The sequence below is a fragment of the Ligilactobacillus sp. MP3 genome (assembly GCF_024436335.1).
In the GTDB taxonomy this organism is placed as follows: Bacteria; Bacillota; Bacilli; order Lactobacillales; family Lactobacillaceae; genus Ligilactobacillus; species Ligilactobacillus salivarius.
The window spans coordinates 173,015-230,685 of the sequence record NZ_JANFQI010000002.1 but is presented as its reverse complement, the minus strand read 5'-3'; the positions used below and the strand labels follow the sequence as shown (position 1 = coordinate 230,685).

Annotated in this window: 55 protein-coding genes (2 of these 55 running past the window's edge); 5 read left to right on the top strand and 50 right to left on the bottom strand. The window is 32.5% G+C overall.

Features of this window, described 5'->3' with window-relative positions; translation table 11 throughout:
• The 21 genes from purH to NOU10_RS02665 all read right to left on the bottom strand — a co-directional run.
• A protein-coding gene (gene purH, locus NOU10_RS02765) for a bifunctional phosphoribosylaminoimidazolecarboxamide formyltransferase/IMP cyclohydrolase (RefSeq protein ID WP_250200964.1) crosses the window boundary here: on the bottom strand, positions 1–1,104 show its 5' portion. Its footprint begins 435 nt before the window's first position; the window shows 1,104 of its 1,539 coding nt (coding positions 1–1,104); the start codon lies at positions 1,102–1,104; its stop codon lies beyond the left edge, outside the window.
• 11 nt (positions 1,105–1,115) lie between these two features.
• Positions 1,116–1,703 (bottom strand): phosphoribosylglycinamide formyltransferase, encoded by a 588-nt coding sequence (gene purN, locus NOU10_RS02760; RefSeq protein WP_003709972.1) that lies wholly within the window; start codon positions 1,701–1,703, stop codon positions 1,116–1,118.
• 12 nt (positions 1,704–1,715) lie between these two features.
• Positions 1,716–2,753, bottom strand: coding sequence for a phosphoribosylformylglycinamidine cyclo-ligase (gene purM / locus NOU10_RS02755; protein ID WP_081530352.1), 1,038 nt, complete (start codon positions 2,751–2,753; stop codon positions 1,716–1,718).
• Positions 2,754–4,205 carry an amidophosphoribosyltransferase gene (gene purF / locus NOU10_RS02750; protein WP_003707943.1) on the bottom strand — a complete coding sequence of 484 codons (1,452 nt, stop codon included), beginning with the start codon at positions 4,203–4,205 and terminating at the stop codon, positions 2,754–2,756.
• Positions 4,181–6,406 carry a phosphoribosylformylglycinamidine synthase subunit PurL gene (gene purL, locus NOU10_RS02745; protein WP_255905927.1) on the bottom strand — a complete coding sequence of 742 codons (2,226 nt, stop codon included), beginning with the start codon at positions 6,404–6,406 and terminating at the stop codon, positions 4,181–4,183. The genes purF and purL overlap by 25 nt, the downstream gene beginning before the upstream one ends.
• A 1-nt stretch (position 6,407) precedes the next feature.
• A complete protein-coding gene (gene purQ, locus NOU10_RS02740; protein WP_255905926.1) occupies positions 6,408–7,082 on the bottom strand; it encodes a phosphoribosylformylglycinamidine synthase subunit PurQ in 675 nt (224 codons plus the stop codon).
• Positions 7,082–7,330 (bottom strand): phosphoribosylformylglycinamidine synthase subunit PurS, encoded by a 249-nt coding sequence (gene purS, locus NOU10_RS02735; RefSeq protein WP_041822741.1) that lies wholly within the window; start codon positions 7,328–7,330, stop codon positions 7,082–7,084. The genes purQ and purS overlap by 1 nt, the downstream gene beginning before the upstream one ends.
• A gap of 18 nt (positions 7,331–7,348) precedes the next feature.
• Positions 7,349–8,062: a phosphoribosylaminoimidazolesuccinocarboxamide synthase gene (purC, locus tag NOU10_RS02730; RefSeq protein ID WP_255905925.1), complete on the bottom strand. Its 714-nt coding sequence runs from the start codon at positions 8,060–8,062 to the stop codon at positions 7,349–7,351.
• Positions 8,063–8,372: 310 nt separating this feature from the next.
• Positions 8,373–9,407: a SepM family pheromone-processing serine protease gene (locus NOU10_RS02725; RefSeq protein ID WP_087366205.1), complete on the bottom strand. Its 1,035-nt coding sequence runs from the start codon at positions 9,405–9,407 to the stop codon at positions 8,373–8,375.
• Positions 9,404–9,886, bottom strand: a complete 483-nt coding sequence (gene coaD, locus NOU10_RS02720) for a pantetheine-phosphate adenylyltransferase (RefSeq protein WP_255905924.1) — start codon at positions 9,884–9,886, stop codon at positions 9,404–9,406. The genes NOU10_RS02725 and coaD overlap by 4 nt, the downstream gene beginning before the upstream one ends.
• Before the next feature lie 2 nt (positions 9,887–9,888).
• Positions 9,889–10,449 carry a 16S rRNA (guanine(966)-N(2))-methyltransferase RsmD gene (gene rsmD / locus NOU10_RS02715; protein WP_081530350.1) on the bottom strand — a complete coding sequence of 187 codons (561 nt, stop codon included), beginning with the start codon at positions 10,447–10,449 and terminating at the stop codon, positions 9,889–9,891.
• A gap of 10 nt (positions 10,450–10,459) precedes the next feature.
• Entirely contained in the window at positions 10,460–10,738 is a 279-nt protein-coding gene (locus NOU10_RS02710; RefSeq protein ID WP_003700030.1) for a YlbG family protein, read from the bottom strand.
• Between the two features lie 160 nt (positions 10,739–10,898).
• Positions 10,899–14,324, bottom strand: coding sequence for a pyruvate carboxylase (locus tag NOU10_RS02705; RefSeq protein ID WP_255905923.1), 3,426 nt, complete (start codon positions 14,322–14,324; stop codon positions 10,899–10,901).
• A gap of 30 nt (positions 14,325–14,354) precedes the next feature.
• On the bottom strand, positions 14,355–15,554 hold the full coding sequence (locus NOU10_RS02700; protein WP_003706093.1) for an FtsW/RodA/SpoVE family cell cycle protein: 1,200 nt from the start codon (positions 15,552–15,554) through the stop codon (positions 14,355–14,357).
• Positions 15,555–15,854: 300 nt separating this feature from the next.
• Positions 15,855–16,775: a PTS system mannose/fructose/sorbose family transporter subunit IID gene (locus NOU10_RS02695; protein WP_160996182.1), complete on the bottom strand. Its 921-nt coding sequence runs from the start codon at positions 16,773–16,775 to the stop codon at positions 15,855–15,857.
• Between the two features lie 20 nt (positions 16,776–16,795).
• Complete coding sequence (locus NOU10_RS02690) at positions 16,796–17,596, bottom strand: PTS mannose/fructose/sorbose transporter subunit IIC (RefSeq protein ID WP_003706091.1); 801 nt, start codon at positions 17,594–17,596, stop codon at positions 16,796–16,798.
• A gap of 14 nt (positions 17,597–17,610) precedes the next feature.
• Positions 17,611–18,609: a PTS sugar transporter subunit IIB gene (locus tag NOU10_RS02685; RefSeq protein WP_255905922.1), complete on the bottom strand. Its 999-nt coding sequence runs from the start codon at positions 18,607–18,609 to the stop codon at positions 17,611–17,613.
• 403 nt (positions 18,610–19,012) lie between these two features.
• Positions 19,013–20,854 carry a translational GTPase TypA gene (typA, locus tag NOU10_RS02680; protein WP_003706087.1) on the bottom strand — a complete coding sequence of 614 codons (1,842 nt, stop codon included), beginning with the start codon at positions 20,852–20,854 and terminating at the stop codon, positions 19,013–19,015.
• 126 nt (positions 20,855–20,980) lie between these two features.
• A complete protein-coding gene (locus NOU10_RS02675) occupies positions 20,981–21,760 on the bottom strand; it encodes an inositol monophosphatase family protein (RefSeq protein WP_255905921.1) in 780 nt (259 codons plus the stop codon).
• Between the two features lie 9 nt (positions 21,761–21,769).
• Positions 21,770–22,045, bottom strand: coding sequence for a UPF0223 family protein (locus NOU10_RS02670; protein ID WP_255905920.1), 276 nt, complete (start codon positions 22,043–22,045; stop codon positions 21,770–21,772).
• A 10-nt stretch (positions 22,046–22,055) separates the two neighbouring features.
• On the bottom strand, positions 22,056–22,940 hold the full coding sequence (locus tag NOU10_RS02665; protein ID WP_160996185.1) for a lactate dehydrogenase: 885 nt from the start codon (positions 22,938–22,940) through the stop codon (positions 22,056–22,058).
• 155 nt (positions 22,941–23,095) lie between these two features.
• Between NOU10_RS02665 and def the strand changes: the two genes are divergently transcribed.
• Complete coding sequence (def, locus tag NOU10_RS02660; RefSeq protein WP_087366185.1) at positions 23,096–23,656, top strand: peptide deformylase; 561 nt, start codon at positions 23,096–23,098, stop codon at positions 23,654–23,656.
• 105 nt (positions 23,657–23,761) lie between these two features.
• On the opposite strand, the gene NOU10_RS02655 is transcribed toward def, so the two are convergent.
• On the bottom strand, positions 23,762–24,265 hold the full coding sequence (locus NOU10_RS02655; protein ID WP_003700014.1) for a hypothetical protein: 504 nt from the start codon (positions 24,263–24,265) through the stop codon (positions 23,762–23,764).
• Positions 24,266–24,471: 206 nt separating this feature from the next.
• Here NOU10_RS02655 and NOU10_RS02650 point away from each other — a divergent pair, with 206 nt between their 5' ends.
• Positions 24,472–24,687, top strand: coding sequence for a DNA-directed RNA polymerase subunit epsilon (locus NOU10_RS02650; protein ID WP_003707954.1), 216 nt, complete (start codon positions 24,472–24,474; stop codon positions 24,685–24,687).
• A 4-nt stretch (positions 24,688–24,691) separates the two neighbouring features.
• Positions 24,692–26,368: a ribonuclease J1 gene (gene rnjA / locus NOU10_RS02645; RefSeq protein ID WP_255905919.1), complete on the top strand. Its 1,677-nt coding sequence runs from the start codon at positions 24,692–24,694 to the stop codon at positions 26,366–26,368.
• A gap of 79 nt (positions 26,369–26,447) precedes the next feature.
• On the opposite strand, the gene gndA is transcribed toward rnjA, so the two are convergent.
• The 8 genes from gndA to rpsO form a co-directional block, all read right to left on the bottom strand.
• Positions 26,448–27,869 (bottom strand): NADP-dependent phosphogluconate dehydrogenase, encoded by a 1,422-nt coding sequence (gene gndA / locus NOU10_RS02640; RefSeq protein WP_003700011.1) that lies wholly within the window; start codon positions 27,867–27,869, stop codon positions 26,448–26,450.
• A 108-nt stretch (positions 27,870–27,977) separates the two neighbouring features.
• Positions 27,978–29,204: an ATP-dependent Clp protease ATP-binding subunit ClpX gene (gene clpX / locus NOU10_RS02635; protein WP_003700010.1), complete on the bottom strand. Its 1,227-nt coding sequence runs from the start codon at positions 29,202–29,204 to the stop codon at positions 27,978–27,980.
• 213 nt (positions 29,205–29,417) lie between these two features.
• Positions 29,418–30,728, bottom strand: coding sequence for a trigger factor (tig, locus tag NOU10_RS02630; protein WP_255905918.1), 1,311 nt, complete (start codon positions 30,726–30,728; stop codon positions 29,418–29,420).
• A gap of 199 nt (positions 30,729–30,927) precedes the next feature.
• On the bottom strand, positions 30,928–32,115 hold the full coding sequence (gene tuf, locus NOU10_RS02625; RefSeq protein WP_003706071.1) for an elongation factor Tu: 1,188 nt from the start codon (positions 32,113–32,115) through the stop codon (positions 30,928–30,930).
• A gap of 347 nt (positions 32,116–32,462) precedes the next feature.
• A complete protein-coding gene (locus NOU10_RS02620) occupies positions 32,463–33,350 on the bottom strand; it encodes an outer membrane protein assembly factor BamD (protein ID WP_255905917.1) in 888 nt (295 codons plus the stop codon).
• Positions 33,351–33,401: 51 nt separating this feature from the next.
• Positions 33,402–35,099 (bottom strand): ribonuclease J, encoded by a 1,698-nt coding sequence (locus tag NOU10_RS02615; RefSeq protein WP_255905916.1) that lies wholly within the window; start codon positions 35,097–35,099, stop codon positions 33,402–33,404.
• A gap of 18 nt (positions 35,100–35,117) precedes the next feature.
• Complete coding sequence (gene dapA / locus NOU10_RS02610) at positions 35,118–35,990, bottom strand: 4-hydroxy-tetrahydrodipicolinate synthase (protein WP_255820458.1); 873 nt, start codon at positions 35,988–35,990, stop codon at positions 35,118–35,120.
• 141 nt (positions 35,991–36,131) lie between these two features.
• The gene (gene rpsO / locus NOU10_RS02605) at positions 36,132–36,401 is read right to left on the bottom strand and encodes a 30S ribosomal protein S15 (protein ID WP_003701713.1); all 270 of its coding nucleotides are present in this window, start codon (positions 36,399–36,401) and stop codon (positions 36,132–36,134) included.
• 303 nt (positions 36,402–36,704) lie between these two features.
• Here rpsO and rpsT point away from each other — a divergent pair, with 303 nt between their 5' ends.
• A complete protein-coding gene (rpsT, locus tag NOU10_RS02600; protein WP_003699999.1) occupies positions 36,705–36,959 on the top strand; it encodes a 30S ribosomal protein S20 in 255 nt (84 codons plus the stop codon).
• 298 nt (positions 36,960–37,257) lie between these two features.
• Here the strand turns inward: rpsT and rplS are convergent, their stop codons facing one another.
• The 17 genes from rplS to NOU10_RS02515 all read right to left on the bottom strand — a co-directional run bounded on the left by rplS (position 37,258) and on the right by NOU10_RS02515 (position 54,759).
• Entirely contained in the window at positions 37,258–37,614 is a 357-nt protein-coding gene (gene rplS, locus NOU10_RS02595) for a 50S ribosomal protein L19 (RefSeq protein ID WP_003701743.1), read from the bottom strand.
• A gap of 116 nt (positions 37,615–37,730) precedes the next feature.
• Positions 37,731–39,161, bottom strand: a complete 1,431-nt coding sequence (locus NOU10_RS02590) for an APC family permease (RefSeq protein ID WP_255905915.1) — start codon at positions 39,159–39,161, stop codon at positions 37,731–37,733.
• Positions 39,158–39,754, bottom strand: a complete 597-nt coding sequence (locus NOU10_RS02585) for a GNAT family N-acetyltransferase (protein WP_255905914.1) — start codon at positions 39,752–39,754, stop codon at positions 39,158–39,160. Before NOU10_RS02585 ends, NOU10_RS02590 begins: the two co-directional genes overlap by 4 nt.
• A complete protein-coding gene (gene trmD, locus NOU10_RS02580; protein WP_003705998.1) occupies positions 39,741–40,493 on the bottom strand; it encodes a tRNA (guanosine(37)-N1)-methyltransferase TrmD in 753 nt (250 codons plus the stop codon). Before trmD ends, NOU10_RS02585 begins: the two co-directional genes overlap by 14 nt.
• 2 nt (positions 40,494–40,495) lie before the next feature.
• Positions 40,496–41,002 (bottom strand): ribosome maturation factor RimM, encoded by a 507-nt coding sequence (gene rimM / locus NOU10_RS02575; RefSeq protein ID WP_255905913.1) that lies wholly within the window; start codon positions 41,000–41,002, stop codon positions 40,496–40,498.
• A gap of 84 nt (positions 41,003–41,086) precedes the next feature.
• A complete protein-coding gene (locus NOU10_RS02570) occupies positions 41,087–41,332 on the bottom strand; it encodes a KH domain-containing protein (RefSeq protein ID WP_003699990.1) in 246 nt (81 codons plus the stop codon).
• A gap of 9 nt (positions 41,333–41,341) precedes the next feature.
• Positions 41,342–41,617, bottom strand: coding sequence for a 30S ribosomal protein S16 (rpsP, locus tag NOU10_RS02565; RefSeq protein ID WP_003699989.1), 276 nt, complete (start codon positions 41,615–41,617; stop codon positions 41,342–41,344).
• Between the two features lie 94 nt (positions 41,618–41,711).
• Positions 41,712–43,151: a signal recognition particle protein gene (ffh, locus tag NOU10_RS02560; RefSeq protein WP_003707969.1), complete on the bottom strand. Its 1,440-nt coding sequence runs from the start codon at positions 43,149–43,151 to the stop codon at positions 41,712–41,714.
• Positions 43,152–43,166: 15 nt separating this feature from the next.
• Complete coding sequence (locus NOU10_RS02555) at positions 43,167–43,505, bottom strand: putative DNA-binding protein (RefSeq protein WP_003699985.1); 339 nt, start codon at positions 43,503–43,505, stop codon at positions 43,167–43,169.
• Between the two features lie 18 nt (positions 43,506–43,523).
• Entirely contained in the window at positions 43,524–44,795 is a 1,272-nt protein-coding gene (gene ftsY, locus NOU10_RS02550; RefSeq protein WP_255905911.1) for a signal recognition particle-docking protein FtsY, read from the bottom strand.
• Between the two features lie 11 nt (positions 44,796–44,806).
• Positions 44,807–48,343, bottom strand: a complete 3,537-nt coding sequence (gene smc / locus NOU10_RS02545) for a chromosome segregation protein SMC (protein WP_255905910.1) — start codon at positions 48,341–48,343, stop codon at positions 44,807–44,809.
• Positions 48,344–48,357: 14 nt separating this feature from the next.
• Complete coding sequence (gene rnc, locus NOU10_RS02540; RefSeq protein WP_255905909.1) at positions 48,358–49,056, bottom strand: ribonuclease III; 699 nt, start codon at positions 49,054–49,056, stop codon at positions 48,358–48,360.
• A 153-nt stretch (positions 49,057–49,209) separates the two neighbouring features.
• Positions 49,210–49,452 carry an acyl carrier protein gene (acpP, locus tag NOU10_RS02535; protein ID WP_003699980.1) on the bottom strand — a complete coding sequence of 81 codons (243 nt, stop codon included), beginning with the start codon at positions 49,450–49,452 and terminating at the stop codon, positions 49,210–49,212.
• Positions 49,453–49,528: 76 nt separating this feature from the next.
• Positions 49,529–50,530 carry a phosphate acyltransferase PlsX gene (gene plsX, locus NOU10_RS02530; RefSeq protein ID WP_081540694.1) on the bottom strand — a complete coding sequence of 334 codons (1,002 nt, stop codon included), beginning with the start codon at positions 50,528–50,530 and terminating at the stop codon, positions 49,529–49,531.
• 12 nt (positions 50,531–50,542) lie between these two features.
• On the bottom strand, positions 50,543–52,579 hold the full coding sequence (recG, locus tag NOU10_RS02525; protein ID WP_255905908.1) for an ATP-dependent DNA helicase RecG: 2,037 nt from the start codon (positions 52,577–52,579) through the stop codon (positions 50,543–50,545).
• Between the two features lie 74 nt (positions 52,580–52,653).
• Positions 52,654–54,354, bottom strand: coding sequence for a DAK2 domain-containing protein (locus NOU10_RS02520; RefSeq protein WP_069469439.1), 1,701 nt, complete (start codon positions 54,352–54,354; stop codon positions 52,654–52,656).
• A 42-nt stretch (positions 54,355–54,396) separates the two neighbouring features.
• Entirely contained in the window at positions 54,397–54,759 is a 363-nt protein-coding gene (locus NOU10_RS02515; RefSeq protein ID WP_003701710.1) for an Asp23/Gls24 family envelope stress response protein, read from the bottom strand.
• Positions 54,760–55,023: 264 nt separating this feature from the next.
• On the opposite strand from NOU10_RS02515, the gene rpmB reads away from it, so the two are divergent.
• Positions 55,024–55,209 (top strand): 50S ribosomal protein L28, encoded by a 186-nt coding sequence (gene rpmB, locus NOU10_RS02510; RefSeq protein WP_003694225.1) that lies wholly within the window; start codon positions 55,024–55,026, stop codon positions 55,207–55,209.
• A gap of 71 nt (positions 55,210–55,280) precedes the next feature.
• On the opposite strand, the gene NOU10_RS02505 is transcribed toward rpmB, so the two are convergent.
• The 3 genes in view from NOU10_RS02505 to pknB are tightly spaced (at most 45 nt apart) and all read right to left on the bottom strand, a layout consistent with a single transcriptional unit that may run on beyond the window.
• Positions 55,281–55,943 carry a thiamine diphosphokinase gene (locus NOU10_RS02505; RefSeq protein ID WP_255905907.1) on the bottom strand — a complete coding sequence of 221 codons (663 nt, stop codon included), beginning with the start codon at positions 55,941–55,943 and terminating at the stop codon, positions 55,281–55,283.
• A complete protein-coding gene (gene rsgA / locus NOU10_RS02500) occupies positions 55,940–56,854 on the bottom strand; it encodes a ribosome small subunit-dependent GTPase A (RefSeq protein WP_255905906.1) in 915 nt (304 codons plus the stop codon). Before rsgA ends, NOU10_RS02505 begins: the two co-directional genes overlap by 4 nt.
• Positions 56,855–56,899: 45 nt before the next feature.
• A protein-coding gene (gene pknB / locus NOU10_RS02495) for a Stk1 family PASTA domain-containing Ser/Thr kinase (protein ID WP_255905905.1) crosses the window boundary here: on the bottom strand, positions 56,900–57,671 show its final stretch. 932 nt of this gene lie beyond the right edge of the window; only the last 772 of its 1,704 coding nucleotides appear in the window; its start codon lies beyond the right edge, outside the window — the gene reads right to left on this strand; it ends in the stop codon at positions 56,900–56,902.

Here is a 57,671-nt window from a genome sequence, read left to right as displayed (position 1 = left end):
CATAATTGAAACTGTTTCATCGCGAACATCTTCATCTTTTTTAGTAAAATCAAGTTGTAATAAACGTAGATTTTTCTTCTTGGATAATACTTCTAAAGCGTCAGCATCGAATTCCGGAGCAATTATAATTTCTAAAAATAGTTTATGCATTTTTTCTGCTGTTGCTAAATCTACTTTTCTATTTAAAGCAATTACACCACCAAAAATTGAGATTGAATCAGCTTCATATGCTCTATCCCATGCTAATTCAATATTATCAGCTTGACCTATTCCACAAGGATTCATATGTTTCAAAGCTACAACTGTTGGTGCCTCAAATTCTCTAATTGCTCTAATTGCAGCATCAGCATCGCGTATATTATTGAATGAAAGCTTTTTACCATTTAATTGCTTAGCTTGTGTAATGGAGTATGCTTTAGGCATAGCATCTTCATAGAACCATGCTTTTTGATGACTATTTTCTCCATATCTCATTGAAGAAATCAAATCATATGTTAGTGTTAATTTTTCTGGATTATTTTCACCAACTTGTTTACTTAAGTAATCTGCAATTAAAGCATCATATGCTGCTGTATGTCTAAATGTTTTAGCAGATAATTTAAATCTTGTTTCTAATGAAATTTCTCCATTTTCATCTAATTCTTTCTCTAATCCTTCATAATCATTTGCATCTACAACAACCACTACATCGCGATAATTCTTAGCTGCTGAGCGTAGCATACTTGGTCCGCCAATATCAATATTTTCAATAGCATTTTCTAAGGTTACTTCAGGATTTTCGATAGTTTGCTTAAATGGGTATAAGTTTACACATACTAGATCAATTGGTGTAATATTTTGTTCTTTTAAAGTTTCCATATGTTCTGGCAACTCACGTCTTGCAAGTAAACCGCCATGAATATAAGGATTCAAAGTTTTAACTCGTCCATCTAAAATTTCTGGGAAATGAGTAACTTCTTCAACAGAAATAGTCTTAATACCTGCTTCATCTAAGTATTTCTTAGTTCCACCAGTTGAAACAATTTCAAAATCATGTTCTACTAATTTCTTTACAAATGGTACTAAATTATTTTTATCAGATACACTAACTAATGCTCGTTTCATTTTAATTCTCCTTAATTGTTTGACTTACTTAACAAAACTTCGTTTAAAACTTTAGGATATATACGATGTTCACACTCATGAATTCTTTCTTCTAAAGTTTCACAAGTATCATCTTGATAAATGGGTACATGTTCTTGGTATATAACTGGTCCCGAATCTAAACCAGAATCAATATAATGTAATGTTACTCCTGTTTGATCCTTATTATGCTCTTTATGATCAGCAAATGCTCTTTCAATCGCATGTAACCCTTGATATTCAGGTAAGTATGCAGGATGAAGATTTATAATGGATCCTTCATACTCATCTAGTATTGGCTTGCCAATAATTCTCATGTATCCTGCTAAAGCGATAAAATCTATTTGATGAGCCTTTAACACTTCAACAATTCGTTTTTCATAATCTAATTTATTGCCGCATTCTTTAACTGTAAATGTTTCATAGGGAATGTTAAATTTTTCAGCTCTTTTAATAACTGGAGCATTAGGATGATCACAAAAAAGCAATACTAAATTTCCAGTAATTTCTTTTTTAGCAAATTTATCTGCTAATACCTCAAAATTAGTTCCATTTCCTGAAGCAAAAATTGCTACTCTCATCACCTATGCTCCTTAATGTACAATGATTTTTTCTTCATTGCCTTTTCTTTTCCTCAAGTTTCCAATAATATAGAAATCTTCGTTTTTATCACTTAATAATTTCTTTACTGATTCTAACTTATCTTCAGATACTGCTAAAACCATACCAATACCCATGTTGAAAGTTTCATAACAATCATCTTGTGATAAGTTACCTAATTTTTTAAGATATTCAAAAATTGGTAAAACTTTCCAAGAGCTTGCATCAATTTCAGCAGTTAGATCATCAGCAAACATTCTTGGTAAATTTTCAATCAGTCCCCCACCTGTAATATGAGCTATCCCATTTACTAAATTTTCTTTTACAAGTGGTAAAACACTGTCTATATAAATTTTTGTTGGTTCTAAAATTACTTCTCCGATTGTTTTTCCACCAAATTCTTCCCTTTTTTCAGATAAATCAATTTTATTATCCTTAAATAGAATTTGACGAACTAAGGAGAAACCATTTGAATGTATTCCACTAGAAGCTAAGCCTACCAAAATATCATTTTCTTGAGGATTAGCATCCGTCAATAGCTTACTTTTTTCTACAACACCAGAGGAAAATCCTGCTAAATCATATTCATCTTTCGCATACATATCTGGCATTTCAGCAGTTTCTCCTCCAATTAAGGCAGTTCCCGCTTGTCTACAACCTTCAGCAACTCCAGCAACAATCTGCGCAATCTTATCTGGATCATTTTTTCCAGTAGCAATATAGTCTAGAAAATATAGAGGTTCTGCTCCTTGAGCCAAAATATCATTTACACACATAGCAACACAATCAATCCCTATGGTGTCATGCTTGTCCATCTTTTGTGCAATTAATAACTTAGTTCCTACTCCGTCAGTACCAGAAACTAATACAGGTTCTTTAACATTTAGTACACTTAAGTCAAAAGTTCCACCAAAGCTGCCAATATTTCCTGTTGTTCCCATTCTTTGAGTAGATTTGACATCTTTTTTTATTTTATTAACTAATTCATAACCCGCATGAATATCTACTCCAGCTTCTTGATAGCGACTCATTTACTTTTCCTCTCTTTCTTGTTGTGATTTCAAAGAAGTTAAGTAAGCTTCTTCATAATCATATAAAGGAGTTGGATACTTACCATCAAAATAAGCAACCGTTAATCCACCATTAGGATAATCGGCACCGCCTTTAACAGAAATAGCCTTTATTAAGGATGGTATACTCAAAAATCCTAAACTATCTGCACCTATTAAATCTGACATTTCTTCTACAGTATGATTTGCAGCCATTAACTCTGAACGAGTTGAAATATCAATTCCATAGAAACAAGGGAACTTAAATGGTGGAGATGAAATTCGCATATGAACCTCTTTAGCTCCAGCCTCTCGTAATAATTTTACTAATTGCTTTGAAGTTGTTCCTCTAACAATTGAATCATCTACAACAACAACTCGCTTGCCTTCAACTACCCCTCTAACAGCTGACAACTTCATCTTTACTCCACGTTCACGTAATTCTTGTGTCGGTTGAATAAATGTACGAGCAATATACTGATTCTTTATTAATCCCATTTCATAAGGTAGTCCCAATTCCTCTGCATATCCAGAAGCAGCCGATAATGAGGAGTTAGGAACGCCAATAACCATATCAGCATCTGCTGGTTGTTCCTTAGCTAAAAGTTTTCCCATTCTCTTTCGCGCATTATGCACAGTTACACCATGAATAATTGAATCAGGCCTGGCAAAATATATGTATTCCATTGAACAAATTGATAGTTGTGTTTTATCAGTATATCGATCTATCTTCATACCATCTTTGTTGATTACAATTAATTCACCCGGCTGCACATCTCTAACAAATTTTGCTCCTACTGTGTCCAACGCACAAGTTTCACTTGCTACTACATATGCACCGTTATCTAATTGTCCTATTGATAAAGGACGAAAACCATTCGGATCCAGTGCTGCAATTAAACTATCCTTACGTAATAAGAGAAAAGCAAATCCACCTTTTACTTCATTTAAACTTTGCTTAAGTGCTTCAATAAAAGTGCAATTTTGTTTTTGACGAATCAAATGAATTAGAATTTCAGTATCTGAATTTGACTGAAAAACTGCCCCTCTGTCTTCAAGATCTCGCTTTAAAGTTACAGCGTTGGTCAAATTACCATTATGAGCTAAAGCAACATCACCATCATGAAATCTGAATAAAAATGGTTGAATGTTATTGATAGAATTATTACCACTTGTTCCATAACGAACATGACCAATAGCACTATCTCCAGTTAATCTTAGTAAGTCTTTTTCGTCAGCAAATACTTTTGCTAATAATCCCCTATCGCGATGTTGATGTAGTCTATCGCCATCACTTGAAACAATTCCTGCTCCTTCTTGTCCTCTATGTTGTAAACTATGTAGACCAAAATAAGTCAATTGACTTGCATTTTCAGCCCCAAAAACTCCAAAGACTCCACACTCTTCGTTTAATCCTTTGATTTCATAAGACATGGGATTGCCTCCTCCCATAGTTTTTCTAATTCTGATACTTCTGCAACAAAGTTTTCATTTATTAAAGTTATATCTAATTGATGATCAGCTTGAACTTCACCAATTTCTGTAATATCTTCACCCATAATTTCTTCAAAAGCTGCTACATTACCCTTTGAAACACTAACAACTAATCGTCCAGGAGTTTCACTGAATAATAGTTCTTTTTTCATATCTAAACTAACTTTGATCCCCTTATCAGTTCCAAAAACCATTTCAGCTAAGCTAACACCCAAGCCACCTTCACTCAAGTCATGAGAAGATGAAACTAAACCTTGTTCCATAGCTGCTAAAAGGTTCTTCAAATATGAGTTAACTTTTTCTAAATCAAAATTATTTAGATCACCAGAGATCTTATTATTTAATAATTTTTGCAATTCGGAACCATTAAAATCATTACCTGTTTTACCTACCAAGTAAAGTTTATCACCTACATTTTGAACAAAAGATGGTACTGTGCGATAAACATCTTTAATTAATCCAACCATACCAATCATAGCAGTAGGATAAATAGCTTCTCCGTTATTTTCATTATACAAAGAAACATTACCGGAAATAACTGGTGTATCCAAAGTTCTGCAAGCTTCAGCCATCCCATTAATAGACTGATGTAGTTCCCAGTAGATTTCAGGATCATTAGGATCACCATAATTCAAACAGTCAGTTATAGCTAATGGCAAAGCACCACTTGAAATAATATTTGTTGCAGCTTCTAAAACAGCTATTTTTCCACCAACTTCTGGATTTAAATAAATGAAACGACCATTTCCATCAGTTGTCATTGCTAAAGCTTTTTTAGTTCCACGAATACGAATTACACCAGCATCGCTTCCTGGTCCTACAACTGTACTTGTTCGTACTTGTGAATCATAAGTTTCTGTAAACATCTTCTTTGAAGCAATTGTTGGTTGTTGCAATAAAGCTTTTAATGTTTCTTTTGCACTAGATAACTGTGGTACCCAAGCATCTTTATTTTTATTATCTAAAATACGTTGAGGAACTCTTTCTTCACTAGGTTCTTCTAAAACATCATCCGTTAGAGTAGATACTGGTATATTTGTAACTACTTCACCTTTATGATGTAATATGTAATCATGTCCTTCTGTTACTCTACCTATAACTACAGCTTCTAAATTGTAGTCTTCAAATAACTTTTTAACATCATTTTCATGACCTTTTTTGACACATAATAACATTCTTTCCTGGGACTCACTCAACATGATTTCATAAGCAGACATTCCTTCTTCACGTTGTGGAACCATATCTAAGTTTAATTCCATACCACTGTTAGCTTTTGAAGCCATTTCACAACTAGATGAAACAATACCTGCAGCTCCCATATCTTGAATACCAACTAACCAGTCTTGGTGATTATTTGTTAATTCAATACATGCTTCCATAAGTAGTTTTTCCATAAATGGATCACCTACCTGAACAGCTGAACGTTGAGTTTCCTTATCATCAGCAAAATCTGCAGAGGCAAATGTTGCACCATGAATACCATCACGACCAGTTTTAGCCCCCACATACATAACTGCATTACCAATACCTTTAGCTTGTCCTTTTTGAATATGACTTTGGTCTAAAATACCAACACTCATTGCATTTACTAAAGGATTTCCAGCATAGCAACCATCAAAAGTTATTTCTCCAGCAACAGTTGGAATACCCATACAGTTACCATAACCACCGATCCCAGCTACAACTTCATTGATAAGATACTTAGTTCTAGCATTATCAATTTCACCAAAATGCAATGAATCTAAAGATGCTATTGGTCTAGCTCCCATACTGAAAATATCACGTAAAATTCCCCCAACACCTGTTGCTGCACCTTCATAAGGTTCTACAGCTGAGGGATGATTATGACTTTCAGCCTTGAAAACTACTGCTTGATTATCGCCAATATCTACGATACCAGCACCTTCACCAGGGCCTTGCAAAACACGTTCATTTTTATTTGGAAATAGTTTAAGTACTGGTTTAGATTTCTTATATGAGCAATGTTCTGACCACATTACAGAGAAAAGGCCAGTTTCTGTATAATTAGGTAAGCGACCTAATAATTTATCACAAATATATTCGTATTCTTTTTGTGTTAAGCCCCATTCTAGATAAACCTTTTGTTCTTTTATTTGTTCAGGTGTTAATTCCTTATTCATATTAGCCTTTTACCTTTCCTTCTTCTAGTAATGATTTGAATACTCTTAATCCATCTTCGTTGCCTAATAACATTTCAACAGCTCTTTCAGGATGTGGCATCATTCCTAAAACATTTCCTTGCTTATTTGTAATTCCAGCAATATCATTCAAACTGCCATTAGGATTTCCTTTTGAATATCTAAAAACTACTTGTCCATTTTCTTCAAGCTCTGCTAATAATTCTTCATCTGCATAATAACTTCCATCAGCATGAGCAATAGGTAAGTTTATTTTTTCGCCTTTTTTATACAAAGAAGTAAATGGTGTATTAGTATTTTCAACAGTTAATTCGACTGTTTTACATACAAACTTCAAACTGTTATTTCTCTTCAAAGCTCCTGGTAATAGACCAACCTCTGTTAAAATTTGGAATCCATTGCAAGTACCAAAAACTGGCTTACCATTTTTTGCAAATTCTATTACTGCTGGCATAATAGGTGAGAACCGTGCTATTGCACCACAACGAAGATAATCACCATAAGAGAATCCCCCTGGTAACATTACAGCATCAAAACCATCTAAGTTATCTTGCTTATATGAAACATATTCAACATCTGCATCACATACAGTATGTAATGCTTCGTATAAGTCTATATCACAATTTGAGCCAGGAAAAACGATAACTGCTATTTTCATTAATCTTCCTCCATAATTTCATAACGATATGTTTCAAGATTAAAGTTCACCAATAATTGTTCTGAAATTTCTTTTACAGATTCTTCAACTTCTTTTTCTTTACTATCAATAGTTACATCGAAAAATTTTCCCACTTTAATTTCTTTTACTTCATCATGTCCTAAAGAATGAACAGCTTCAGTAATTGTTTCTCCTTGTGGATCAAAAACAGATTGCTTATATGTTACGAAAATACGTACCTTTGTCATGGTGTTGTGTTCCTCCTATTATTTGTTTAGCACTTTCTTCAAACGATTTAATACTTCTTCATATACAGGTGTTAAATCACCAATATCTCTACGATAGACATCTTTATCTAAATGACGATTATCCTCTAAATCCCATAAACGACAATTATCTGGAGAAAATTCATCAGCTAAAACTAATGTACCATCTGCTAAAGTTCCAAATTCGAGTTTAAAATCAACTAATTTCATCCCTGCTTGTTTAAATAAATCTGTCAATAATGTATTTACTTTTCTAGATAAATCCCAGATTCTATTTAAATCTTCCTTAGTAGCAATTTCTAATGCTAATGCCTGTGACTCGTTAATGAATGGATCATCTAATTCATCACTCTTGAAGTACATTTCTTCTACAGGTTTATTGAATTTCTTTCCTTCTTCTACTCCATATCTAGTTGAAAAATGTCCTGCCGCAACATTTCGTGTAACTATCTCAAGTGGGAAGATTTTAACTTTTTTTACTAATTCTTCGTTCTCAGAAATCTTCTTTATAAAATGTGTAGGAATGTTATTCTTTATCAAATATTCAAAGATTAAACTTGAAATTTGATTGTTAACATGACCCTTACCTTTAATGACATCCTTTTTCTTACCATTGAGTGCAGTAGCCTGGTCCATATACACTACTCTTAATACATTTTCATCTTCTGTACTCCACATTTGCTTAGCTTTACCTTCATATAACAGTTCAGACATTATTCTATCTCCTTATTGTTCGTCTTTTAAATAAAAAATATATTTTATAAACCTTACAAACCATATATTATCAATTAAACACGAATAATGCAACAAATAAAATGTACTTTATTTTTAAAAAACGATTTCATTTTTAACAAAAAAGGTAATGATTAAGTCTGTTACATAAACTCTATCTTTTATATATTACGTATAATTAAGTTTATATAAAGACTTATAATACGTTTTTAATTAACAAACATATATAATATGATAGTTCGCAAAAAATGGCGTTATAAAGATTTCTTCAATCTTTATAACGCCATTTATACTAATTATTTTCCAAATAATTAACTGCATCATTAAATGATCTTACTGGAACAATTTTCATTTTTGTATGAATTTCTTTTGCAGTCTCAACTGCTTCTTCATAATTTGATTTAGCATTCGGGTCATACTTCTTAACCACTTTACTTACAGGATTATCAGGAGCAAAGAATATTTTAGCATGTGCTTTAGAAGCGGAGATAACCTTCTTGTCAATTCCACCAATATCTCCAACTTTTCCATCTGCATCAATAGTACCTGTACCTGCAACATCTCTACCTTTTAATAAGTCTTTTTTCGACAATTGCGAATACATTTGTAAAGACAACATTAAACCTGCAGATGGTCCTCCTATCCCTTCCATATTAGCGGATATCTTTTCATTGGTTTTTACTTTCGAACGGTTAGCCAGTGTTATCCCTATACCTGTTCTCTTAGTTTGTGGTAATTTCATTGTCTTACCAATAGCCTTATGATTCTTTCCATCACGTTGATAAGTAATAGTTACTTTTTCTCCGGCTTTAATTTTTGCTAAAGCATTTTGATATCCTGTGGCATTACTATAATGTTTTCCATTAACGTTTGTTATTGTATCGCCAACTTGAATTTTATTCTTAAAATCAGATTTATCTAAGACAGACATAACATATATTCCAATATATTTTTGGCTAACTTCTTTCCCTGCATGTTTCAAAGCTACATATTTGGCAGAGTTCACTGCATCTTGCATATAATATTCTTGAATTCTATCAAATTCTGCATCTGAACTGCCACCTGTCATTTCTTCAGCTGATACTCTATCAATATGTTTTTGCGAAAAACTCCATAAGTATGTTAGTGGTGTTGCTTTTTGAACAGCAACATAAACTAGCATGAAATCACCTTTTTGCTTATTAGTCTTACCATTAACCGTTACATATTGATTAATACTTTCAGCTGCACCTGGCTGCTCTAAGTAAATGGGAATTGGTAAAAACATTAAAATAGCTACTATTACCAATATAGTTAAAGTAACAATGTATTTATTTACTTTTTTCAATTCTTAACCTTCTTTCTTAATGCCTCAATAACATTATCTGGCACCGTCCCAACCAATTTGTCTAAATTAAACTGTGAAATTTCTCTAACTAAGGTTGAAGAAATAAAACTTACTTCTGGATTTGAAAATAAAGTAATTGTTTCAATATCACTATCTAACTTTTTATTCATTAAAGCTATTTCTTGTTCATACGTGAAATCTCTTGTATTTCTAATTCCACGAATAATCGCATCCGCATTAAATTTTTTTACTATATTGATAGTTAAGTCAGTTTGAATAAGTTCAACTGATACATTACTAAATTTTGATAATGCTTCAGTGACAAGATGATATTTTTCTTTGGGAGTAAATAATGAGTGTTTACTAGTATTATTGGAAATAACTACTACAACTTGATCAAATAACTTACTTGCACGACTAATTAAATCCATATGACCATTTGTAATAGGATCAAAACTTCCTGGAAAAATAACTTTCATTATTATTCACCGCCTTCAAACTCATAGATATTTAGTTGTGTAATCCCATAATCTGCTTTTTTTATCCACTTAAATCCTGATATTTCATCTGGTAAATTAGCTTCCTGATCTGTCTCACACACAATAATCGCATTTTTATTAAGTAAAGATAATTCTGCTAATTTTAACATCATTTCTACTATTTTTTGTTCCTTATAAGGTGGATCAAAATAAACTAAATCATAACTCAATTGTTTTTTAGCTAGCACATGAATTATTTTATTAGCATCCCCTTTTATAATTTTAAATTTTTCTGGATGCTTTGTTACTGCTACATTTTCTTTAATAGTTTTTATTGCCTGGTATTGTCTATCTATAAGAGTTGCTTCTTCAATGCCACGAGAAACTCCCTCAATACTTAAACCACCACTTCCAGAAAATAGATCTAATGACTTTCCACCTTCAAAATATGGACCAATAATATTAAACATTGCTTCTTTAACTTTATCTGTAGTTGGACGGGTTTTCATTCCTGGAACTGCCTTTAGACGTCGTCCACCATATTCACCTGCTACAATTCTCATTCTAATTACCTCAATCAAAATCTTCTAAATTTTCTCTTGCTGTACCTCTAACTTGTTCTAAATCCTTATCAATTTCTTTACGAGGTGAAATTTCAACCTTCGATACAAATTTCATGCTTTTTAGTTTATGCAAAGCTTCATTAACATCCTCAGCGTTCATATAAATTAAAACATATTTCATCTTTCGAGATACATAGTGAATAGTTCCAAATTTCCGTAATTGTTTACTTTGTTTTAAATGTTTCAAATAAACAATTACTCCCTGGCGTTCTACTCTTTTAAATTCCATTATTTTACACACCTCACTTTAAAATAAAAGTTTTCAGGTTATTAATACAATCATATCAAATTATACTTGATATATGCTAAAAATTCAGTGAAAAAATCTTTTAATTCCATGTGAAATAAAAAAAGTGAGAAGAAACTTCTTCCCACTCCTAAAATGATTATTAGTTTTTGTCCAATTCCAATAATAAATCTTGACTTTCAAGAACATCGCCATTTTTAACATATACATGACTAACTTTTCCATCAAATGGAGCCTTAATTGTTGTTTCCATCTTCATAGCCTCAGTAACAATTAATGCTTCACCCTTCTTAACTTCTTGACCCTTTTGTACTAATACTTCTAGTACTGATCCACTTAAAGTTGCACCTATATGACTTTCATTAGTTGGCTCTGCTTTAGGAATCTTCTTAATCTTAGCTTCCTTACTCTTATCATGAACAATAATTTGGATATTTTGACCATTTAATGAGAAGAATAAGCTACGATTTCCTTCCTCATCAGCTTCTGAAACAGAATCTAGACGAATTATAATACTACGTCCTGGTTTAAAGTCAACATGAATTGTTTCTCCTTCACGCATTCCTTGATAGAAAGTAATTGTATCTAAATCATGCATAGAACCAAAACGTTTTACGTTGTTAATATAATCTATAAAGACTTCTGGATATAAGATATAACTTAGAACTTCTTCCTTTGTAGGGTTACGTTTAATCTTATCTTTTAATTCATCAGCTACTTCATCAAAGTCAACTGGCTTAGCTAAACTACCTGGTCGCACTGTGATTGGCTTCTTACCTTTAAGTACAAGTTCTTGTAGTTTCTTAGGAAATCCACCAACTGGTTGACCCAAATCGCCTGCAAAGAAATCTACAACTGATTTAGGGAAATCTAAAGTTTTACCTCTTTCAAAGATTGACTTTTCATCTAAATTATTTTGAATCATAAAGATCGCAAAATCACCCACAACTTTTGAACTTGGAGTAACTTTAATAATATCACCTAATAACTTATTAACAGTTCTGTACATTGACTTAACTTGTTCAAAATCATCAATACCTACTGCCTTTGCTTGTTGTTGTAAATTAGAATATTGTCCACCCGGCATTTCTGTTTGATAGATATCCGTTTGTGGAGATGTAGTTCCATTCATAAAATCTTGATAGAATGGCTTAATTCCACTCCAATAACGATTCAATGTTTCAACATTATCAATATTTAGTTCTGGCTGACGAGCATTCCCTTCTAATGCGTAATACAAACTACTCATACTTGGTTGACTTGTTGTACCAGAAAGTGAACTAGTTGCAACATCAATAATATCAACTCCACCACGAACTGCTTGTACATATGTTGCCACACCATTACCTGTTGTATCGTGTGTATGTAAATGTATTGGCACATTAACTTGTTCTTTCAATGTACTAATTAACTCATAAGCAGCATTTGGTTTTAGAAGTCCTGCCATATCTTTAATACCGATAATATGCGAACCCATTGCTTCTAATTCCTTAGCTAAGTTGACATAGTAGTCTAAACTATACTTATTATTCTCAGTAGTTAAAATATCTCCAGTATAACACATTGTCCCCTCTGCTATCTTTCCAGCATCACGAACAAACTCTATACTCTTTTCCATTTGATCTGTCCAGTTAAGACTATCGAAAATTCTAAATACATCAACTCCATGTTTTGCACTTTCATTGACAAATTCTCTCAATACATTATCAGGATAATTCTTATATCCTACAGCATTAGAACCTCTCAATAGCATTTGTAACAAAGTATTAGGCATTTTCTCACGAATAATATCTAATCTATCCCATGGACTTTCATTTAAGAAACGATACGCTACGTCAAAAGTAGCTCCCCCCCAAACCTCAGCAGAAAATACATGAGGTAAAGCTGTATCATATTTTTCAATTACCGGAAGCATATCTTTAGTACGCATTCTAGTTGCAAATAAACTTTGGTGGGCATCTCTCATTGTTGTATCTGTTATTAATACCCTTTCTTGTTTATTTACCCAATTTGCTAAAGCGTCAACTCCACCATTATCAAATACTGATTTTGCATTTTCTACTTTACTTTCAGATACAAAATCCTTATCCAATTTAATATCAGGGACAAATACTTTACGATGATGCTTTGTGCCTGGGAATCCGTTAACAGTAACATCACCAATATACTTCAATAATTGGTTATTATTGTTACTGCTACGATTAAATTCGAATAACTCTGGTGTGTTATCAATAAATGTAGTGCGTGCATCGCCTGCAACGAAAACAGGATGGTTCAACACGTTACGCATGAATTTAATATTTGTTTTAACACCTCTAATTCTAAATTCATTAAGCACTCTGTTCATACGCTTAATAGCTTCTTTAAAGTTTCGTGCTTGAACACAAGCCTTAACTAATAAAGAATCATAAAAAGGTGTTATTACTGCTCCAGCATATACATTACCACCATCTAGGCGAACACCAAAACCACCTGGTGAACGATATGTTTCCAATTTACCTGTATCTGGCATAAAGTTATTTTCTGGATCTTCAGTTGTAATACGACATTGGATTGCTATACCTTGGCTTGTTAACTCCTCTTGCTTTGGTAATTCTAAATCATTATACAAATCTTTACCTTCAGCAATTTGAATTTGTGATTGTACAATATCAACACCTGTGATCATTTCTGTAACAGTATGCTCTACTTGAACACGTGGATTTACTTCAACAAAGTAAAAATCATCTTCAGTTACTAAAAATTCTACTGTTCCAGCATTATAGTAGTTTACAGATTTCGCCAAATTAACTGCAGCTTCACAAATTTCTTTGCGACGTTCTTGTGACAAAGTTATGCTTGGGGCAAATTCTATAACCTTTTGATTACGACGTTGTACAGAACAGTCTCTTTCAAAAAGATGCATTACATTTCCATGTTTATCTGCTAAAATTTGAACTTCTATATGTTTAGGGTTAACAATCATTTTTTCAACATAAAGTTCATCATCACCAAATGATTGGTTAGCTTCACTTCTAGCACGTTCATATGCCTCGCGTAATTCTTCTTTACGTTTAACAATTCTCATACCACGGCCACCGCCACCCATTGCTGCTTTAATCATAATAGGATAACCGTGTTTATCTGCAAACTTTTCAACATCTTTAAGTGATTTTACTGGATCATTCGTTCCCGGAATAGTATGTAAACCAGCAGAATTAGCAACATTACGAGCTTCTACTTTATCACCAAAAATTCGTAGATGTTCCACTGATGGTCCAATAAATGTAATTCCATTTTCTTCACATTTTTGAGCAAATTCTTCATTTTCAGCTAAAAATCCATAACCTGGATGAATTGCATCAGCATTTGTCATCTTAGCTATTCGAATTATGTCATTGATATCTAGATAAGCTTCAATAGGCTTTTTACCACTACCTACTAAGTAAGCTTCATCAGCTTTAAAACGATGAACACCATATTCATCTTCTTTGGCATAAATAGCTACTGTTTTTAATCCTAGTTCATGACATGCTCTAATAATACGAATCGCAATTTCGCCACGATTAGCAATTAATACTTTTTCCACTCGTCTTCACTCCTATTCCGAAAACTTAAACTATTTCTTCAACTCCATATTTAAAAACATATTTCTTGCTGTATGTCTCTTCTCATTTGCTGAAATGTTCATTACCATTCCTAAAGCCATAGACAATACCACCATACTTGAACCACCATAAGAAATAAAAGGCAATGTAACACCTGTAATAGGTAGTAGTCCATTAACAGCGCCAATATTAAATATTGATTCTACTGTAAAAAATGTTGCTACTCCGTAACAAACTAAGGTATTGAAAGTATTATTGGATCTTATACCAATCAAAATTATTCTTAAAATTATAAAAAATAGTAACCCTAAGACCACTAAAACTCCTATAAATCCTAGTTCTTCTGCAATGATTGCTAATATAAAATCTGTATAGGGTTCTGGTAAATATCCTCTTTTTTGAATACTATTTCCCAGTCCTACTCCAAACAATCCTCCGTTACTGATAGCGTAAAAAGAATTAACTAACTGTTTACCACTTGTAGTTGCATATGTAAATGGATCAAAATAACCCTCAAAACGCTTATACATATACTCAACTTTACTTCCCTTAAATGGGTTAATTGCATGGATAACCATAACTGTAAGTGCTATTATTGAAATTGCTACTCCCAAAATTCCTATGCTTGCTCTCCAATTTTTAGAATTGGCCAAAATAAGAACTAAACAAATTGCAGCACAAATTGTAGCGCCACCAGTATCAGGTTCAATTGCAATCAAGGCCAAAATTGGTAAGATATTTACTGCCAAATTTTTTCGCGTAGTCGTACGTTTATGTTTTCCTAAATAAATATCAGCTTCTCTTTTTGAAAAAGCTTTAGAAATCGCAACTACCAAGTAAAGCTTAGCTATCTCTGCTGGCTGAATACTAAATGAACCTAATGTAATCCAACCGTTAGCACCATTAATAGCACCAAATAAAAATTTAGCCATCATCAGGAGAATTATTACAGTCCAATATCCAAATCTTAGAACATTTTTACTAACCCAAAATTTTGGATTCATATGACTAAAAATTAAAGTTAATGTAATCCCTATTCCAACAAAAATTATTTGCTTAAAGAGATAAGAAGTTGCTTTAACTCCGACATAAGTAAGGTTAATCGCACTAGCAGAGTAAACCATTACAATGCCAATAAGACATAAAATTAAATACGGTATAAATAATCCATAGTCGAAATATTTTAACTTTTCTTTTAACTTATTCTTCATTATCAATTCTTCAAATCCTTAACGATTTAAATTCCTCCTTTACCCTTAGATTTATTATAACATAACGTAATACTATGCAATAAAATGATTTCTATAAGAAAAGTATAAAGAATTAGATAATTCGCAAGTTAACGATATTTTTATCATATAAGTCTTTATTTTTTCGTATTTAAATGACTTAACACTATTATGTTAGCATATATTTTCGCTTTTATCAGTATTAATATAAAGATAATCAAAAAATAAACTACAAAAAAAAGATAGGCTATAAAACCTATCTTTCTTAAATTAATTATGAAATTACATTAAACCAATAACGTGTGCAATAATACCTACAATGAAAATTCCCAAGATGATAACAATTGGAGAAACTTTCTTCTTCAATAACCACATACATAAGAATGTTAGAAGTAAAGCTGCTAAACCAGGAATTAATTGATCCAAGTTATCTTGCAATGTTGTAACTTTAATCTTATCTAAGGACATGCCCTTACCCATATTCCATTGAGTTAAAACTTCCTTGATTCCTTTAGCACCACTAGGAATGTGATCCCAGTCAATGTAACCACCTTTTTGCACAGGAGTCCTTGAAACAACTGGTGTAAATTTAATACTTACCCAACGTTCAATTAAAGCACCTAGAACAAACATACCCATCATGGCAGCACCACGAGTAACTTTTTGCAATAATCCACCAGAAAGATCGTCTGTGATCTTAGAACCTGCACGGTAACCAAATTCTTGTGTATACCATAAGAATGCAATACGTAGAACATTCCAAAGTACGAAGAATAAGATAGGTCCAACAATGTTTCCTGAAATAGCTAAGGAAGCACCTAATGCACCAATAATAGGACGAGCTGTAAACCAGAATACTGGATCACCAACACCAGCCAACGGTCCCATCATACCAACTTTAACACCGTTAATAGCAACATCATCAACTGGAGCACCATTAGCACGATCTTCTTCAAGAGCTAATGTAACACCTAAAATAGGAGCTGCTAAATATGGATGAGTATTAAAGAATTCCAAGTGACGCTTTAAAGCTGCAGCACGATCTTCTTTAGTAGTGTATAATTTCTTTAAAGCTGGAATCATAGAGTAAGCCCAGCCACCATTTTGCATACGTTCGTAGTTCCATGATCCTTGAAGGAATGTTGAACGCCAACAAACAGCCATACGATCTTTTTTACTTAATGTAACTTTCTTTTCAGCCATTATACTCTTCCTCCTTCATCTTAGTAGTCATCTAAAATATCGCCAAGTGGATCTCCAGTATTGCTTGAACCACCATTACCTGAACCGCCCTTAGATTCTAATTCTAAATAGATTAAAGCAAAAGCAATACCTAAAGCACCAATAGCAATTAATGTTAATTGAGAAATTGCAGCAATAACAAAACCAATGATGAAGAATGGCCATACTTCACGAGATGCCATCATATTGATAACCATAGCATAACCTACGGCAACAACCATACCACCACCGATTGCCATACCATCTGTTAACCAAGCTGGCATTGATTCTAGGAATGAACGTACAACGCTTGTTGGAATAACTAATAAGAATGCAGCTGGTAATGCAATACGTAAACCTTGTAATAGTAAGGCGATAAATTGCCAAACTTCAATACCGCGGAAGCTACCTTTTTCAGCTTCTTTATCCATAATGTGAATAATAGCAACAGAAATTGTACGAACAATCATTGTTAAGAATAGACCAGCAACAGCTAAAGGAATAGCAACAGCAATAGCTGTACTGATCCCTGCTGTACCTTGACCACCTTTAACCAAAATAATAGCAGATGCAACAGCAGCCAAAGCAGCGTCAGGGGCAACAGCAGCCCCAATGTTAGCCCAACCTAAAGCGATCATTTGCAAAGATCCGCCTAACATAATTCCGGCAGTTAAATTACCTGTAACTAAACCAATTAATGTACATGCAATTAATGGTTGATGGAATTGGAATTGATCCAAAATACCTTCCAATCCTGCAAAGAACGCTACAATAACAACTAAAATCATTGAAATAGCAGACATGAGATATTTCCTCCTTAATTTTTATTACCTTGATTTACAAGGTCTTGTGCCTTCTTTAATAAGTTATCCATATTTTCTGGAGAACTAGAAGGAACTTTGCGGACATCAAATTTTACGCCCAATTTCTTGAGTTCATTAAATGTATCAATATCCTTTTGATCCATAGCAAGAACTTGGTTAACGTTAACTTTACCATCGCTATAAGCCATTGAACCAACGTTGAGTTCTTTGATATCAACGCCACCCTTAATTGCTTCAAGAGCATCTTGAGGTGTTTCAAATAAAAGCATTGCCTTTGTGTTACCAAAACGAGGATCTTTAGCTACTTCAATCATCTTCTTGATTGGAACAGTATTAGCATGTACACCACTTGGAGCAGCTTGAGCAATCATGTTCTTACGTAACTTATCTTTAGCAACACTATCAGATACAACAATGATACGATTTGGATTCATTGCTTTAGTCCATCCTGTAGCAACTTGTCCATGAAGCAAACGTGTATCAATACGTGCTAAAACATATTTGATTTTACCATCACCGATAACAGTACCTTCAGGAATAGCTCCAGTTGGTTGACCAGAATCTGCTGCTTGTTTAGGTGCTTCCTTAGGTTGTAATGATTCTGGCATTACTTTGACACCATCTTTTGCTGTTTCAATAATATGAGCAGCAATTTCATGTGCAGATTCCATAGAGAAACGTGATGCATAAGCTTCAATGACCATCGGCAAGTTCATACCTGCAACGATTGCCCATTTATCTTTGTGTTGCTCAACCAAGTTATTTGCTTGATTGAAAGGAGTTCCTCCCCAAAGATCCACTAAGAAAAGGACTTCATCTTGACTATCAAAAGATTCAATAGCCTTTTCCATCTTAGCACGTACATCATCTGGACCTTCATCAGGTTTTAAAATAACATGTGCTACGTTTTCTTGCTTGCCAAAAATCATTTCACCAGATTGATAAATACCATCGGCAAAGCCACCATGACTAGCTAGGATAATCCCTACCATTTGTCTTACCTCCTATAAAATAAATTGAAACTACATTTCCAAATTTATAAAGCCTTTTCATTCAATAGCAAAAAATAAAAACATTATAAGTGCTCATGTTGAAAATGTTGTTCCCTTGAAAACACTTACTATAATATCATGAAATGTGATTATTGTCATCAATTTCTTTAAAAATAATTAAAAATAATCAAAAAAACTTAGTTTATAATTGTTTCTTAACTTAAATATATGATTGGTACGCCCCAATTAAGAAAACGTTTTATGTTGCATAGATACATTGTATATCAAACATTTCACCGATCTAATACTTTACTTCTATACATTATAATTACTTATATTATTATAATTTTATATCCATATAAATAAGAAAAAGCCCGTAAATACTTACGAGCTTTTTTCCGTATTATTCAGTTGCTTTCTTAGCTTTTTTAGCAGCCTTTTCACGCGCATTTGTTTCCAAAATACGTTTACGTAAACGTATGGATTCTGGTGTAATTTCTAGAAGTTCATCTTCATTCAAGAATTCTAGAGATTCTTCCAATGTCAAATGTGTTGGTTTCTTAATTGTTGCTGTTTGATCTTTTGTAGCAGAACGAACGTTAGTCATATTCTTACCCTTTGTAACGTTAACAGAAATATCACGTTCACGTGAAGATTGACCTATAATCATACCTTCATAAACTTCTGTACCTGGATCTACAAAAATAGTTCCACGACCTTCAACACCCATAATTGCATATGTTGTAGTTTTTCCTTGATTAATTGATACTAATGCTCCGTTACGACGACCTGGTTCCCATCCTCTAATAACTGGTTTATATTCAGAGAATGTATGGTTTAAGATACCGTATCCACGAGTCATTGATAAGAATTGTGAATCGTATCCAATCAAACCACGTGTTGGTGTAGAGAATTCTAAACGTGTTTGACCATTATTACCAGTTTCCATGTTCAACATTTCACCTTTACGTTGAGCCATAGAATCAATAACCGCACCAGAATATTCATCAGGTGTATCGATAACAACACTTTCAAATGGTTCAGAAAGCTTACCATCAATTTCTCGATAGATTACTTTAGGACGAGATACAGCTAATTCGAATCCTTCACGACGCAATGTTTCAATTAAGATAGATAAATGTAATTCCCCACGACCTGATACAGTCCAAGCATCTGGAGATTCTGTATCTTCAACTTTTAATGAAACATCAGTATGAAGTTGAACTTTCAATCTATCTTCTAGCTTACGTGCAGTAACATTATCACCTTCACGTCCAACAAATGGAGATGTGTTAGTCATAAATGTCATTTGTAATGTAGGAGGATCTATACGAAGCAATGGTAGTGCTTCTGGATGATCAACAGGACATACAGTTTCACCAACGAAAATATCTTCCATACCAGAAACTGCAATTAAATCGCCGGCTTTAGCTTCTTGAATTTCCAAACGTTTCAAACCAAAGAAACCAAATAACTTGGTTACACGGAAGTTCTTTTGAGAACCATCAAGTTTCATAACTGTTACTTGATCACCAACTTTGATCTTTCCACGGAATACACGACCAATACCTACACGACCAACAAATTCGTTATAATCAAGCATTGCCACTTGGAATTGAAGTGGTTCATCTGAGTTATCAACAGGAGCAGGAATCGTATTGATAATTGTATCAAAAATTGGATTCATTGTATGTTCTTGTGTCTCAGGATCAGAATCAAGAGAAGTTGTACCATTCATTGCAGAAGCGTAGATAACTGGGAAATCTAATTGATCTTCATCTGCTCCTAATTCAATGAATAAATCCAATACTTCGTCTACTACTTCTTCTGGACGAGCACCTGGACGGTCAATTTTATTAATAATAACAATTGGTGTTAAATGTTGTTCAAGAGCTTTCTTCAATACAAAACGAGTTTGTGGCATAGTACCTTCAAATGCATCGACAATTAAAAGTACACCATCAACCATTTTCATGATACGTTCAACTTCTCCACCGAAGTCAGCATGTCCAGGTGTATCTAAAATATTAATTTGTTTATCCCCATACTTAACAGCTGTATTCTTGGAAAGAATTGTAATACCACGTTCCTTTTCAAGATCATTGGAATCCAAAGCACGATCACCAATGTCAGTATGTTCATCTAATGTATCTGATTGCTTAAGTAATTCGTTAACTAAGGTTGTTTTACCGTGGTCAACGTGGGCAATAATTGCAACGTTACGAATATCTTCACGTCTTTTCAAAGCTATTTCTTCCCTTCAAAAAATTTTTTAGCACAAAAAGCTTTCATTAATTAATGAAAACAAATTACTCTACTTTCATTTACTTATATTAAAAATGCTGTGGTTCAACCACAGACTTACTCTTATCTATATAGAAATGAGTTTTGTAATGTCTTTTTCAGCATTCTTTGTAGTTACTAATACAACTTTTGATGATAACATATTAGTTTCTTTTACGTCAATTGTTTCAACAACTAAATCTAATGTTTCAGCTAAAATTTTTCCAGCAGCCAAATCCCATGGGCGTAATGCTGAAGCATAACAAATACATCTTCCTGTTAAAACATTAATAAATTCTAGACCAGCACAACCGTACATTCTTAAACCAGCACTAGCATCTACTACTCTTCTAAAACCATAGCTATCATTCATGACAAAAGGTCTGCAAAGTTGTACTAAACCTTCACTTAAAATACTATCTGTTGGAATTGCAAGCTGATAATCGTTGCAATAAACGGCATCATATACCGGTCCACCCCAATATAGTTCATCCCTTATAATGTCATATATATATCCTAAAAGCGGACGATTATTATAATATACAGCAATCATACTTGCAAAATTACGTTTTTGCTTAACAAAATTCATCGTACCATCAATTGGATCTAAAATAAAAACTAGCCCTTTCATATTTATAAGCGGATGTATTTTTGAAGTTTCCTCTCCTAAAATCTTAGCTTCTGGGTATGCATTTTGTATTTGTTGAATATAAAATCTCTCAACCTCTTTATCAACATTCGTCACTAAATCTGTCGGTCCACTTTTCGTTTCAACATCCAAGCTTAAATTGAAACTATCTAATATTATTTCCCGAGCTTTTCTTAGCCAATCTTTAACGTTAGCATCAATGCCTTGAAAATCTCTCATAAAATTCCACTATCCTTTTACAAATTTTTTCTCGTTTTCTTTAACTTTTTTTACTGATTGATAAATACTATAACCCGAAAATTTTTCATATTCTCTATCTAGCCTTTTTTGAAGCATTTTAGATGGGGCTACTTTCAAAAAATCTTGATATTTATCCAGGAATTCCTCCCTATTCACCCCATTAGTATTATATTTTTCAACTTCTGCATAAAATTCACAAGCAATTATAATCTCCTCCGTACTCCAATCAGGTAGTAACGGATAACTGTAATTTTCTTTTACCATTTGTTAAACCTCATCTTAATTTATATCTATCTAACTCATCATTAATAGCTTTTTTTATCTCGTTTAAAGCCTCTTGCTCATCTTCTGTATAATTCACTTTTATTAATTCTATAACTCCCATCTTTCCAACTAATACAGGTGAACTATAACTTTCAATCTCTTCATTCCTACTATGAACCAGAGTTATTATAAACTGTTCGGAAGTATCCATCGCCATTAATATCTTATTCAATACAGAAGAAAAAACTAACTTCCGAGTCTTTTCAGCTAACTCTTTATACTCTCTAGATATTTCTTGCATATTTTTTACACTAAACATATTTTTTTCTTGCACTATTAAACTCATAAGTGATGCTTCAGCAACTCTACCCTTACTCCACAAAACAAAAGACTTATCCCTAGTTCCAATTACACTCGTCTGAATATAATTACTATTAATCCCTAATTTCTTTGCAACCATTCTAGCTACAACTTCTGATTCTATAGAAGTTCCTAATCCCAACACTTGTCTAGATGAAAGCCCTGTGTATTTTAAAATTTCATTAATCAATAAATAGTCCTTATTACTATCTAATACAACTATACCATTAAATCCATTGGCTACAGCTTCAGTGACCACTTTTTGAATCCAACTATTCTTTTGAGCAAAATTATCTCTATCCACATCAATTGAAAGTAGCATCATGTCAATTTCATCCCAATTTACAGTTTCATTTATATAAAAATAAAAATTAGGTGATAACAGACGTGAACACTCTACTAAATTATTTATTTCATCCTGAATATCAGTATCATTAATTTGCCAATTAAAATATAACTTAGTGTTATTATTTATGCCTATTTTCAGAAAGTCCAGTACGCTTTCATTATATCCATAATATACTATCTTCTGCATTAATCATTTTACTCCTTTCTTTATATTTTATTACTACTATTCTACCATATAATTAGATATAGTAACTTTTTTTGACTTAAAACTATTAATATGCTATTACAGAAAAATTGTGATATCATAAGTGTATTAAATCATATTATTGGAGGTTTTTTCTGTTGATTACAATGGATAACATTATTCGTGATGGAAATCCAACTCTAAGAGCCAGAGCAAAAGCTATCGAATTTCCATTAAGTGAAGAAGATAAAAAATTAGCACACGATATGATGGAGTTTCTCGAAAATAGTCAAAATCCTGAAATTGCCAAAAAATATCATCTTCGTGCGGGTGTTGGTTTAGCAGCTCCTCAAGTAAATGTTTCTAAAAGAATGACCGCTGTTTTGGTTCCAGGTATTGAAGATGATGATGAACCAATTTTTAAACATGTTCTGATCAATCCTACAATTTTAAGTGAATCCGTTCAATTAGCAGCACTTGGTGAAGGTGAAGGTTGCCTTTCAGTTGATCGTGATATTCCAGGATATGTCCCTCGACACGATCGTATTAAACTTCGCTGGTATGATCTAGATGGAAATAAGCATGTTGAAAGACTTCGTGACTACCCTGCAATTGTAGTTCAACATGAAATTGATCACTTAAATGGTATTTTATTCTATGATCATATTAATAAGGAACAACCTTTAACCGTTCCAGAAGGTACTATTATTTTAGAATAAAATAAATCTCAAAAATAACTTTATACAAGCAAAAGATCGATAAAGATTAATGTTTTAGTAACTTAATCTTTACCGATCTTTTATTTTTTACTTGATGATTCTCCACTATTTCTTAAAACCAGGCTCTAACTTTTCAATATCATTTAAATACTTATACGTTGCCTCATTCATTATATACGCTACATCTATATGCAGTATATTTTCTAGCTGCCAAATATCTGATACTATAAATGGAGGTTTATTAGCCATATTTTGAATTTTTTTCTGTTTTGCATAATCAAATAATTTCTTTTCTAGTAATTCCTTCAAAGCATTTAGTTTCTCACTGGAAAATTTTTGATTCTGAATCAATTCTACTGAATATTCAAAAACCATCACATCTTTTCCCCAAACGTCAGATACTACTGCTATATCCCTTATATTTTTGTGATTATTCTGATTAAACCATTCTAGATCTATCTCATTTATCGATTTATACATAGCGTCGTCAGTAAGCTTTCTACTTCTTGCTTGTAATCTTTTCAATTCCTTGTTTTTTATGTAATACTGTATAACAACAATAATTACAATGAAAACTATCGCAGTTAATATAACTAACCAAAATTTCATATCATCAGCCTCTTTCTACAAAGCTTCCTCATTTTTAAGTATATCACAGTCTATTGTCTAATTTTTATATGTTTTGTCTAAGTTCTATACTTAATTTGCTTGTTATGCTAAAATGTACTTAACTATTGTGTAAAGCAATCTTTGTTCGGTTAAATAATTTTTTGTTATACACTATTGTGTAAATTCATTTTAAAGGAGAAGTTTTAATGACTTTTAAAGTATATTATCAACCATCAAAAAAATCTAATCCAAAGCGTGAAAATACTCATGTTATGTATTTTGAAGCTAAAGACGAAGTTGAAGCTCGTCATCTTGTTGAAACACATTTTCCAGAATACAATGTTGAATTTATTGAAGCTTTGGACGAAGCTACACTTGAATATGAAAAACAAAGTGTTAACTTCAAACTTACGGAGTTTTAGTTAAATGAAAAAACTAAATGTTAAAAATAATGAGACTGCTGTTTTTGCAATCGGTGGTCTTGGAGAAATTGGAAAGAATACTTACGGTATCCAATTTCAAGATGAAATCATCGTAGTGGATGCTGGTATCAAATTTCCAGAAGATGATTTGTTAGGTATTGATTATGTTATACCTGACTACTCATATTTAATTGCAAATCAACAAAAAATTAAAGCTTTAGTTATCACACATGGACATGAGGATCATATTGGCGGTATTCCTTATTTACTACAAAAAATAAATGTACCTGTCTATGCTGGCCCTCTTGCACTTGCATTGATTAAAAGCAAACTAGAAGAACATGGACTACTTCGCACAACTGAACTTCATGAAATAGATGAAGACTCTATTCTAAAATTTAGAAAAACGACAGTATCTTTTTTTAGAACAACACATTCTATCCCTGATACTTTAGGTGTGGCTGTCAAAACACCTTCTGGAACAATTGTATGTACAGGAGATTATAAGTTCGATCTTACTCCTGTTACAAATCAGCCACCTAATTTACAAAAAATGGCAAAATTAGGTGATGAAGGTGTGCTTTGCCTACTTTCTGATAGTACTAATGCTGAAATTCCTAACTTTACTAAGTCAGAACGCTGGGTTGGCCGTTCTATTCGTCGTATATTTGAAAAAGTCGAAGGCCGTATAATATTTGCTACTTTTGCCTCTAACATTTCGCGTGTACAGCAAGCTACATCTGCAGCTATTGCTCGTGGTCGTAAAATAGCTGTTTTTGGACGTAGTATGGAAGCTGCAATTGTAAATGGTAGAGAACTTGGTTATTTAGATATTCCTGACGATGCTTTAGTTGATGCTAGAGAAATAAGTAGTTTACCCGCTAATAAAATTATGATTCTATGTACAGGATCTCAAGGAGAACCTATGGCAGCTTTGAGTCGTATAGCTAATGGTACTCACCGTCAAGTATCTATTCAACCCGGTGATACTGTAGTATTCTCTAGTTCTCCTATTCCAGGAAATACTACCAGTGTAAATAAAGTTATTAATGAGTTAGAAGAAGCTGGAGCTACTGTTATTCATGGTAAAGTTAATAATATTCACGCCTCTGGACATGGTGGTCAAGAAGAACAAAAACTTATGCTTCGCTTGATGAAACCTAAGTACTTCATGCCTGTCCATGGTGAATACAGAATGTTAAAAATTCATACTGAGTTAGCTGAAAAGTGCGATGTTCCTAAAGAAAATTCATTTATTCTAAAAAATGGAGATGTTTTAGCACTTACAAAGGATTCAGCAAGATATGCAGGCCACTTTAATGCTGGTGATGTCTATGTTGACGGTTCTGGCGTTGGAGATATTGGAAATGTTGTACTTCGAGATCGTCGTTTACTTTCAGAAGAAGGTCTAGTAGTTGTTGTAGCAACCATAGATATGCAAAAGCGCCAAATTATTGCCGGCCCAGATTTATTATCACGAGGTTTTATCTACATGCGTGAATCTGGCGATTTAATTAATCAAGGTCGTCGTCATCTTTATCGTTCTATTAAGAGAGAACTTAAAAATGATAAAGTTTCTGAAGCTCAAATTAAAAATACTATTATCTCTGATCTGCAAGAATTTTTATTTGAACAAACAGAAAGACATCCTATGATTTTACCAATGCTTGTTACAATATAATTTAGATATATTAAAAACGGTATAAGAACTATTGTTAGTAGTCCTTATACCGTTTATTTTATACTATACATCTTAATAATTATTCTTCATGATACCATTCGTAATGGTAAATACCTTCACGATCAGTACGTTCATAAGTATGTGCCCCAAAGTAGTCACGTTGTGCTTGAATAATATTTGCAGGAAGATGTGCAGATCTATATTGATCATAATATGTGATAGCACTAGAAAATCCTGGGCAAGCAACACCTGCTTTAATTGCTAAAGCAGCAATATCACGGACATCATTTTGATATTCTTCAACGATTTTCTTGAAGTAATCGTCTAACATCAAATTCTTTAATTCAGGATTCTTTTCATATGCATCAGTAATCTTTTGTAAGAATTGAGCACGAATAATGCAACCTTCACGCCAAATCTTAGCCATATCGCCATAATTTAGGTTCCAGTCATAATTTTCAGATGCTACTCTTAATTGTTCAAAACCTTGAGCATAACTCATAATCTTACTAAAGTATAATGCACGACGAATTTTTTCTACTAATTCTTTCTTATTTACGTCACCTAAATCAAATTCCGGATTAGGTAAAACTTGACTAGCAGCCACACGTTCATCTTTCATTGCTGAAATATAACGAGCATATACAGATTCTGTAATTAATGATTGAGGTACTCCTAATTCTAAAGCACTTTGAGAACTCCACTTACCAGTACCCTTGTTGCCAGCACGATCTAAAATAACATCTACAATTGGTTTACCCGTACCCAAATCATCTTTACGAGTTAAAATATCAGCAGTTATATCAATTAAATAACTCTTCAACTCGCCATCTTTCCATTCATTAAATACGTCAGAAATTTCATCATTTGATAAACCTAGTAAGTTACGCATCAAGTTATAGCTTTCAGCAATAAGTTCCATATCACCGTATTCAATACCGTTATGAACCATCTTAACATAGTGACCTGCTCCGTTAGGTCCAACGTAAGTTACACAGGCTTCACCATCTTCAGCCTTAGCAGCTATTTTCTTCAAAATTGGTTCTACTAAATCATATGCTTCTTTTTGTCCACCTGGCATTAAAGAAGGTCCTTCTAACGCACCTTTTTCTCCCCCAGATACACCCATACCGATAAAGTTAATACCAGAATTATCTAGTTCTTCATTGCGACGCATAGTTTCTTGGAAGAATGTATTTCCACCATCAATTAAAACATCACCTTTATCTAAATGAGGCAATAATGACTTAATTGTTGCATCTGTTGGAGCACCCGCTTTAACCATCAAAATAATTCGACGAGGTGTTTCTAAAGAATTAACAAAATCTTCAATCGTATAACTAGGTACTAAATTCTTATCAGGATGATCAGCAACTACCTTTTCAGTTTTTGATCCTGTTCTGTTATAGATAGCAACACTGTATCCACGACTTTCAATGTTTAAGGCTAGGTTTTTACCCATAACAGCCATACCAACAACACCAATTTGTGGTTTGCTCATAATAAATATCCTCCTAAATTATCATATACAATTTCAACATGTAAATTACAATAGTATTCTAACAAATATCATATCATGGTGCAATTAATTAAATATACATAAAAATGCTTATTTTACTATTTCAGGTTTACTCTTACCATCAACAGTATCTTTTGTAATAACTACCTCTTTAATATTATCTTCGCTAGGAATGTCAAACATAATATCTCTCATAGTAGCTTCAACAATGGATCTCAAACCTCTGGCACCTGTGTTTCTTTCAATAGCTAAATGCGCAATTTCCTTAACAGCATCATCTTCAAATTTTAATGATACATCATCAAACGATACTAATTTTTGATATTGCTTAATTAATGCATTCTTAGGTTCTGTTAAAATTCTCACTAAATCTTCTTCAGTAAGTTTTTCAAGTGCTGTAAGAATTGGCAAACGACCAATAAATTCAGGGATTAATCCAAACTTTAATAGGTCTTCAGGAATGATTTGTTGCATTAAACTCTTATCAGGATCATATTCCTGCTTAGAATCTACACCAAAACCTATTGTTTTGTCTCCTAAACGATTTTTTACCATTGTTTCAATACCATCAAAAGCTCCACCAACAATAAATAAAATATTTGTAGTATCAATTTGTATAAATTCTTGTTGTGGGTGCTTACGGCCACCTTGAGGAGGAACATTAGCTATTGTACCTTCAAGAATCTTAAGTAACGCTTGTTGTACACCTTCACCAGAAACATCACGCGTAATTGATACATTTTCAGATTTCTTAGCAATTTTATCAATTTCATCTATATAAATAATGCCTCTTTGAGCTCTTTCTACATCATAATCAGCATTTTGTAAAAGTTTCAATAAAATATTTTCAACGTCTTCACCAACATAACCTGCTTCTGTTAAAGTTGTTGCATCTGCAATTGCAAATGGTACGTTCAAAATTCTAGCTAAATTTTGAGCTAAGAATGTTTTACCAGAACCTGTTGGTCCAACAAGACAAATATTACTCTTTTGTAATTCTGTTCCATCATCATCTGACAATGAAGCATTAACACGTTTGTAGTGATTATATACAGCAACTGCTAATGTTTTCTTAGCTTCTTCCTGTCCAACAACGTATTGATTTAAAGTATCAACAATTTCATGAGGAGTAGGAACATTAGTAAAATCTTTTTGTGCTTCTGCTTTTGTTTCTGTATCAATAATTGATTGTGCTAATTCTACACATTCATTACATATATACACTCCTGGTCCAGAAATCATACTTTTAACTTGATCTTCTGTTTTTCCACAAAAAGAACATGTCGCAGGAGTCTTATTATCTTCATTTTCAAACATCTAAAAATCTCCCTACGTGTTTTTTATTTCATAAGACTGCCTTTATTTTAGCAAACAATAGTGCTAAACGCCATTAACACGACTTAAAAGCTACTTATCTTAATTATTAATAAAAAAAGTGCCAATAGATTTTCATCCATCAGCACTTCTATAACTAATTAGTTCTGTAAAAGTTATACTTTCACCTACAGAAAATCACTAAGGAAGTCTTAATTATTCTTCATCCTTTTTAGCATCACGAGTTTGCTTTGCAGAATCAGCAATTTCATCAACTACTTTTCTAACTGCAATATCATGCTTCAACATGTCATCAGATAAAGCAGAACGAACTGCTGCTTCATCCATTTGATATTGTTCAGCTAAACTCTTAATTTCAGCATTGATTTCATCTTCAGATGGTTCAATCTTTTCAGTCTTAACAATTGCTTCAAGAACAAGATTTGTTTTAACGCGCTTTTCAGCACCTTCTTCAAATTGTTTGTGCAAATCATCTGCTGATGTACCTGTTAATTGGTAATACATATCAGCACTGATACCTTGATTTTGCATACCTGCTAAGAAGTTATCCATTTGACGATGTACGTCGTCCTCAATCATAACAGCTGGAATTTCACCAATTGTTGCATTTTCTACAGCAATATCAAGTGCTTCTTCTTGAATTGCAGCTTTAGCTTCAGCAACTTTTTGATCTTTCAAACGATCTTTAATTTTTGCCTTTAATTCTTCAAGAGTTGCAACATCTTCATCAACATCTTTTGCAAATTCATCATCTAGTTCTGGTAATTCTTTTGTCTTTACTTCATGAATCTTTGTATCAAAAACAGCTTCTTTACCAGCTAGATCTTTTGCTTGATAATCTTCTGGGAATGTTACAGTTACAGCAACTTCTTCACCAGCTTTGTGACCTACTAATTGATCTTCAAAACCTGGAATAAATTGACCAGAACCTAATTCAAGAGAATGGTTTTCACCTTTTCCACCATCAAAAGCTTCTCCATCGATCTTACCTTCAAAATCAATAACAACAGTGTCACCTTGTTCTGCTGGTTCATCTTCTTTAAGAACTAATTCTGCTTCTTGTTGTTGTAATCTATTCAATTCATTTTCAATATCAGCTTTCAAAACACGTGTTGGGTGCTTTGTAACTTCTAAATCTTTATATTGACCTAATTCAACTTCAGGTTCAACAGTAACTTTTGCAGTTAATACCCATGCAGCATCTGATTCCATTGATTCAACATCAATTTGTGGTTGATCAACTGGATTGATATCTGCTTCTTTAACAGCATTTGAATATGCTTCAGGTAATAAATCATTTAAAGCTTCTTGATATAATGCTTCTTCACCATACATCTTGTTGAAGATTTGGCGAGGAACTTTACCCTTTCTAAATCCAGGTACATTTAAAGATTTCTTTACACGATTGAAAGCAGAATTCAAGCCTTCTTTAATTTTTTCTGGAGCAATTTCAAAAGTTAATTTACCTTCGTTTGTTCCGTCTTTCTTTTCCCACTTTATAGACATCTTATTCCCTCCGAATAATTATTTTTAATAATTACTTAGTAATTGCATACCTATTAATTTTAACGTAGATAATCAAAATTGTAAATGTTTAGAGTGTAAAAAAGTTAGTAAATACATCTTTTTACACAAAAAAAGAAGGTTGGAAAACCAACCCTCTTTCTTGAAAGTTAACAAAATGTCAACATTACGTGAAATCTTATTAGTCGTCGATTTCAGAAACCACACCAGCACCAACTGTACGGCCACCTTCACGAACTGTGAACTTAAGACCTTTTTCAATAGCAACTGGAGCAATCAATTCTACTGTAAATGTTACGTTATCACCAGGCATAACCATTTCTACACCTTCTGGTAATTCGATAACACCAGTAACGTCTGTTGTGTGGAAGTAGAATTGTGGACGATAGTTAGAGAAGAATGGTGTATGACGACCACCTTCGTCCTTTGTCAATACGTAAACTTCACCTTTGAATTTCTTGTGAGTTTGGATTGAACCTGGCTTAGCCAAAACTTGTCCACGTTCAACTTGTGTACGGTCAACACCACGAAGTAAAGCACCGATGTTATCGCCAGCTTCACCTTCGTCAAGTGTCTTACGGAACATTTCAACACCAGTAACAGTTGTCTTAACAATGTCATCCTTCAAACCAACGATTTCAACTTCGTCACCAACTTTAACTGTACCACGATCGATACGACCAGAAGCAACAGTACCACGACCTGTGATTGTAAATACATCTTCAACAGGCATTAAGAATGGCTTATCTGTAGGACGTTGTGGAGTTGGAATGTATTCGTCAACTGTGTCCATTAATTCCATGATTTGTGCTTCAGCATCTTTGTCGCCTTCAAGAGCCTTCAAAGCGGAACCACGAATAACAGGAATATCGTCACCAGGGAAGTCATATTCAGATAATAAATCACGAACTTCCATTTCAACTAAGTCAAGTAATTCGTCATCGTCAACCAAGTCGCACTTGTTTAAGAATACAACAATGTATTCAACACCAACTTGACGAGCAAGTAAGATGTGTTCACGAGTTTGTGGCATAGGACCATCAGTAGCAGCAACAACTAAGATAGCACCATCCATTTGTGCAGCACCAGTGATCATGTTCTTAACGTAGTCAGCATGTCCTGGAGCATCGATATGTGCATAGTGACGCTTTTCTGTTTCATATTCAACGTGAGCTGTGTTGATTGTAATACCACGTTCACGTTCTTCTGGAGCAGCGTCAATAGAAGCGTAGTCAGAAGCTTCAGCCAAACCTTTTTCAGCTAAAACCTTTGTAATTGCTGCTGTTAAAGTTGTTTTCCCATGGTCAACGTGTCCGATTGTACCGATGTTTACATGGGGTTTTGTTCTTTCGTAATGTTCTTTAGCCATTAAAGAAAACCTCCTAAAAATTTGCAAGAAATATCGTATAATACGATAAACCTTTGTTTTTATTATACTACTTCTCTAAAAGAAAACCAAGTGTGATATCTATTAAAGAAGAATTCTCTAAATATTATATATATATAGAATGATTTTGTAAACAAAAAAATTATAATTTTTTTGAAAATAATTCATTGTTACAAACTCCAGCATTCGATAAGTATTATTACTATTCCTAAAAAACTTTCAGTCATACTTATCAAACGTTATGAGTTTATCATCACACAATAAAATATGCAATCTTTTTGCATACTTTATTTTCATCTATTTTGATAATGTATACATAATTAGTTGATTCACAGATTATTCCATTGTTCGATGTAGTCTTCTAATTTCTTCGAAAAAGCCAGTTCCTGTTCATTTAGAACTTTAAACTCATCATTACATAGTAATATATATATTAAGTTTTGTTCTAAATTCTGTTCAATATCATTGAATGGATACAGCACCATTAACTTTAAAACTATCTCCTTCCATTTCAAATCTTTCTCAAAGTCATCCATTGGTAATTGTTTAAATTCTTTATAGATTTTTTTATAAATTTTATATTCTTCTATTTCTTTCAATTTTCTTACATCTAATATTTTGACAGTATTTTTATAATCTGTATATTGTACTGTTTCTTCTAAATTTAATTTTCTATAATCATCTAGTATGTTACTTTTTAAAAGTGGATGTATGTTGGAATCTATTAATATTTTTTTAGTATTTATGAAGAAATCATCTACACTTAATCCATAGGCATCTTTCAGTATTTTTCTTTGTTGAAATAGAGGAAAAACACCTAGATAACTTAGCTGTTTTATTAGCTCAAGTTTTGAATTCTTATTTAAGTAATCTGTTAATAGTGTTTGCTGATTCTTATCAAATTCTTTTTGTTCACTTTCTGTTGTATATTCAAATATATTATTTGATAACTCTTGCAATTTTACATTCATCCCTGCAAAAATTGTTGCTTTTTGATACTTCTTGAATTTCTCATTGTCAATAATATACTGTCTTATATATTCGTTTGCTGTTTCATATGCAGCAATATAGTCCTCTATTTTAAGAAATACTAAAAATAAAAAATAATTTGTCCTAAATGTTTTCTTTTCTAGATACTCTTTTTCTAGTAATTTTCTTGCTTTTGTATAATCTTTATTTTTATATGCTTCTTCAGCTTGAAAATATAATTCACTCAAATTATCACCTTATAAAAAAGTCGTTGAAGATTTGTTCAACGACTTTTAATATTAACCTTTCTTTTTCTTCTTAGAAAAATGATTATTTTGATTTATTTCCATAATTACTGGTAAAATAACTGGATGACGCTTTGTTTGCTCATACAAGAAATTATTCAAATTTTCTCGAATATCTTGTTTTAATTGGCTCCAGTCAAATTCCTTGTTATCCAAATCTCTTTGAACAATCTTAGCTACAATATCCCTACTTTCAACCATCAAATCTTTACTTGTTTTAATATATACGAAACCACGAGATGTTATTTTAGGAGTATCAACAATCTTCCTCTTTTTACGATCAATAGTAACCACAGCAATAAAAATTCCATCTTCTGATAAGATTTTTCTATCTCTCAAAACAATATTTCCAATATCTCCAACACCAGTTCCATCAATCATAGTGTTGCCTACTTCTACACTTGATGAAATTGTCATCTCATCTTTCTTATATTCTAAGACATCACCTTTTTTGAGTAAAAAGATATTTTCACTAGGAATCCCTAGTTCTCTAGCTAATTCTGCATGCGCAGACAACATTCTATATTCACCTTGAACAGGAATGACGTAACGTGGTTTTACCAAGTTCATCATTAACTGCAAATCATTCTTACTTGCATGACCTGAAGAATTTAATTCATCAAAAATAGCTTTAACGTCTGCTCCTGAGCGATATATCATGTCTCTAGTTCTTGCAACCTTAGTTTCCATAGCATGAGATGGAGTAGTTGTAATAAATACCAAATCTCCTTCATGTAGATTGATAAATCTATGTCTACCCATAGACATTTTTTGCAATGATTTTAATGGTTCTCCAGAACGTCCAGTTTCAAGAATTACAATTTCATCATCATTGTAGTCGTTAATTTTTTTAATAGGTATGAGTAAATCCTCTTCCGGTAATACTAATTTATTTAAACGCATTGCAGTTTTAACAACTTTTTCTACATCATGTCCAGTAAGAGCCACTTTTCTATTATTAGCTGCAGCTGCATTAAAAATTTGTTGTACTCGTAAAATATTTGAAGCTACGCAAGCTACAATAATTCTTCCTTTACGGTATTCAAAATTTTCACTAATAAAATCATATATTGCTCGCTCATTAACTGTTTCTCTAGGATTTTCAGCATTGGCTGACTCACTTAATAAAGCTAGCACACCTTCACGACCAATTTCAGTTAATCTTGCATAATCTGTTCGATAACCTTTTTCTGCAGACTGATCAAATTTAAAGTCTCCAGTATAAACAACATTTCCATTTTCTGTTTTAATAACCACACCCAAAGACTCTGGAATAGAATGTGTAGTTTGAAAAAATGATATCGTTGCATTTTCAAAATCTATTTCTGTACTCTCATCAATTACATGAAAATCATCGAATTTTCTAGCATCTTCTTCATTTTCACATGCAATTTTAGCTAGTTCAATTGTTAATTCTGATCCAAAAACTGGCACATCAAATTCACTAACAAAATATGGTAGTGCTCCTATGGCATCTGCATGACCGTGTGTTAAGAAAACACCCACTATTTTACGTGAATTCTCTCTTAAATATGAAAAATCAGGAATAACAAAATCTATACCTAATAGTTCATTTTCTGGATACTTTAATCCACAGTCTAAAATAAATATTTCATCATCAACTTCGACAGCATACATGTTTTTGGCATTTTCACGTACCCCACCTAGCGAGATGATTTTTATATCACTCATATTTCCACCTCTTAATTATTAAATTTTTAATTTTTTAAATAATTCATTTTCTTCGTTCTTATCAAGTGAAACAATAGGTAAACGGCATCCTCCAACGTTATAACCAATTTTATTCAAAGCAGCTTTAACTGGACTAGGTGAAGGATAAGAAAAAAGTGCTTCAGCCTTTGGTATTAAATCTCTCATAATTTTTCCAGCCATGAACACGTCTCCAGATTCTAAACTAGAATACATTGTCTTCATATTATCACCATAGATATGACTAGCAACTGAAATAATACCTTGCCCACCTAAAACTCTAGCAGATAGTGCTTCAGCATCTTCTCCTGAATAAACTAGAAAATCTTCTGGAACATTTTCTACTATTTTAGCTATATTTTCGACACCCGTACAATCTTTAATACCTATGATGTTATCATGTTGAGCAAGTTCAATAATAGTATCAACTTCCATGGTTACTCCTGTTCTTCCAGGAATGTTATAGATTATAATAGGTAAATTACTATAGTCTGCGACTTTTCTAAAATGAGCAATCATACCCTTTTGATTAGGTTTATTATAATAAGGTACCACAACTAAAGCAGCATCAACACCATCAATATCAGCCACTTTATTAGTATAATCTATTGTTTGTTGTGTATTATTTGATCCAGTTCCCACCATTAATGGTACTCTACCATCAATAAATTTCACAGAATCTTTTATCAATTGTAATTTTTCGTCTTCACTTAAAGTTGGTGCTTCACCAGTTGTTCCTGAAACAAGAAGACCTTCTGTACCATTATCAAGCAAGTAATTAATAAGATTTTTTGTTCTTTTAGAACTATAGTTACCTTCATCATCAAAAGGTGTAACCATCGCAGTCAAAATATGAGCATTTCTAAAATTCATGATAAAATCTCACTCCAATTTTCATTCGTTCTTTAATATTCTAATAGTTAATTATAGCATACTTTATATATCGTGACGTATAAAAAAAAAGAGCCAGTATAAAACTACTAGCTCTATAGAGTATGCAATTACTTTCAAAAATTAACGACGTAAGCCTAAACTCTTAACAAGTTCACGGTAACGTTGTACATCTGTGTTACGTAAGTATGCTAAAAGGTTACGACGATGACCAATCTTCTTCATCAAACCACGGTAAGAAGCATAATCCTTCTTGTGAGCTTTGATATGATCGTTCAATTCGTTAATATCAGCTGTTAAAACTGCAATTTGTACTTCTGCAGAACCTGTATCTCCTTCATGACGAGCATACTTCTTCATAATTTCGTTTTTCTTTTCTTGTGAAATAGCCAATGTATTTCCCACCTTTCATAATAGTTGCCTTAATCCGAGATAAGACGACGGTGACCCGCCAAACTCAGTAAAAAGGTCATATTTGTATTCAACATACTAGAATAGTTTACAAGATATTTATTAAAAATGCAATACTTACAAGCTATCTTCTAAAAAATTATTTATTATATTAGTATGTCAAGGAATTTTTCTTGACATCTACGTATTTTTTTATTGCATTGTTTTGAACGCTCTTGTATAATGATAAATGTTGAAAAATTAGCTTGTCTTTATTAGAAGCTATAAATCGGAGGTGAAAAATTCATGCCAATTATCAAATCTGCTATTAAACGTGTTAAAACAACTGAAAAAGCTAATGCAAAGAACTCATCTCAATTAAGTAAGATGCGTACTGCTGTTAAGAAATTTGAAAAAGCTAAAACTGCTGGTGCTGACAACGTTGAACAACTTTTCAACGAGGCAGTTTCTGCTATCGACAAAGCACAATCTAAAGGTTTAATTAAAGCAAACAAAGCTGCTCGTGATAAGTCACGCATGGCTGCTCGTTTAGCTAAATAATTGACTTAAAAAACTGGCGAACCGAATTTTTTGGTTCGCCAGTTTTTTCTTTTAGAAGATTGTAAATGTCAATCTTAGTAATTTTATTACTGATATTTTCAATTTTATTTATATAGTAATAAACTTTCAACATTATATTTCATCACAGAAAGTAAAAGGAGCAACAACTCAGAGCAAGCTTAATTTTTTATAGTTTACCCCCAAATTGCCCCCTTCGGCTTATTTTTTAATAATTTTATCATTCGTTATTAAAGGGTATAAAAAAAGAAACCCTGCAACAGCAAGGTTTCTAACGTTTTTAGCCACGGCGACGTTCTGGGATACGAGCTGCCTTACCGTGTAATGCACGTAAGTAGTATAACTTAGCACGACGTACACGACCGTGACGAGTAACTTCAATTTTATCAACACGTGGTGTATGTAATGGGAAAGTACGTTCAACACCAATACCGTTACTAATCTTACGAACAGTATATGTTTCACTGATACCTTCACCACGACGCTTAATAACTACACCTTCAAAAATTTGGATACGTTCACGTGAACCTTCAACGATTCGAGCATGAACACGTACTGAATCACCAGCACGGAAATCTGGAATATCATTACGTAATTGAGATTCCGTAATCTTTGCGATTAATGGATTTACTGACATTAAAATCTTTCCTTTCACCGACATTCATGTCCAGTTGCAGCGGAATATCGTTATTATATGGCAAATAAGCCAATTAATAAAATACCATAATTTACTATAAAAGTAAAGGACCAATTTTATTTTTTATTCAAATTTGAATGATGCATTCCATATACAAAATAAATAATAATACCTATTATAAACCAAACCAACATTAGTAGTTTTGCATCAATATTTAAATTCCAAAATATTATAATTGACACTAGTGCCGAAATAGCTGGTAACAAAGGATATCCTGGCATTTTAAATTTAGCTTCAGGTAGATCAATTCCTTCTCTCTTTCTCAGAGCATAAATCCCTATTGAAACAAAAATAAATGCCACTAAAGTTCCCGCTGATACTAATGTTGCAAGAAAATCGAATGGAAAAAAGGAAGCTAATATTAATGCACCTAATGAAATTGACCATAAAGCATTCTTAGGAACATGTTTAGTATTAATTTTCCCTAATTTTGGAGATAAAAGCCCGTCTCTACCAAATGAATAAATTAACCTAGATGAAGCCAATAAAATACCTATTAAAGCAGAAAATATACCTATTATAGCTACCAGAGATAATAAATTTGCTGTAAAATAATGTCCTGCTTTTCTTAATGCAAAAGCCGCTGGTTCAGCATTACCAGCATAAATACTATACTTAAACATTCCGACTAATACTAGGGAAACTAGTACAAAAAATCCTGTTCCTAAAAATAGAGTCCCTAATAATCCCTTAGGCATTGTTTTCTGTGGATTAATAGTTTCAGCTGTATTTGCTGCAATAGCATCAAAACCAACATAAGCAATGAATATTTGTGATGCACCTGCTAAAATACCCATTAAGCCACCAAAATGAGTTCCAGCTTTATGAGCAGGAATAAATGGAACATAATTATCAGGATGGATAGCCGTTGCTCCCACTGCAATAAAAATAATAATTACTATTAATTTTAGCATTACTATTCCATTTTCTATCCTAGCAACTTGCTTTACACCTTTTGACAATAAGACAGTAACTAACAAAATTGCAAAAGCCGCTAAAACGTCAAAAATCTGTCCAGTATTAGGATTAAATCCCCCACTAAGAGCTACTGGCAAATAAATACCCATACTTTTTAAAAATCCTTGCATATAAGCAGACCAACCTGAAGCAACAAACGCTACAGAAATAAAATATTCTGCTAATAACGCCCAGCCTGCAATCCAGCCAAAGAATTCCCCAAAGAGTACGCTTATCCATGAAAAAGCAGATCCAGCAAATGGCAAAACAGAAGCCATCTCGGCATAAGCAAGTGCCGAAAGTCCAGCACCTATTGCTCCTATAATAAATGCCAACGGAACAGCAGGACCTGTATATTCAGCAGCTACAATACCTGGTAAAGTGAATATGGCAGTACCTACTACCATTCCAGTTCCCAAACCAATTAAATCTAGAGTTCTTAAACTAGGACTTAATTTTGAATCTTTCGCTGCATATAGTTTAGGATTTTGCTTTTGCATTATTTTTTTCAAAAATGTTTTCTTATTCAAGATATTAACTCCTCAAAAGTAAATTTTTCCAATAATTTAGAAATTTCTATCACTTTTCCAGGATTAAGATTATGTTCTCCTAAAGATTTTTCCATCCAACTCATATCAAACCATTCATCAAATTTATATCCACTGTTATGGAAGGTTCCTACATGTCTGTAGCCTAATTTTTCATGAAATAAGATACTTCCTTTGGTTACATACTTGCTTTCTTCACTTGGATTAGTTATACAAGCATTTACATTTAAAATACCTTGCTTCTTTAAAAGATTCTCCAAAACTTTATATAATTGCAAACCTAACCCTTTACCTCTACTATTTTCATCAACATATATAGATGTTTCTACGGACCAATCATACGCTTCTCTATTTTTAAAAGTGTTAGCATAGGCATATCCCATAATTTTACCATCTATTTCTGCTACTATATAAGGATACTTTTTTACTATACTAGCTATCCTGTTTTTAAACTCTTCTAATGTTGGCACCGTATATTCAAAAGTAATAGCTGTATTTTCCACATATGGGCGATAAATTTGCAAAATTCTTTCAGCATCATTTAAATTAATCAATCTAATTTTAGCCTTTTCCATGAATTTCCACATCCTTATCCCGTTCAAATTCTCTTAACCATTCTTTTTCCTTATCAGAAAATTCATAATTTTCCAGCAAATCTGGTCTTCTTTGATAAGTTCTCCTTAAAGATTCTTTTTTTCTCCATTCAGCAATCTTTTGATGATTCCCACTCAATAAAACTTCTGGGACTTCCATCCCTCTAAAATTAGATGGTCTTGTATATTGAGGATATTCCAACAATCCCATTGAAAAAGAATCACCTGAAGCCGATTCATTGTTTCCCAAGACATCTGGTAACAATCTTACGGTAGCATCAATAACTACCATTGCACCGAGTTCGCCACCAGTAAGGACAAAATCACCTAATGAAATTTCATCTGTAACCTTTGCTCGTATTCTCTCATCATATCCTTCATAATGCCCACATATAAAAGTTAAATGATCTTCTTTAGATAGCTCTTCAGCAACACTCTGATCAAATTTTCTTCCAGCTGGATCAAGTAAAATAACTCTACCTAAGTTACCATTTTTCTCTTCAATATTATCTAAAGCATCATAGATTGGCTGTGCTTGCAACAGCATTCCAGCTCCTCCACCGTATGGATAATCATCTACATGATTTTGTTTATTAGTAGTAAAATCCCTAAAATTTGTTACTTCTATGTCTAAAATATCTTTTTCTACTGCTTTACCAACAATTGATTCTGTCAAAGGGCCAAACATTTCTGGAAATAAACTTAAAATATCTATCTTCATTTTTAATCCAACCCATCTAATAATTCAATAATCACTTTATTTTGTTCTAAATTAATTTTTTTAATTACATCTTTAATAGCTGGTAATAAAAGATCACTTGATCCCTTACGTTTGACTACCCAAACATCATTAGCTCCAGGAGACATTATTTCTTTTATTACTCCTATATAGTTATTATCCTCACTAAAGACATCTAAACCTATAATTTGATGATGATAATAATTACCATCAGATAAACTTTCTTGCTGTTCTTCAGAAATTTCTAGTGTCTTTCCCTTTAAATTTTCTACTAGATTAATATTTTCCAACCCTTTAAAAGTTATCATTTCAAATTGTTTATGGGTTCTATGACTTTTAATTTCATAACTATTAATCTTTCCATTATCTCTAATGTATAATATGTTTCCTGGCTTAAATCTGTCTTCAGGAAAGTCCGTCTTACTAATAATTTTTAGTTCACCTTTAATACCATGTGTATTTACAATTTTTCCAACTTCATAATAATTCATTAACTCATCTCCTTAAAAATTAATAAAAACCTCAAAACAAGGTATGTACACTCCTTATTTTGAGGTTTCTTAACTTTATACTAATCAATCCACGATATTTAAGCGTACTTTAAGATTATTATCAAGTCTAATGCCGTAAACAATATTTCTAATAGCCTGAGCTATTCTTCCATGTTTACCAATCACACGACCAACATCTTCTTTTGAAACACTTAAATTAAAGTTTAAAAAATAATCATCCTGTTCAGTTTCTATTTTAACCTCATCAGGCTCAGCAACTAAAGGTTGAACAATCGTTAGAATTAATTGTTTAACATCTGTTTCTGTCATTTCTTAACCTTATTTCTTAGAAAATTTAGCTTCATGGAATTTCTTCATAACACCGTTACGTGAAAGAATGTTACGTACTGTATCAGATGGTTGAGCACCATTGTTTAACCAGTTCATAACCTTTTCTTCTTTAAGAGTAACTGTTTCTGGATCTGTTAATGGGTTGTAAGTACCAACTGTTTCGATGAAACGACCATCACGTGGAGAACGTGAGTCTGCCACAACGATACGGTAGAAAGGACGCTTCTTAGAACCCATACGCTTTAAACGAATCTTTACTGACATTAAATTTCCACCTCCTATTATTATCTCAACGTTTAATAATATACCAGTTATTTTGTCTGGTGTAAAGGAAAATTTCTTGACAGACTAAATTTTTTTATTTCCCTTTTCTTTTAAGTAGTTTTTTAAGCTTCTTTTGCTTTAATTTCTTATTTTTTCTAATCATTCTATTCATTGACATCTTAGCCAACTTACCTTGCATACCTCCACCTAAAAGGCCTTCCATACCTGAGAAGTTACCATTTGACATCTTTTTCATCATATCTTGCATTTGCTTAAACTGCTTTATCATGCGATTAACTTCCTGGATTGGTCTACCAGATCCAGCAGCTATACGGCGACGACGACTAGGATTCAATAAATCTGGATTTTCTCTTTCTTGTGGTGTCATTGAGTATACTATCGCTTTAGTATGTTCAATGTCCTTAGGGTCTACTTTCAAATTCTTCAGTGCAGGATTGTTAGCCATTCCTGGAATCATCTTTATAATATCTTCCATCGGTCCCATATTTTGAACTTGTTCCATCTGAATCAAGAAATCATTAAAATCAAAATTGTTCTCTCTCATCTTTTCTGCAAGTTCTTCTGCTTGTTTTTGATCATATTCTTGCTGTGCCTTCTCAATTAAGGTAAGCATATCACCCATTCCAAGAATACGAGAAGCCATTCTGTCAGGATAAAATACATCTAAATCCGTCATTTTTTCACCCTGACCAATAAATTTAATTGGTTTTCCAGTAACAGCTCTTATTGAAAGTGCAGCCCCACCACGAGTATCACCATCTAGCTTAGTTAGAACAACCCCTGTTACATCAAGTTGATCATTAAAACCTTTAGCAACTTCAACCGCATTCTGACCAGTCATCGCATCAACTGTTAATAGAATTTCATCTGGCTGTGCTAATTCTTTAATACTAGATAACTCCTGCATTAACTTTTCATCAATTTGTAAACGACCAGCGGTATCGATAATAACGTAATCATTTTTCTTGTCTTTAGCTTCTTCAAGACCTTGTCGTACAATCTCTACTGGATCAACATCAACACCTAATGAAAATACAGGAACATCAATATCTTTTCCTAATATTTTCAATTGGTCAATAGCAGCAGGTCTATATACGTCAGCTGCAATCATAAAAGGTCGTGCATTTTTTTCTTTTTTTAACTTATTTGCTAACTTTGAAGCTGTAGTTGTCTTACCAGCACCCTGTAAACCTACCATCATAATAATTGTTGGAATTTTAGCTGATTTATTTAGGGGAGCGGCTTCCTCACCCATAACTTTCACTAATTCTTCATTAACAATCTTTACAATTTGTTGTGCGGGTGTAAGACTTTCTAATACTTCTGCCCCAATAGCTCTACTTCTAACGGTCTTTACAAAATCTTTAACAACTTTAAAATTTACATCGGCTTCAAGTAAAGCTAAACGAATTTCTCGCATAACTTCCTTGACATCAGATTCACTAATTTTACCTTTTCGTCTAAGTTTCCCAATTGCGTTTTGTAAACGTTCTGTTAAACCTTCAAATGCCACAATGGCCACCTACCTTTATTCTTCTAAACTTTCTAAACGATTAATTCTCGTTAATAATTCTTTGTCATATGCATAATTTTCTTCAACATACTTCAATAAATTATCTAGTTCTTCACTTTGTAGTTGGAAGTTCCTATATAAATGTAATTTACTCTCGTACTCTTCTAATATCTTTTCTGTTCTTCTTATATTATCATATACAGCTTGCCTTGAAACTTCATAATTTTCAGCAATTTCACCTAAAGAATAGTCATCTCGATAATACAATCCTATGTAGGTCATTTGTTTAGGCGTTAGCAATGGTTCATAAAAATCAAATAAAGCATTAATTCTATTAGTTTTTTCAATCGCCACTATATTTTCACCTACTTACTATTTACTTGGAGTAACTAATCCTTTGAATAATCCTACGACATATTCTTCTGGACTGAAATCACGTAAATCATCCATTTTTTCACCTAATCCCACTAATTTTACAGGTAAGTGTAATTCATTTCTTATTGCAAGTACAATACCACCTTTAGCAGTTCCATCTAATTTAGTTAGAACTATCCCTGTAACATTAGTAACATCTTTAAATTGCTTTGCTTGTGTTAAAGCATTTTGTCCTGTTGTAGCATCTAAAGCCAATAAAACTTCATGTGGTGCATCTGGAATTTCTCTTGTTATAACTCTAGCAATCTTTTCTAATTCTTTCATTAAGTTAACTTTATTCTGTAAACGACCAGCAGTATCAACTAATAAAATGTCATAGTCTTCTTCTTTAGCTTTCTTTACTGCATCAAATACTACAGCAGCAGGATCACTCTTTTCAACTTTTTTTACAACTGTTACACCTACACGTCGTCCCCATTCAGCTAACTGTTCAATTGCCCCAGCACGGAAAGTATCTGCTGCAGCTAGCATTACTTTTTTTCCTTCCATTTTATAACGATGGGCTAGTTTACCAATAGTTGTTGTCTTACCCACACCATTAACACCCACGAAAAGAAAAACTGTTGGTCCCTCGCTAGAAAAGTGTAAATTATTATCTTCCTCTTTTCCTTCGTTTTCGTAAATTTCAACAAGCTTTTCAATAATTGCATCAGAAATCTCATTTTTCTTTTTTGCATTTCTCAATTTAACTTCTTGTCTTAATTCATCGCTAATCTTCATAGCTGTTTCAAAGCCTACATCTGCTTCTATTAAAGTTTCTTCTAATTCTTCAAAGAAATCTTCATCTACATGTCTAAAATTAGCTAATAATGAATTTATCATTGCGCCAAAACCTTTTCGTGACTTTTCTAACCCTTTGTCATAGCGCTCTTCTTCATCACTTGAGACTTTTTCTTCAACTTTCAAGCTATCATTTTGTTCACTTGAATCATTCGAATTCTCTTCTTCAACAAATTCGCTATTATCTCCGTTTGAATCTAAGATTTCATCATTATCTTCTTCAGATTCATCACTATTTTTTTCTTGTGAATCAACACTTTGGTCAACATCTTCACTTGTTTTTTCTTCAGAAACTACATTACTATCTGAATCAGATGAGTTTTCTTCGCTCTGCATACTCTCTTCATCGTTATCAACAGTTTCTTGTTTTATTTTTTCTTCATCATCTTGACTAGAAAAAGCTTTTCTTATTCTATCAAAAAGTCCCATATTACCTCTCCTTAATCAATATCATCAAGAGCCACAGATACTATTTGTGAAACCCCTGATTCTTGCATAGTTACCCCATAAAGAACATCTGCGTTTATCATCGTTCCTTTTCTATGAGTTATCACTATAAATTGTGTTTCATTATCAAATTTTTGTAAATACTGTGCGTATCTAGCTACATTTGTATCATCTAAGGCTGCTTCCGCTTCATCTAAAATTACAAATGGTACAGGTCGCACTTTTAAAATAGCAAATAATAAGGTAATGGCCGTCAATGCTCTTTCTCCACCAGAAAGTAAACTTAATTGCTGTAATTTTTTGCCCGGTGGTTGTGCCATTATCTCAATTCCTGTTTCTAAAATATTTTCAGGATTAGTTAAGCTTAGTTTTGCATATCCACCAGAGAACATTATTGGAAATACCTCACTGAAAGCTTTCGACACTTGTTCAAATGTTTTTTGGAATCTATTCTTAACTTCTAAGTCCATTTCATTCATACTTACTTCTAACTGTTCTTTTGCCGATAGTAAGTCATTCTGTTGGCTATTTAAAAACTCATAACGTTCATTAACTCTTTCATATTCAGAAATAGCACCTATATTTACTACACCTAATTCATCTAATCCTAATTTTAATAACTTAAGTTTCTTTTCAATAGTGTTCAAGTCTTTTTCAGAAATTTGATGCTCTACTTCTTCAAAAGTCACCCCATAATTTTCTGATAAATCTTTTAGATTCCTATCCAAAATAGTATCACATTGACTTATACGTATACTTAACCTTTTTTGTTCCTCATAAGCTGAGCGCTGAAGTTCGTTAGTTCTTGTTAATTGTTCCTCAGCTTCTTTTACTTCTATGTGTAATTGCTTTCTTTCTTCCTGTGCATCTTTTAATTTCTTCTTTATGCTGTCAATCGTATTTCTTATATACTCTTGTTTATCCTTAATATCTTCTTTGGCACTTAAAGCAATTTTTTCTTTATTTTTTATTTTCGCAATAGCATCTTGCTGTTTCTTTAGTAATTCAGAAATATTTTCTTCTTGTGTCATTAATTCTTGCAACTGGAGTTTTAATCCTCTTAATTGTTCAATTATAACTGCCTCTCGTTGCTTATAACTGCTAATCTCTTCACGTTGCTTTTCTATACTATAAGAATTATGTTCTTCAGCTTTCGCTTTTTGAGTAATTAGCTGCTCTAAACTATCTATTTCTTTTGTTAAAGAGTGTAGTTTTTCTTTATTTTCTTCAAGATTTTGAGAAAGTATCTCTATATTTGTATACTTACTACTTTCCTTTAACTCTTTTAGTTTAATCGATTGGTGCTCATTTTCTATCTTAATAAGTTCGAATTTTCTACGATATTTATCTCTATCAGTTTGCAATCTATTCTTTTTAACTTGAAGGGTATCGATCTTATCTTGAATTTTTTTATATTCTTCGTGAACCTTTCCCCAATAGATTTCCATACCTTCTAATTTTTTCTTCATTACTTCGATATCGGATTGCAAATCTTCAATTTGTAATTTTTGTTCTAACAGACCTGACTTCTTTTGCCTTGTAGCACCACCTGTTATAGCACCACCAGGATTTACTACATCACCATTTAACGAAACAATTCTTACACCATAATTTAATTTTTTTGCAATTTCAGTAGCAAAATCTATATTTTTAGCGATTACTGTTGTTCCTAATAAATTTTGACTCACTTTTAAATTTTCCTTAGATACTTTAACAAGCTCGCTTGCAATACCAACATAGCCATCTAATGATTCTAAAGTTACTCTATATTGTTTATTCAGCATTCTAGCTTTAACTGTTTTTTGTGGTAAAAATGTTGCCCTACCTAGCCTGTTATGAGTCAGATGCTGTATAACTTTTTTAGCTACATTTTCGTCTGTAACAATAATATCTTGTAAGTGTCCACCTAAAGCTACTTCCATCGCCTGAGCATATTCTTTAGGAATTACAAATTCTTCTGCTACAGATCCGATAATACCAGATATATTTTTACGTTCTTTTAGTACTTCTCTAGCACCTTGATAATATCCTGTATAACTATCTGAAATACTTTTTAGTGTCTCTAATTTAGTCTGTGCACGTTGATAAATATCCCATGCCTTATTTCTATTATTTTTTAACTCACTATCCTTTTTAGATAGTTCGACTTCCTTAATTTTAAGTTCTTTTAAAGTAGTAACTATTTCTTGATACTTATTATCTTTATTATTAAGAGTAGTTTTTAATTCATCTAGCTGTAGTTTTAATTTATTTTTTTCATTCGTTATAATTTGAATATTCTTATTAGTCTCAGCTTGATTCTGACTTTTTTCTTCTAACTCTTGCTCAATATAATTATTACTATTATTGACTAAATTCTTCTCTTGTATCTTTCGATTTAATTCACTTTTTAGTTTTTCTAGAATTTCTTCTGGTTCTTTTACATTATCTATTATTTTTTCTAACTCTAATATTTTTTTAGATAGTTTTTCTCTGTCATCTTCCAAATTAGCTATTTTTTCTTTAACAGATTGTTTTCCAGTTCGAATTTCAGTCAAATTATCTAGATTAGCACTATATTGCTCTTGAAGTTCAGATAATCTTTCCTTTTGAAATTTTTCTTCTTGTCTAGACATATTTTGTTGTCCAGATATTTTTTCTTCTTGTCTTACAAGTTCCGTCAATTCATTTTGTTCATTGTCAATTAAACTCTCTAATTTCTTTTGTCTAGAATGTAATACTTCTACCTGTTTACTCTGTTCAGAAGTCATTCTTTCTTTGTCAGATAAAATTTTTATAACTTTTTGTAATTCCGATTCTTTTTGCTCTTTTTCCGAACTTTTTTGTGTGATTTCTAAGACTAATCTATCTCTATTTAATAAATCATATTGTTCTTTTTGACTTAAATAATCTTTTGCCTTACTAGCTTGTTGAGCTAAGGGATCACGCTGCCTACTTAACTCAGATAGTATATCTGCTACTCTCTTTAAATGCTCAGTTGTTTCAACAAGTTCACTTTCTGCTTTTTTCTTTTCTTTTTTATATTTTAAGACTCCAGCAACCTCTTCAATTAAAATACGTCTATCTTGAGGTTTGCTATTAAAAATAGACTCTACTCTTCCTTGAGATATAATCGAAAACGATTCTCTTCCTAACCCTGTGTCGATAAATAAATCTACGACATCTTTCAACCTGACTTTCTTTTCGTTTATGAAGAATTCACTATCACCCGAACGAAAGATTCTTCTTGTAATTCTTATTTCATTTGGCTGATTATATAGATATCCATCTTCATTATCAAGAACTAATGTCACTTCTGCTCTATTTAAAGCTGCACGTGTATCTGAGCCGGCAAAAATAATGTCCGGCATTTTACTACCACGCAAATTTTTAACTGACTGTTCACCTAAAACCCAACGTAACGCCTCTGTAATATTACTCTTTCCACTACCATTCGGGCCAACAATTCCAGTTAATCCATCTTGAAAATTTATAATTGTTTTATTTGCAAAAGACTTAAAACCATTTAAAGTAAGTGATTTTATTTTCATCTGTATACAAACTCCTACTTTCTGAGTTTCTTTAAAGCTTGATATGCTGCCATCTGTTCGGCAGCCTTTTTAGTACGTCCAGTACCTTCGCCCATGACTTCATTATTAACAACTACATTCATTGTATAGACACGTTCATTATCCGGACCTGTAACATTAACTTCATTATATTTAATTTTACATTCCCCGTTTTGTTGCAAGACTTCCTGTAATTCAGTCTTATTATCCATCATATGGTCAAACCAACCCAATTCTAATTTTGGAAAAATAACCTTAGAAATAAATCTTGCAACTTCATCTTTTCCTTGATCTAAATATAAAGCACCTATAAATGATTCAAAAATATCACATAACAAACTTGGACGCTGACGAGCATTTCCTTTTTCTTCACCTTTACCTAATCTAATATACTCATTAAAATGGCATTCAATAGCAAATTTACTAAAACTATCAGCTCTTACCATAGCCGCCCTTAGTCTTGACATTTTTCCTTCAGGCATTTCTGGATAATGTTCATAAATATATTCGGACACGCATAACTGCATTACAGCATCACCCAAAAATTCTATTCTTTCATAATATTTTAACTTTTTCTTTCTTTCTGGAGTTTCATTTACATACGATGCATGAGTAAATGCCGCATCCAATAAGTCTACATCTTTAAAAGTGATATCAAAATCTCTTTTTAACATTTCTTGTAATCCTTCAATCATTAATACCTCTCCTTAATAAAATTAATAAATTTCATATTTTCCGTTATATAAAGTAATCAATCATTATACAGTGGAGAATAAAAAATTCAAAACAACTATGACTTATTTATTATACCAAAAAAGCCGGCTATATGTGCCAGCTTCCATCTTAAATTATCCTTGATGACTATATATATATTTAACAGCATCACCAACAGTATGAATATTTTCAGCATCCTCATCTGGAATTTCTGCACCAAATACATCTTCCAATTCAAGGACAAATTCCACGATATCAATTGAATCTGCATCTAAATCTTCTTGAAAATTTAAATTTTCTGTAATTTCATCTGCTTTTATTTCAAATCTATCCTCAATAATCTCAGAAATTTTTTCAAATATCTCTTTTTCTGACATAAATTTGCCTTCTTTCAAATTTTTTACTACTTGTAGTTTACTAATTTTACTATTAAATGTCTAGCTTAGTTTAGAATTATACATTCTTGTTAAAATAATCTGTAAATTTCGATAACATATCATTTTCTAGCATATCATTGATTTGTTTAACTGTATAATATACTGTTTCTGCATCTGATGCACCATGAGCCTTTACAACTGGGGCCTTAGCTCCCAATAATACTGCACCACCATATTGAGATGCACTCATTTTATTACGAATCTTCATAATACTTGGTTTTAATAATAAACCACCAATTTTTCCTAGTAGACCAGCTGACATTATAGTATCTTTTAAGAGATGCATAGCTGTACCGGCTGTACCTTCTATAGCCTTCAAGACTGCATTACCAGTAAAGCCATCTGCTACTACTACATCGCAAACACCTTTCAAAATATCCTTTGATTCTACATTACCAACAAAATTAATACTACTATCAGCTGCTATTAAATTATGTGCTTCAAGTGTTAATTTACTTCCCTTGTGTGGCTCAGTTCCATTATTTAACAAACCTATTCTTGGATTTTTAATATTTCTAACACTTTCAGCATAATATTTTCCCAATAAAGCATATTGATATAGCTGTTCTGGCTTATTATCAGCATTAGCTCCACTATCCAAAAGATTAAATGCTCCACCTTCTTTAGTTAATACTGGTAGAGTCGACAGTAATCCTGGACGAGCAATTCCTTTTATTCTACCAACAATTAATAAACCAGCCGCTAATAATGCTCCTGTATTTCCACAAGAAAATAATGCATCAGCCTTTCCTTCTTTTACAGCATATGCTGCTCTAACTAAAGAAGAATCTTTTTTTCTTCTAATTGCTTTAACTGGCTCATCATTCATGTCAATAACTTCAGTAGTTTGGATAATTTCAATATTTTTATCACTTGTTAGAATTTTTCTTATCTTCTGTTCATCACCAAATAACATAAATCTGAGATCCGGATATTTATTTCTCGCCTTTTCTACACCCTCAACTACACTTTGTGGTGCAAAATCTCCACCCATAGCGTCAACAGCAATTTTTTTCATCTTTACCATCTCCTAATCAATAATTTCCTCTTGGGCAAACTGTCTATTCAAATGCTTGATTAATTCAAAATTCTCTTCCTTTGTTTCAAAATTAGGACTAAAAACAACATTATGTGCTTCCTCTTGAGCAACTTGTAATATATTCAAATTTACTACTGGATCCCCCACTTTAAATTCAGGTAAACCTGACTGCTTTTTCCCTAGAACTTCACCAGGACCTCGCAATTCTAAATCTTTTTGCGAAATTAAGAATCCATCATTAGTTTCCGTCATTATTTTCATACGTTCTTTACCATACTCACTCTTAGGATCTGCCACTAAAATACAATATGATTCCTTACTACCACGTCCTACCCTTCCACGAAGTTGGTGTAATTGGGCTAGACCAAATCTATCTGCATCCAAAATGATCATTACAGTAGCATTAGGAACATCTACCCCTACCTCAATAACAGTCGTAGAAACAAGGATGGAAACCTCCTTATTTTTAAAAGCTTGCATGGCCTGCTCTTTTTCATTAGCATCCATCTTTCCATGTAATAATGCTACTTTTTCAGAACCAAAGTATTCTTTTGCCTTCTCAAAAACTTCTTCTGCATTTTGTAAATCTAATAATTCAGATTCTTCTACTAAAGGGGAAATAATATAGGCTTGTGTTCCTAATTCGAGCTGCCTTTTAACAAATTCAAATACATTTTTTACTTGTTTCTTCTTAACCCAGCTTGTTTTAACAGGTTGTCTCCCTTTTGGAAGCTCATCTATTATAGACACATCCATCTCACCGTACGTAGTGATTGCTAATGTACGAGGGATAGGAGTAGCAGTCATAGCTAAAATTTCAGGATTAACTCCTTTTTTCCTTAAAATTCTTCTCTGATTAACACCAAATCTGTGTTGTTCATCAGTAATAGCTAATCCTAAATTGTGAAATTCAATATTATCTTGGATAACAGCATGTGTTCCAATGACAATATCAATATCACCATTTTTTAAATGCTTTAATAATTCTCTCTTAACTTTTACTCTGCTCAATGAAGAACTTGTCATTAAAGCTACACTTATCCCATATTGCTCAAATAAATTAGCTAATTTTTCTGCGTGTTGCTGAGCTAATATTTCCGTCGGAGCCATTAATACTGCTTGAAAACCTGCAGTTACTGTAGCATACATAGCAATTGCAGCAATAATAGTCTTACCGGATCCAACATCACCTTGTAGCAATCTATTCATATGATTTGAACTTAACATATCTGCACAAATTTCATTTACTACTCTTTTTTGTGCTTTCGTTAATTCAAAAGGCAATCCTTTAATGAACTCTTTCAATTTTTCATTATTATACTTAATCCTCAACCCCATATTTTTATGATTATCCCTTTTTAAAAGTTGAAGACCAGCTTCAAAACTAAAAAATTCATCAAATATTGCACTTCTTCTAGCCAAATCTGCCTCCTTTTTCGTCGAAGGAAAATGCATATCATGAATCATTTGCTTTCTATTCTCTAAATGATATTTTATACGAATACTTTCAGGAACAACATCTCTAATATAGGAATTATATTCATCATATGCTTGTTTTACTAATTGCTTAACTACACTTTCCTTGATATCTTTAGACGAACGATATACTCCCACAAAATCATTAGTCTTTCTAGAGATTATCTTTATGCCAGATAAACTTTGCCTCAAAGCATCATATTTGCCATATACAGCTAGCTCTTGTCCTGTAGTTACCTGTTTTGATATCCATGGTTGATTAAAAAACGTTACACCAATCACGTCATGATTAATTAATAACTTAAAATTTAACCTACTCTTTTTTCTACCAAATCTTACTAAAACAGGTTCAGATGCCACTATGCCTTTTAGTGTAACTTTTTCTTGACTATTTATCTCTTCTAAATTTTTGACCGCAATATCATTATATCTAAAAGGATAGAATGTCAATAAATCTTCAATCGTATTAACTCCTAATTTATTAAGAGCCTGTATTTTCTTAGGACCAACACCTCGTAAAACTCCGACTGAATCACCCAAATTCATCAACATCACTCCTTTTAAAATCTACTTAAAAAGGAGCAAAAGAACTCATATCTCCCACTCCTTTAAAATAATAAAATATTTTACTCAACAGAAATTAGATAAGGATAAACAGGTTGATCCCCTTCGTGGATCTCTACTTCTAAGTCATCATCGATATCAAGAATTGCCTGCTCAATTTCTTTAGCTTCAGCTTCATTACCATCTTCACCATAAATGATAGTTACAACTTCACTATCATCATCAAGCATTGATTCTACCATTGAAATTGCAGCAGTTTTAGAATCACTAGCAGTAACTGTAATATCTCCATCCACAATTCCCATATAATCGTCCTTTTTAATTTCCTTACCATTTAGAGTTGTATCTCTAACTGCGATCGTTACTTGACCAGATTTCACAGAAGATATATTTTCTTCCATATCTGTTACGTTATCTTCAAGATCCATATCCGGATTGAATGCAAATATTCCTGACAATCCCTCCAAAACAGATCTAGATTGTACAACCTTAACAGGAATATCTACTAATTCAGTTGCTTGCTTAGCAGCTAGGAATATATTTTTGTTGTTAGGGAAAATAATGAATTTCTTAGCTGAACTAGCAGAGATAATATCAACAAAATCTTGTGTACTTGGGTTCATTGTTTGACCACCATCTAAGATATCTGTTGCACCTAAACTAATAAATAAGTCTTTCAATCCTTTTCCAGAAACAACTGTTAATATTCCATAATCGCCAGCATTCTTTCTAGCATCAGCTAACTTCTTAGCTTCTACATCATCTTTATTATTATCTTCATCTTTTTCAAGAATAGTTTCATGTTGTAATCGCATGTTGTCAACTTTAACCTTGATTAAAGAACCGAATTCTTGACCGTAGGATAAAACTTTGCCTGGATGTTCAGTATGTACATGAACCTTAACAACTTCATCATCCGCAATTACTAGTAAAGAGTCTCCAATTTCAGCCAAATGATTTCTAAATTTATCGTACTCAAATTCTTGGTCTACTAAGCGCCCTGCACCTAACTTTACCATTATTTCAGTACAGTAACCATATTTAATATCCTCTGTATGTAACTGACTTTGGACACTCTTATGATGTTCAGCATTTACCATTTCGTCCATTTCTTCTACATTAGGTACATGCTCATCATCGGTAATATTTCCTGATAAAGCTTCATAGAAACCTTCATATACAAATGTTAGCCCTTGACCACCAGAATCCACTACACCTACTTCTTTTAAAACCGGTAAAAGTTCTGGAGTTGTTGCCAATGCTTGCTTAGCAGCTTCATAAGTTGCTTCCATAACTTCAACACAATCATCTGTATTTTTTACTGTATTTCTAGCAGCTTCAGCAGCTTTACGAGCAACTGTTAAAATAGTTCCTTCAGTTGGTTTCATAACTGCTTTATATGCAGTCTCAACTCCACTTGTAATTGCATCTGCTAAATCTTGAGCTGTTAAATTTTCTTTTTTAGCCATACTCTTGCTAAAACCACGGAAAATTTGAGATAAAATAACACCTGAATTACCTCTAGCACCCATCAACAAACCTTTAGCTAAAGCTACTCCTAGGTCCCCTACCTTAGTAGATGTTGATTCTGAAACATATTTATATCCACTAGCTAGGGATAAACTCATATTGGTTCCTGTATCACCATCAGGAACTGGAAAAACGTTTAATGAATTAATAAATTCAGCATTTTTATTTAACTTATTAGAACTTGTCAGTACCATTTTTCGGAACTCTGACTCAGTAATCTTAGCGACTTTCAAATTAAAATTATCCTCCTTGGCAGTCTAGATTCCAAAATATATTTAATCTCCAATAACACGTACACCTTGTACAATGACGTTAACCGACTCAGCTTTAACTCCAAGCATAGATTCTAAGTTATATTTTACTTTACTTTGTACATTACGACATACTTCAGAAATTTTTGTACCATAACCTGCAATAATATAAACGTCAATAGCTACTCCATCTTCTTGTTGGCGAACAACTACACCCTTGGAATAGTTATCACGACGTAAAATTTCATTTAAATTATCACGAATTTGATTCTTACTAGCCATGCCAACAATACCGAAAATTTCAGTAGCAGCTCCACCAACAACTGTTGCAATAACATCATTGGAAATATCAATATTACCTAATTGGTTTTGAATTTTTACAGCCATAATATATAGCCTCCTTAACTGATTGGCATTCATACAAATAATTATTCTATCATATTTATGATACAATTAAAATCATCTTTAAACCAGAATATTTTATCTGATTATCAAAAAATTATCTATTTTGAAGTCATTTTATTCAAATAAAGGTGTAAAGTAAATTAACTTTACAAAAAAATGTTGCAATCATTCTCTATCTATGATAATTTTATTTAGTGGATAAGCATTTTTTGCTTTATTTGAGATTGAAATGGAGGATATATAGCAATGGCAAAAGATTTTGTTACAGGTCGTAAGACAACTTTTGGTAAGAAACGTTCTCACGCTTTGAACCAAACAAATCGTAGCTGGAAGCCAAACTTGCAAAAAGTTCGTATTTTAGTTGATGGTAAGCCTAAGAAAGTTTGGGTTTCAACTCGTGCTTTGAAGTCTGGCAAGGTTACTCGTGTCTAATAGATAACAAGTAATATACTAAAAAACAAAGGTCATAATGTTTCGAATTGAAGCATTATGACCTTTTACTTTTAATCTTTACTTTGAATAACACAAAGTAGTCCACTTTTAAAACTAAAGCTAGCTTTATCCCCTACAAATTCATTACTTGCTAATGCAATGGGGTAAGCATAGTTAGCATTATTCAATTTATATTTTTCATCATATAAATTTAAATCTTTAATTTCTTCTAATGGTATGAATGCCAAGTAATCAAAGTTTTCCTCTTTATTTATAGTATACTTACCTGGCAAAAAGAAATTTATAATATTTCTTCTATCAATAATTTTTATTTTGTCTGCATAAAATCTAAATTCTGGCTTTAAAACAAACATTATATTAGCCAATAAGTGATCTATTCTTCCACCTGTAGCTCCATAGATAGTAATTTTTTTTGGGTGATATTTATCTATTGCTAACTTTATAGATAATTCAGTGTCGGTGTAGTCTTTTTCTGGTTTAAAAGTTATTAATTCAGGTACATTTTCCTTCACTAATTCTATCTCTTCTTCACTAGAAGAATCAAAGTCTCCAACTGCAAATAGTAAGGATTGGTGATGTTTAACCAAATCTACTGCACCTTTATCCGCTCCTATCCAATGATCTTCACTAAAACTGTTTTTCCAAAAATTTTCAGGTAATTCTTCACGTGGTCCACCAACCAAAATATTTATTGTCATTTCATTGTCCATCATTTATACCTAACCTTTTTATTAGCTAACATATCTTGAAACTGTACATAATTAATGTATCTATTTTCCAAAATTTCACCCTTGTTTACTGCATCTTTAACAGCACATTTAGGTTCTTTTAAATGTAAGCATCCTCTAAATTTACAGTTATCTTGATATTTAACAAAATCTGGATACATTAATGGTAATGTATCTTTTGTTATATTTAATAACTCAAATGATGAGAATCCTGGTGTATCAGCAATCATTACACCATTAATATCTAATAAAGTTACTTTTCTTGTCGTATGTTTTCCTCTACTTAATGCTTTAGAAATCTTACCTGTTTCTAACCTTAAATCTGGCTTTAAATCATTAAGTAAAGTAGACTTACCTGCTCCAGTTTGTCCCATCACAACCACTATTTCATTAGTTAAATCACTCATCAAATTATTTAATACATTTTGTCTGTTTTCATTTTCAAATGAAATATAGCACGAATAATACTTACTATAATAATTAAAGTAAGATTCAAATTTTTCTCTTTGTTCTTGGTTTAACAAATCTGCTTTTGAAAAAAATAAAACTGGTCTTACATTATTACTTTCTAACATTACTAACTGTCTGTCTAATAAATTTGGAGAAAAATCTGGCTCTACACACGCCGAAACAACAATAGCTGTATCTATGTTAGCTATAGGCGGTCTCACCAACTGATTCTTACGAGGATAAATTTTTAATATATATCCATCACCATTGTCGTCAATTTTAAAGTCTACCCAATCACCAACTACTGGTGTCATTTTCTTTTTCCTAAAATTTCCTCTTGCTCTTGTTCTATACTCTTTATCTTCTACTAAAACATCATAATACCCACTTAGTGATTGCTTTATGCGCCCTTTTGTCGTCAAAAAATATCCTACTTCCTTTCTCATTAATATAAAAAAGTAGAGAAATACATCCTATATTTCCTCACTTTATTATTTAGCTAACACAACAATTACTTGTGATCCTCTCTCAACAATAGCATTGGGTGCTGGACCTTGTCTCACAACTTCACCACTTTTAAACTTATCAGATGCCTCGTACTGAAAAACTACATCTATATTCTGTTGCTTAGCGTAACTTTCAATTTGAGATTTATTCATCCCACTAAACATTTTTAACCTAAAATGAACGGGACCTTTACTAACTGTAAATGTAACGGTTGTTTGACTCATAACAACAGCAGCACTTGGCTTTAAACTTTGAGATATTATTGAATCTTTAGTAACGTCATCAGTATACTTCAATTTCTTATAAACATGTACACCTTGATTTTCAAGTCTCTCTTTAACATCATCATAATTTTGTCCGCGATAATCGCCAAATGGTTTCTTATCTGGTCCCTTAGATATTACCAAACCTACCGATGTTTTTTGCCGTACATTTGATCCCTGCTTAGGATTAGTACTAACTATTTGGCCATAATTATATAAATTTGAATATTTTTCCGTAACTTTACCTATTTCTAATTTCTTGTTATCAAGAATGCTTTCAGCCTGCGTTTGAGTCATTCCTCTTAAATCTGGCATAGTAATTACTTTGGGAGTTGTAATTAAAGCAAAAATCACAACCGAAATAACGATTAAAGCTAATATTATTGCCCCAACTGTAATACCTCTTTTTTTTCTGCTCCACTTTTGTTTTTTCTCTCTAGTCTTAGTAGTTTCTTCGTTCTTCTTTATAGCATCTTCTGAGAGAATTAAAGTT

What these genes read in the sequence shown, in the direction of transcription:
- purN (WP_003709972.1), bottom strand. Translation starts at nt 1,703, where the DNA reads ATGAGAGTAGCAATTTTTGCTTCAGGAAATGGAACTAATTTTGAGGTA.
- purM (WP_081530352.1), bottom strand. Translation starts at nt 2,753, where the DNA reads ATGAGTCGCTATCAAGAAGCTGGAGTAGATATTCATGCGGGTTATGAA.
- purF (WP_003707943.1), bottom strand. Translation starts at nt 4,205, where the DNA reads ATGTCTTATGAAATCAAAGGATTAAACGAAGAGTGTGGAGTCTTTGGA.
- purL (WP_255905927.1), bottom strand. Translation starts at nt 6,406, where the DNA reads ATGAATAAGGAATTAACACCTGAACAAATAAAAGAACAAAAGGTTTAT.
- purQ (WP_255905926.1), bottom strand. Translation starts at nt 7,082, where the DNA reads ATGAAAATAGCAGTTATCGTTTTTCCTGGCTCAAATTGTGATATAGAC.
- purS (WP_041822741.1), bottom strand. Translation starts at nt 7,330, where the DNA reads ATGACAAAGGTACGTATTTTCGTAACATATAAGCAATCTGTTTTTGAT.
- purC (WP_255905925.1), bottom strand. Translation starts at nt 8,062, where the DNA reads ATGTCTGAACTGTTATATGAAGGTAAAGCTAAGCAAATGTGGAGTACA.
- coaD (WP_255905924.1), bottom strand. Translation starts at nt 9,886, where the DNA reads ATGAAAGTTATTTTTCCAGGAAGTTTTGATCCTATTACAAATGGTCAT.
- rsmD (WP_081530350.1), bottom strand. Translation starts at nt 10,449, where the DNA reads ATGAGAATTGTAGCAGGTGAATATGGTGGACGACGTCTAAAGGCAGTT.
- NOU10_RS02710 (WP_003700030.1), bottom strand. Translation starts at nt 10,738, where the DNA reads ATGGAATTTAAAAGAGTAGAACGCCAGGGAGTAATTGTTTATTTGAAA.
- NOU10_RS02700 (WP_003706093.1), bottom strand. Translation starts at nt 15,554, where the DNA reads ATGAAGAATAAGTTAAAAGAAAAGTTAAAATATTTCGACTATGGATTA.
- NOU10_RS02695 (WP_160996182.1), bottom strand. Translation starts at nt 16,775, where the DNA reads ATGGCTGAAAAGAAAGTTACATTAAGTAAAAAAGATCGTATGGCTGTT.
- NOU10_RS02690 (WP_003706091.1), bottom strand. Translation starts at nt 17,596, where the DNA reads ATGTCTGCTATTTCAATGATTTTAGTTGTTATTGTAGCGTTCTTTGCA.
- NOU10_RS02685 (WP_255905922.1), bottom strand. Translation starts at nt 18,609, where the DNA reads ATGGTAGGGATTATCCTAGCTAGTCATGGTGGCTTTGCCGATGGTATT.
- NOU10_RS02675 (WP_255905921.1), bottom strand. Translation starts at nt 21,760, where the DNA reads ATGAGAGATTTTCAAGGCATTGATGCTAACGTTAAAGATTGGCTAAGA.
- NOU10_RS02670 (WP_255905920.1), bottom strand. Translation starts at nt 22,045, where the DNA reads ATGGTAAAAGAAAATTACAGTTATCCGTTACTACCTGATTGGAGTACG.
- NOU10_RS02665 (WP_160996185.1), bottom strand. Translation starts at nt 22,940, where the DNA reads ATGCAGAAGATAGTATATTATGGATATAATGAAAGCGTACTGGACTTT.
- NOU10_RS02655 (WP_003700014.1), bottom strand. Translation starts at nt 24,265, where the DNA reads ATGAAATTTTGGTTAGTTATATTAACTGCGATAGTTTTCATTGTAATT.
- NOU10_RS02650 (WP_003707954.1), top strand. Translation starts at nt 24,472, where the DNA reads ATGACTTTTAAAGTATATTATCAACCATCAAAAAAATCTAATCCAAAG.
- rnjA (WP_255905919.1), top strand. Translation starts at nt 24,692, where the DNA reads ATGAAAAAACTAAATGTTAAAAATAATGAGACTGCTGTTTTTGCAATC.
- gndA (WP_003700011.1), bottom strand. Translation starts at nt 27,869, where the DNA reads ATGAGCAAACCACAAATTGGTGTTGTTGGTATGGCTGTTATGGGTAAA.
- clpX (WP_003700010.1), bottom strand. Translation starts at nt 29,204, where the DNA reads ATGTTTGAAAATGAAGATAATAAGACTCCTGCGACATGTTCTTTTTGT.
- tig (WP_255905918.1), bottom strand. Translation starts at nt 30,728, where the DNA reads ATGTCTATAAAGTGGGAAAAGAAAGACGGAACAAACGAAGGTAAATTA.
- tuf (WP_003706071.1), bottom strand. Translation starts at nt 32,115, where the DNA reads ATGGCTAAAGAACATTACGAAAGAACAAAACCCCATGTAAACATCGGT.
- NOU10_RS02615 (WP_255905916.1), bottom strand. Translation starts at nt 35,099, where the DNA reads ATGAGTGATATAAAAATCATCTCGCTAGGTGGGGTACGTGAAAATGCC.
- dapA (WP_255820458.1), bottom strand. Translation starts at nt 35,990, where the DNA reads ATGAATTTTAGAAATGCTCATATTTTGACTGCGATGGTTACACCTTTT.
- rpsT (WP_003699999.1), top strand. Translation starts at nt 36,705, where the DNA reads ATGCCAATTATCAAATCTGCTATTAAACGTGTTAAAACAACTGAAAAA.
- rplS (WP_003701743.1), bottom strand. Translation starts at nt 37,614, where the DNA reads ATGTCAGTAAATCCATTAATCGCAAAGATTACGGAATCTCAATTACGT.
- NOU10_RS02585 (WP_255905914.1), bottom strand. Translation starts at nt 39,754, where the DNA reads ATGGAAAAGGCTAAAATTAGATTGATTAATTTAAATGATGCTGAAAGA.
- trmD (WP_003705998.1), bottom strand. Translation starts at nt 40,493, where the DNA reads ATGAAGATAGATATTTTAAGTTTATTTCCAGAAATGTTTGGCCCTTTG.
- rimM (WP_255905913.1), bottom strand. Translation starts at nt 41,002, where the DNA reads ATGAATTATTATGAAGTTGGAAAAATTGTAAATACACATGGTATTAAA.
- NOU10_RS02570 (WP_003699990.1), bottom strand. Translation starts at nt 41,332, where the DNA reads ATGACAGAAACAGATGTTAAACAATTAATTCTAACGATTGTTCAACCT.
- rpsP (WP_003699989.1), bottom strand. Translation starts at nt 41,617, where the DNA reads ATGTCAGTAAAGATTCGTTTAAAGCGTATGGGTTCTAAGAAGCGTCCT.
- ftsY (WP_255905911.1), bottom strand. Translation starts at nt 44,795, where the DNA reads ATGGGACTTTTTGATAGAATAAGAAAAGCTTTTTCTAGTCAAGATGAT.
- smc (WP_255905910.1), bottom strand. Translation starts at nt 48,343, where the DNA reads ATGAAAATAAAATCACTTACTTTAAATGGTTTTAAGTCTTTTGCAAAT.
- rnc (WP_255905909.1), bottom strand. Translation starts at nt 49,056, where the DNA reads ATGATTGAAGGATTACAAGAAATGTTAAAAAGAGATTTTGATATCACT.
- acpP (WP_003699980.1), bottom strand. Translation starts at nt 49,452, where the DNA reads ATGTCAGAAAAAGAGATATTTGAAAAAATTTCTGAGATTATTGAGGAT.
- plsX (WP_081540694.1), bottom strand. Translation starts at nt 50,530, where the DNA reads ATGAAAAAAATTGCTGTTGACGCTATGGGTGGAGATTTTGCACCACAA.
- recG (WP_255905908.1), bottom strand. Translation starts at nt 52,579, where the DNA reads ATGTTGATGAATTTGGGTGATTCAGTCGGAGTTTTACGAGGTGTTGGT.
- NOU10_RS02515 (WP_003701710.1), bottom strand. Translation starts at nt 54,759, where the DNA reads ATGGCTGTAAAAATTCAAAACCAATTAGGTAATATTGATATTTCCAAT.
- rpmB (WP_003694225.1), top strand. Translation starts at nt 55,024, where the DNA reads ATGGCAAAAGATTTTGTTACAGGTCGTAAGACAACTTTTGGTAAGAAA.
- NOU10_RS02505 (WP_255905907.1), bottom strand. Translation starts at nt 55,943, where the DNA reads ATGATGGACAATGAAATGACAATAAATATTTTGGTTGGTGGACCACGT.
- rsgA (WP_255905906.1), bottom strand. Translation starts at nt 56,854, where the DNA reads ATGAGAAAGGAAGTAGGATATTTTTTGACGACAAAAGGGCGCATAAAG.